This window comes from Ferruginibacter paludis (assembly GCF_030409685.1).
GTDB lineage: Bacteria > Bacteroidota > Bacteroidia > Chitinophagales > Chitinophagaceae > Ferruginibacter > Ferruginibacter paludis.
In genome coordinates this window covers 288,357-346,027 of the sequence record NZ_JAUFQJ010000015.1, presented here as the reverse complement: position 1 = coordinate 346,027, position 57,671 = coordinate 288,357, and the positions used below count along the sequence as shown (strand labels likewise).

At 40.9% G+C, this 57,671-nt stretch carries 56 protein-coding genes and 12 tRNA genes (2 of these 68 cut by a window edge); 17 read left to right on the top strand and 51 right to left on the bottom strand.

Going from position 1 to position 57,671, the window contains the following annotated elements:
* Positions 1 to 944: the end of an efflux RND transporter permease subunit gene (locus QWZ08_RS22375; protein WP_290339806.1), read on the top strand. The gene continues 2,224 nt to the left of window position 1, outside the view; 944 of the gene's 3,168 nt are visible here — the last part of the coding sequence; its start codon lies beyond the left edge, outside the window; its stop codon occupies positions 942 to 944.
* A 293-nt stretch (positions 945 to 1,237) separates the two neighbouring features.
* Here the strand turns inward: QWZ08_RS22375 and QWZ08_RS22370 are convergent, their stop codons facing one another.
* The 4 genes from QWZ08_RS22370 to QWZ08_RS22355 form a co-directional block, all read right to left on the bottom strand.
* The gene (locus QWZ08_RS22370) at positions 1,238 to 2,524 is read right to left on the bottom strand and encodes a hemolysin family protein (RefSeq protein ID WP_290339805.1); all 1,287 of its coding nucleotides are present in this window, start codon (positions 2,522 to 2,524) and stop codon (positions 1,238 to 1,240) included.
* 44 nt (positions 2,525 to 2,568) lie between these two features.
* Complete coding sequence (gene gmk / locus QWZ08_RS22365; RefSeq protein WP_290339803.1) at positions 2,569 to 3,141, bottom strand: guanylate kinase; 573 nt, start codon at positions 3,139 to 3,141, stop codon at positions 2,569 to 2,571.
* A 268-nt stretch (positions 3,142 to 3,409) separates the two neighbouring features.
* Positions 3,410 to 4,714, bottom strand: coding sequence for a UDP-N-acetylglucosamine 1-carboxyvinyltransferase (murA, locus tag QWZ08_RS22360; RefSeq protein WP_290339802.1), 1,305 nt, complete (start codon positions 4,712 to 4,714; stop codon positions 3,410 to 3,412).
* 95 nt (positions 4,715 to 4,809) lie between these two features.
* Positions 4,810 to 5,508, bottom strand: coding sequence for a YjjG family noncanonical pyrimidine nucleotidase (locus tag QWZ08_RS22355; RefSeq protein WP_290339801.1), 699 nt, complete (start codon positions 5,506 to 5,508; stop codon positions 4,810 to 4,812).
* Positions 5,509 to 5,830: 322 nt separating this feature from the next.
* Here QWZ08_RS22355 and QWZ08_RS22350 point away from each other — a divergent pair, with 322 nt between their 5' ends.
* Positions 5,831 to 6,532: an SDR family oxidoreductase gene (locus QWZ08_RS22350; RefSeq protein WP_290339800.1), complete on the top strand. Its 702-nt coding sequence runs from the start codon at positions 5,831 to 5,833 to the stop codon at positions 6,530 to 6,532.
* Between the two features lie 126 nt (positions 6,533 to 6,658).
* Positions 6,659 to 8,563, top strand: coding sequence for a BatD family protein (locus QWZ08_RS22345; RefSeq protein ID WP_290339799.1), 1,905 nt, complete (start codon positions 6,659 to 6,661; stop codon positions 8,561 to 8,563).
* A gap of 4 nt (positions 8,564 to 8,567) precedes the next feature.
* Here the strand turns inward: QWZ08_RS22345 and QWZ08_RS22340 are convergent, their stop codons facing one another.
* The 5 genes from QWZ08_RS22340 to QWZ08_RS22320 all read right to left on the bottom strand — a co-directional run bounded on the left by QWZ08_RS22340 (position 8,568) and on the right by QWZ08_RS22320 (position 12,543).
* Positions 8,568 to 9,275, bottom strand: a complete 708-nt coding sequence (locus tag QWZ08_RS22340) for a response regulator transcription factor (protein WP_290339798.1) — start codon at positions 9,273 to 9,275, stop codon at positions 8,568 to 8,570.
* Between the two features lie 32 nt (positions 9,276 to 9,307).
* Positions 9,308 to 10,288 (bottom strand): sensor histidine kinase, encoded by a 981-nt coding sequence (locus QWZ08_RS22335; RefSeq protein ID WP_290339797.1) that lies wholly within the window; start codon positions 10,286 to 10,288, stop codon positions 9,308 to 9,310.
* 117 nt (positions 10,289 to 10,405) lie between these two features.
* The gene (locus QWZ08_RS22330; protein ID WP_290339796.1) at positions 10,406 to 10,906 is read right to left on the bottom strand and encodes a gliding motility lipoprotein GldH; all 501 of its coding nucleotides are present in this window, start codon (positions 10,904 to 10,906) and stop codon (positions 10,406 to 10,408) included.
* An 81-nt stretch (positions 10,907 to 10,987) separates the two neighbouring features.
* Entirely contained in the window at positions 10,988 to 11,863 is an 876-nt protein-coding gene (locus QWZ08_RS22325; protein ID WP_290339795.1) for a YicC/YloC family endoribonuclease, read from the bottom strand.
* Between the two features lie 65 nt (positions 11,864 to 11,928).
* Positions 11,929 to 12,543, bottom strand: a complete 615-nt coding sequence (locus QWZ08_RS22320) for a pseudouridine synthase (protein ID WP_290339793.1) — start codon at positions 12,541 to 12,543, stop codon at positions 11,929 to 11,931.
* 571 nt (positions 12,544 to 13,114) lie between these two features.
* Between QWZ08_RS22320 and QWZ08_RS22315 the strand changes: the two genes are divergently transcribed.
* Complete coding sequence (locus QWZ08_RS22315; protein ID WP_290339792.1) at positions 13,115 to 14,059, top strand: UDP-3-O-(3-hydroxymyristoyl)glucosamine N-acyltransferase; 945 nt, start codon at positions 13,115 to 13,117, stop codon at positions 14,057 to 14,059.
* Positions 14,060 to 14,190: 131 nt separating this feature from the next.
* Here QWZ08_RS22315 and QWZ08_RS22310 read toward each other — a convergent pair whose 3' ends face one another.
* The 5 genes from QWZ08_RS22310 to pheS form a co-directional block, all read right to left on the bottom strand.
* Entirely contained in the window at positions 14,191 to 15,288 is a 1,098-nt protein-coding gene (locus QWZ08_RS22310) for a carboxypeptidase-like regulatory domain-containing protein (protein WP_290339791.1), read from the bottom strand.
* Positions 15,289 to 15,366: 78 nt separating this feature from the next.
* Positions 15,367 to 16,347, bottom strand: coding sequence for an NAD-dependent epimerase/dehydratase family protein (locus QWZ08_RS22305; RefSeq protein WP_290339790.1), 981 nt, complete (start codon positions 16,345 to 16,347; stop codon positions 15,367 to 15,369).
* Between the two features lie 253 nt (positions 16,348 to 16,600).
* The gene (locus tag QWZ08_RS22300) at positions 16,601 to 17,323 is read right to left on the bottom strand and encodes a YiaD family glycine zipper/OmpA-like lipoprotein (protein WP_494337713.1); all 723 of its coding nucleotides are present in this window, start codon (positions 17,321 to 17,323) and stop codon (positions 16,601 to 16,603) included.
* A gap of 18 nt (positions 17,324 to 17,341) precedes the next feature.
* Complete coding sequence (locus QWZ08_RS22295; protein WP_290339788.1) at positions 17,342 to 17,830, bottom strand: lipocalin-like domain-containing protein; 489 nt, start codon at positions 17,828 to 17,830, stop codon at positions 17,342 to 17,344.
* A 385-nt stretch (positions 17,831 to 18,215) separates the two neighbouring features.
* Positions 18,216 to 19,247 (bottom strand): phenylalanine--tRNA ligase subunit alpha, encoded by a 1,032-nt coding sequence (pheS, locus tag QWZ08_RS22290; RefSeq protein WP_290339786.1) that lies wholly within the window; start codon positions 19,245 to 19,247, stop codon positions 18,216 to 18,218.
* Positions 19,248 to 19,410: 163 nt separating this feature from the next.
* On the opposite strand from pheS, the gene QWZ08_RS22285 reads away from it, so the two are divergent.
* Positions 19,411 to 20,598, top strand: coding sequence for a formimidoylglutamase (locus tag QWZ08_RS22285; RefSeq protein WP_290339785.1), 1,188 nt, complete (start codon positions 19,411 to 19,413; stop codon positions 20,596 to 20,598).
* Positions 20,599 to 20,627: 29 nt separating this feature from the next.
* On the top strand, positions 20,628 to 22,076 hold the full coding sequence (locus QWZ08_RS22280) for a D-alanyl-D-alanine carboxypeptidase/D-alanyl-D-alanine-endopeptidase (RefSeq protein ID WP_290339783.1): 1,449 nt from the start codon (positions 20,628 to 20,630) through the stop codon (positions 22,074 to 22,076).
* Positions 22,077 to 22,182: 106 nt separating this feature from the next.
* On the opposite strand, the gene QWZ08_RS22275 is transcribed toward QWZ08_RS22280, so the two are convergent.
* On the bottom strand, positions 22,183 to 23,106 hold the full coding sequence (locus tag QWZ08_RS22275; RefSeq protein ID WP_290339782.1) for a hydroxypyruvate isomerase family protein: 924 nt from the start codon (positions 23,104 to 23,106) through the stop codon (positions 22,183 to 22,185).
* A gap of 55 nt (positions 23,107 to 23,161) precedes the next feature.
* On the opposite strand from QWZ08_RS22275, the gene QWZ08_RS22270 reads away from it, so the two are divergent.
* The 8 genes from QWZ08_RS22270 to QWZ08_RS22235 all read left to right on the top strand — a co-directional run bounded on the left by QWZ08_RS22270 (position 23,162) and on the right by QWZ08_RS22235 (position 30,053).
* The gene (locus QWZ08_RS22270) at positions 23,162 to 24,166 is read left to right on the top strand and encodes an FAD:protein FMN transferase (RefSeq protein WP_290339781.1); all 1,005 of its coding nucleotides are present in this window, start codon (positions 23,162 to 23,164) and stop codon (positions 24,164 to 24,166) included.
* 129 nt (positions 24,167 to 24,295) lie between these two features.
* Positions 24,296 to 25,258, top strand: coding sequence for a formylglycine-generating enzyme family protein (locus QWZ08_RS22265; RefSeq protein WP_290339780.1), 963 nt, complete (start codon positions 24,296 to 24,298; stop codon positions 25,256 to 25,258).
* Positions 25,259 to 25,578: 320 nt separating this feature from the next.
* Positions 25,579 to 26,928: a Gfo/Idh/MocA family protein gene (locus QWZ08_RS22260; protein WP_290339779.1), complete on the top strand. Its 1,350-nt coding sequence runs from the start codon at positions 25,579 to 25,581 to the stop codon at positions 26,926 to 26,928.
* A gap of 340 nt (positions 26,929 to 27,268) precedes the next feature.
* Entirely contained in the window at positions 27,269 to 28,117 is an 849-nt protein-coding gene (locus tag QWZ08_RS22255; protein WP_290339778.1) for an alpha/beta fold hydrolase, read from the top strand.
* A 187-nt stretch (positions 28,118 to 28,304) separates the two neighbouring features.
* Entirely contained in the window at positions 28,305 to 28,796 is a 492-nt protein-coding gene (locus tag QWZ08_RS22250; protein WP_290339777.1) for an RNA polymerase sigma factor, read from the top strand.
* Complete coding sequence (locus QWZ08_RS22245) at positions 28,783 to 29,403, top strand: hypothetical protein (protein ID WP_290339776.1); 621 nt, start codon at positions 28,783 to 28,785, stop codon at positions 29,401 to 29,403. Before QWZ08_RS22250 ends, QWZ08_RS22245 begins: the two co-directional genes overlap by 14 nt.
* A 129-nt stretch (positions 29,404 to 29,532) precedes the next feature.
* Complete coding sequence (locus QWZ08_RS22240; protein ID WP_290339775.1) at positions 29,533 to 29,754, top strand: hypothetical protein; 222 nt, start codon at positions 29,533 to 29,535, stop codon at positions 29,752 to 29,754.
* Positions 29,742 to 30,053, top strand: a complete 312-nt coding sequence (locus tag QWZ08_RS22235; protein ID WP_290339774.1) for a hypothetical protein — start codon at positions 29,742 to 29,744, stop codon at positions 30,051 to 30,053. Before QWZ08_RS22240 ends, QWZ08_RS22235 begins: the two co-directional genes overlap by 13 nt.
* Before the next feature lie 44 nt (positions 30,054 to 30,097).
* Here QWZ08_RS22235 and QWZ08_RS22230 read toward each other — a convergent pair whose 3' ends face one another.
* From QWZ08_RS22230 to QWZ08_RS22120, 23 genes are all read right to left on the bottom strand, one after another.
* On the bottom strand, positions 30,098 to 31,546 hold the full coding sequence (locus QWZ08_RS22230; protein WP_290339773.1) for an RtcB family protein: 1,449 nt from the start codon (positions 31,544 to 31,546) through the stop codon (positions 30,098 to 30,100).
* Positions 31,547 to 31,864: 318 nt separating this feature from the next.
* Positions 31,865 to 33,022, bottom strand: coding sequence for an AAA family ATPase (locus QWZ08_RS22225; RefSeq protein WP_290339772.1), 1,158 nt, complete (start codon positions 33,020 to 33,022; stop codon positions 31,865 to 31,867).
* 58 nt (positions 33,023 to 33,080) lie between these two features.
* Positions 33,081 to 33,569, bottom strand: coding sequence for a ribonuclease H-like YkuK family protein (locus QWZ08_RS22220; protein WP_290339771.1), 489 nt, complete (start codon positions 33,567 to 33,569; stop codon positions 33,081 to 33,083).
* Positions 33,570 to 33,786: 217 nt separating this feature from the next.
* Positions 33,787 to 33,858 (bottom strand) — tRNA-Phe (locus tag QWZ08_RS22215).
* Between the two features lie 189 nt (positions 33,859 to 34,047).
* Positions 34,048 to 34,131 (bottom strand) — tRNA-Ser (locus QWZ08_RS22210).
* 11 nt (positions 34,132 to 34,142) lie between these two features.
* Positions 34,143 to 34,214, bottom strand: a tRNA-Asn gene (locus QWZ08_RS22205).
* 3 nt (positions 34,215 to 34,217) lie between these two features.
* Positions 34,218 to 34,295, bottom strand: a tRNA-Asn gene (locus QWZ08_RS22200).
* A 6-nt stretch (positions 34,296 to 34,301) separates the two neighbouring features.
* Positions 34,302 to 34,374: transfer RNA gene (locus tag QWZ08_RS22195), tRNA-Ile, on the bottom strand.
* Positions 34,375 to 34,385: 11 nt separating this feature from the next.
* A tRNA-Met gene (locus tag QWZ08_RS22190) sits at positions 34,386 to 34,456 on the bottom strand.
* Positions 34,457 to 34,464: 8 nt separating this feature from the next.
* Positions 34,465 to 34,537 (bottom strand) — tRNA-Arg (locus QWZ08_RS22185).
* 111 nt (positions 34,538 to 34,648) lie between these two features.
* Positions 34,649 to 34,721, bottom strand: a tRNA-Ile gene (locus QWZ08_RS22180).
* A gap of 9 nt (positions 34,722 to 34,730) precedes the next feature.
* A tRNA-His gene (locus tag QWZ08_RS22175) sits at positions 34,731 to 34,802 on the bottom strand.
* A gap of 25 nt (positions 34,803 to 34,827) precedes the next feature.
* A tRNA-Asp gene (locus tag QWZ08_RS22170) sits at positions 34,828 to 34,899 on the bottom strand.
* Positions 34,900 to 34,903: 4 nt separating this feature from the next.
* Positions 34,904 to 34,971 (bottom strand) — tRNA-Gln (locus QWZ08_RS22165).
* A gap of 14 nt (positions 34,972 to 34,985) precedes the next feature.
* Positions 34,986 to 35,061, bottom strand: a tRNA-Pro gene (locus QWZ08_RS22160).
* Positions 35,062 to 36,186: 1,125 nt separating this feature from the next.
* A complete protein-coding gene (gene cax / locus QWZ08_RS22155; RefSeq protein ID WP_290339770.1) occupies positions 36,187 to 37,245 on the bottom strand; it encodes a calcium/proton exchanger in 1,059 nt (352 codons plus the stop codon).
* 249 nt (positions 37,246 to 37,494) lie between these two features.
* Positions 37,495 to 38,859 carry a hypothetical protein gene (locus QWZ08_RS22150; protein WP_290339769.1) on the bottom strand — a complete coding sequence of 455 codons (1,365 nt, stop codon included), beginning with the start codon at positions 38,857 to 38,859 and terminating at the stop codon, positions 37,495 to 37,497.
* Positions 38,860 to 38,969: 110 nt separating this feature from the next.
* Positions 38,970 to 39,731 carry a TIGR03915 family putative DNA repair protein gene (locus QWZ08_RS22145; protein ID WP_290339768.1) on the bottom strand — a complete coding sequence of 254 codons (762 nt, stop codon included), beginning with the start codon at positions 39,729 to 39,731 and terminating at the stop codon, positions 38,970 to 38,972.
* A complete protein-coding gene (locus tag QWZ08_RS22140) occupies positions 39,731 to 40,981 on the bottom strand; it encodes a putative DNA modification/repair radical SAM protein (protein ID WP_290339767.1) in 1,251 nt (416 codons plus the stop codon). Before QWZ08_RS22140 ends, QWZ08_RS22145 begins: the two co-directional genes overlap by 1 nt.
* A 12-nt stretch (positions 40,982 to 40,993) precedes the next feature.
* Positions 40,994 to 41,362, bottom strand: a complete 369-nt coding sequence (locus tag QWZ08_RS22135; RefSeq protein WP_290339765.1) for a hypothetical protein — start codon at positions 41,360 to 41,362, stop codon at positions 40,994 to 40,996.
* A gap of 31 nt (positions 41,363 to 41,393) precedes the next feature.
* Positions 41,394 to 41,762 (bottom strand): hypothetical protein, encoded by a 369-nt coding sequence (locus QWZ08_RS22130; RefSeq protein ID WP_290339764.1) that lies wholly within the window; start codon positions 41,760 to 41,762, stop codon positions 41,394 to 41,396.
* Between the two features lie 18 nt (positions 41,763 to 41,780).
* Positions 41,781 to 42,989, bottom strand: coding sequence for a PA0069 family radical SAM protein (locus tag QWZ08_RS22125; protein ID WP_290339763.1), 1,209 nt, complete (start codon positions 42,987 to 42,989; stop codon positions 41,781 to 41,783).
* Between the two features lie 216 nt (positions 42,990 to 43,205).
* Positions 43,206 to 43,868: a 2'-5' RNA ligase family protein gene (locus tag QWZ08_RS22120; protein WP_290339762.1), complete on the bottom strand. Its 663-nt coding sequence runs from the start codon at positions 43,866 to 43,868 to the stop codon at positions 43,206 to 43,208.
* An 84-nt stretch (positions 43,869 to 43,952) separates the two neighbouring features.
* On the opposite strand from QWZ08_RS22120, the gene QWZ08_RS22115 reads away from it, so the two are divergent.
* From QWZ08_RS22115 to QWZ08_RS22105, 3 genes are all read left to right on the top strand, one after another.
* Positions 43,953 to 44,384 carry a LexA family protein gene (locus QWZ08_RS22115; protein ID WP_290339761.1) on the top strand — a complete coding sequence of 144 codons (432 nt, stop codon included), beginning with the start codon at positions 43,953 to 43,955 and terminating at the stop codon, positions 44,382 to 44,384.
* Between the two features lie 171 nt (positions 44,385 to 44,555).
* Positions 44,556 to 45,149: a hypothetical protein gene (locus QWZ08_RS22110; RefSeq protein WP_290339760.1), complete on the top strand. Its 594-nt coding sequence runs from the start codon at positions 44,556 to 44,558 to the stop codon at positions 45,147 to 45,149.
* Between the two features lie 91 nt (positions 45,150 to 45,240).
* On the top strand, positions 45,241 to 46,587 hold the full coding sequence (locus QWZ08_RS22105; RefSeq protein ID WP_290339759.1) for a Y-family DNA polymerase: 1,347 nt from the start codon (positions 45,241 to 45,243) through the stop codon (positions 46,585 to 46,587).
* 42 nt (positions 46,588 to 46,629) lie between these two features.
* On the opposite strand, the gene QWZ08_RS22100 is transcribed toward QWZ08_RS22105, so the two are convergent.
* The 13 genes from QWZ08_RS22100 to QWZ08_RS22040 form a co-directional block, all read right to left on the bottom strand.
* Positions 46,630 to 47,538, bottom strand: coding sequence for a DUF72 domain-containing protein (locus QWZ08_RS22100; RefSeq protein WP_290339757.1), 909 nt, complete (start codon positions 47,536 to 47,538; stop codon positions 46,630 to 46,632).
* 11 nt (positions 47,539 to 47,549) lie between these two features.
* Positions 47,550 to 48,263 (bottom strand): lycopene cyclase domain-containing protein, encoded by a 714-nt coding sequence (locus QWZ08_RS22095; protein ID WP_290339756.1) that lies wholly within the window; start codon positions 48,261 to 48,263, stop codon positions 47,550 to 47,552.
* 126 nt (positions 48,264 to 48,389) lie between these two features.
* Positions 48,390 to 48,866, bottom strand: a complete 477-nt coding sequence (locus QWZ08_RS22090; protein ID WP_290339755.1) for a sterol desaturase family protein — start codon at positions 48,864 to 48,866, stop codon at positions 48,390 to 48,392.
* Between the two features lie 11 nt (positions 48,867 to 48,877).
* Positions 48,878 to 49,567 carry a carotenoid biosynthesis protein gene (locus QWZ08_RS22085; RefSeq protein ID WP_290339754.1) on the bottom strand — a complete coding sequence of 230 codons (690 nt, stop codon included), beginning with the start codon at positions 49,565 to 49,567 and terminating at the stop codon, positions 48,878 to 48,880.
* Positions 49,568 to 49,569: 2 nt separating this feature from the next.
* Positions 49,570 to 51,060 carry a 1-hydroxycarotenoid 3,4-desaturase CrtD gene (crtD, locus tag QWZ08_RS22080; RefSeq protein ID WP_290339753.1) on the bottom strand — a complete coding sequence of 497 codons (1,491 nt, stop codon included), beginning with the start codon at positions 51,058 to 51,060 and terminating at the stop codon, positions 49,570 to 49,572.
* 33 nt (positions 51,061 to 51,093) lie between these two features.
* A complete protein-coding gene (idi, locus tag QWZ08_RS22075; protein WP_290339752.1) occupies positions 51,094 to 51,618 on the bottom strand; it encodes an isopentenyl-diphosphate Delta-isomerase in 525 nt (174 codons plus the stop codon).
* Positions 51,619 to 51,631: 13 nt separating this feature from the next.
* Positions 51,632 to 52,468 carry a phytoene/squalene synthase family protein gene (locus QWZ08_RS22070; protein ID WP_290339751.1) on the bottom strand — a complete coding sequence of 279 codons (837 nt, stop codon included), beginning with the start codon at positions 52,466 to 52,468 and terminating at the stop codon, positions 51,632 to 51,634.
* Between the two features lie 186 nt (positions 52,469 to 52,654).
* On the bottom strand, positions 52,655 to 54,148 hold the full coding sequence (gene crtID, locus QWZ08_RS22065; protein ID WP_290339750.1) for a bifunctional phytoene desaturase/3,4-desaturase: 1,494 nt from the start codon (positions 54,146 to 54,148) through the stop codon (positions 52,655 to 52,657).
* Between the two features lie 49 nt (positions 54,149 to 54,197).
* On the bottom strand, positions 54,198 to 54,698 hold the full coding sequence (locus QWZ08_RS22060) for an RNA polymerase sigma factor (protein ID WP_290339749.1): 501 nt from the start codon (positions 54,696 to 54,698) through the stop codon (positions 54,198 to 54,200).
* Positions 54,699 to 54,825: 127 nt separating this feature from the next.
* Positions 54,826 to 55,704: a MerR family transcriptional regulator gene (locus QWZ08_RS22055; RefSeq protein ID WP_290339748.1), complete on the bottom strand. Its 879-nt coding sequence runs from the start codon at positions 55,702 to 55,704 to the stop codon at positions 54,826 to 54,828.
* Positions 55,705 to 55,909: 205 nt separating this feature from the next.
* Positions 55,910 to 56,584, bottom strand: a complete 675-nt coding sequence (locus tag QWZ08_RS22050; RefSeq protein WP_290339747.1) for a class I SAM-dependent methyltransferase — start codon at positions 56,582 to 56,584, stop codon at positions 55,910 to 55,912.
* On the bottom strand, positions 56,584 to 57,387 hold the full coding sequence (locus tag QWZ08_RS22045; protein ID WP_290339746.1) for a polysaccharide deacetylase family protein: 804 nt from the start codon (positions 57,385 to 57,387) through the stop codon (positions 56,584 to 56,586). Before QWZ08_RS22045 ends, QWZ08_RS22050 begins: the two co-directional genes overlap by 1 nt.
* Positions 57,388 to 57,671: the end of a glycosyltransferase family 4 protein gene (locus tag QWZ08_RS22040; protein WP_290339744.1), read on the bottom strand. It continues 886 nt past the right edge of the window; 284 of the gene's 1,170 nt are visible here — the last part of the coding sequence; the start codon falls outside the window, past its right edge; it ends in the stop codon at positions 57,388 to 57,390.

The window sequence follows — 57,671 nt, the reverse complement described above, 5'->3', positions numbered from 1 at the left end:
CCGATGCGAATGCCGTAATTGAAATGGCCATTGGTGGTAAAGCCGCAACACAATTATACGAAGGCGAAAGAAAATTTGACGTAAGGCTTCGCTACCGGCAGGAGTTCAGGGCATCGCAGGAAGCCATTGAAAATTTAATGGTACCTACCAATGACGGTGCAAAAATTCCGCTGAAGGAAATTTCTTCCATCCGCACTTTGACCGGACCTGCATTTATTTTTCGTGATAATAACATGCGGCATATTGCAGTGAAATTTTCCGTACGCGGAAGAGATTTAGGAAGCACGATTGCGGACGCTCAACAAAAAGTAAATGAAGCAGTGCAATTGAAACAAGGCTATAAATTAAGCTGGAATGGTGAGTTTGAAAACCAGCAACGGGCTTCCGCTACACTCGCAAGAGTAGTGCCCATTTGCCTGCTGGTTATCTTCTTAATTCTTTTTGTAACATACGGCAATGCCAAAGACGCTTTTTTAACCATCATGAATGTACCCTTTGCATTGATTGGCGGTATACTGGCCTTACACATTACGGGTATTAATTTCAGCATTAGTGCAGGCATTGGTTTCATCGCTTTGTTTGGTGTATGTATTCAAAACGGTGTAATTCTCATCAGTGTTTTCAGAAAAAACCTGGATGCCAAAATGCACCTGGATGATGCCATCAGGGAAGGTGTAAAATCAAGAGTTCGCCCGGTAGTAATGACGGCGCTGATGGCCATGATCGGCCTGATGCCCGCGGCTATTTCAACCGGCATCGGAAGTGAAACGCAAAAGCCTCTGGCCGTAGTGGTGATTGGCGGCCTGGTAACCTCCACCATCCTCACGCTATTAATTTTGCCAGTTATTTACGCACTCGAATTTAAGTTAATGCACCACAGGGAAAACAGGAAACTATTGAGAAAAATGCGGGTGGTAAGTAAGGTGGAAAAGCCAAATGAATAAAGCAAATGGCTGATTTTTAGATGTCTGATTTCTTTCTTATCATAACAGTATGCTGCTCCACAATTTTACCAACGTATTTGTGGAGCAGTTTTGTAAAAATGATTGTCCGGACTAAGCATATTTGTGGATCATCGTTGCATCGCCCTCTTACTTTTTCAGCTTTGCTGTACGTCTTCAATCCGAAAAGCTTGCTGATTACGCGGCGGAAATTGGCAGTATAAGGATGGCTAATAAAATACCTGGTTGAAATTACAGTCGTCAAATAACTCTCCTTCAGGGTATGGGCAGGCGCCCTACTTCAACACTCTTAATTTCACCGTATCGATACGGGTATCGCTTACATTTAAAATGTCGAACTGGTAATTTCCAATGGTGAAAGTTTGTTTCTGTTTGGGTATTTCATCCCGGTTATGAATTATAAAACCACTCAGTGTTTCAGTATCAGCCCTGTCCGGAAATTCAAGCTCATATTTCTCCGTAATGTAATCCAGCTCAAGTCTTCCGCTGAAAATAAATTCGTTGGTGGCCAGTTGTTTTTCTACAAACTCTTCGGTATCGTGTTCATCACGGATATCGCCGAAAATCTCTTCCAGCAAATCCTCCATGGTTACTATCCCGGCAGTACCGCCAAATTCATCCACGACCCAGGCAATACTTTTTCTGTCCCTGCTGAATTTATTCATCAGGTCAGTAGCACTCATACTTTCAGGGATTGCCGGTATGGGTAATAATATAGATCGTACATCCGATGGATTTTTAAACAGATCCAACTGGTGAATATAGCCCAGGATATTGTCAATATTTTTATCATACACCACCAGCTTACTCAGTTTTGTCTGGATAAAAATACTTTTAACCTCATCAATATTGCGGGTAATGTCTACGCCTTCAATTTCCTTACGGGGTATCAGGCATTCCCTTATTTTAATTTCGCTCAGCGACAAGGCATTTTCAAATAATTCCTTGTTGATGTCGCTGGTATCTTCTTCATCATGATGCTTGCTTTGCTGGATAAAATGTTCCAGGTCTATCTTCGTAAACACTTCTTTTTTATCACTCAGCCTTACATTAAAAATATAGCGCAACACCCACTCTGCAATGTTGACAAAAAAAGTAGAGATCGCAGAAAAGGCGGCAAAAAAGAACTGCACAATGTAAGCAATGAAACCGCTGCTTAAAATGCTTTCGTTGGTTGCCCTGAAGAATGCTTTAAATACAAATTCTACAAACAGTACAATAAGTGTTGACAAAATTGTTTCTACCAGCAGTTTGATATACTTTACATAATCGGCCAGTGCCACCGGCAGCTTTAATTCGATGTAATGCCAGAGTGGATATAAAAATTCGCCCACCAGTAAACCATATACTACCAGTACAATATTAACGCTCACCAGCATGGTGCCAATAAAACGGGCCGGCTTGTCCGCAAAATCGCCCCAGGTTCTGCCGCTGTAGGAGCCTTGCTTTTTTCGCAGTTCAATTGACAGCTTGTTGGCAGATACAAAAGCAATCTCTATCCCGGAGAAAAAGCCAATGAGGAGTAAAGAAATTATAATCGCAAAAAGTGCTATCCAGTCCATATAGTAAAAATAATAACAAACATTGATTTGAACACCAAATGAATTTACCGTTCTATGAAAGCGCCGATAATGCGCTCCGCTTCGCTGCACGCATGTTCCAGTGTATCATTAACAATCTGCTCATCAAACTGGTCTTTAAAAGAAATTTCGTAGGCAGCTTTGTTTACACGTGCTGCCAGTGATTCCGGTGTTTCTGTACCGCGGCTTTCTAAACGGGTTTTTAAAGCATCCACAGAGGGTGGCACAATAAACAGGCTGATGGCAGATTCGGGATATTGCTGTTTAACATGAATGGCTCCTTTTACATCAATATCAAGGATAGGTATTTTACCAGCATCCCAAATGCGTTGCAGTTCGCTCTTTAAAGTGCCGTAATATTTTCCTTCATATACCATCTCCCATTCAGCAAATTCGTTTTGCTGAATTTTTTGTTTAAACTCCTCTGTACTCATAAAATGGTAGTCTACTCCATTTTTTTCACTGCCCCTCGCCTGCCTGGTTGCAGCCGAAACAGAAAAAGCAAGTTGAGGAAAAACACGCATTAAATGTTGCGTGATGGACGTTTTGCCTGCACCCGACGGCGCAGTAATAATGATGATTTTGTTTGGGATGGCCATTTGCAAAGAAAGGAAAGAAAAGGCAATTGTTGGGGTTGAATTGCTGAATGGTTAAATGGATGAATTGTTGAAGGAGTGAATTGTTATATTGTTATTTGCAGCTTCCGATAAAAAAACATCTACCCTGTTTAAAAGTTAAACAACCAAGCCATAAAACATTTATGGTTGAGTGGCTCATGGTTGGAATTGTTATTCGAGACTTCGGATAAAAATAGCTGCCCTGTTTACAATGTGCCAAAAACAATAAAACAACTTTACAATCCAGCAACTAACCCACCCTTCTAATATCTGCGCCTAATGCCTGCAACCTGGCATCTATATTTTGATAACCGCGGTCTATTTGCTCAATATTCTGGATAACGCTTTTGCCATCTGCGCTTAAGGCCGCAATGAGCAAAGCTACGCCGGCCCTTATATCCGGACTGCTCATGGTGATGCCCCGCAACTGTTGTTCCCTTTCCAGCCCTACTACAACCGCCCGGTGTGGATCGCACAAAATTACCTGGGCGCCCATATCAATTAATTTGTCTACAAAAAACAAACGGCTTTCAAACATTTTCTGGTGAATCAATACACTGCCTTTGGCTTGTATGGCGGTTACCAGTACAATGCTTAGTAAATCCGGCGTAAACCCAGGCCAGGGATGATCATAGATGGTCAATATACCTCCATCCATGTATTTCTGAATTTCATATAAATCCTGCGAAGGAATATGAATATTATCGCCGATAAATTCCATTTGTATACCCAGCTGCTGGAATCTTTCCGGTATGATGCCGAGGTGTTCCAGCCCTGCGTCCTTTATGGTGACATCTCCCTGCGTCATGGCAGCAAGGCCGATAAAACTCCCTACTTCAATCATGTCCGGCAACAGGCGATGGTCAGTACCACCAAGCTCATCTACTCCATCAATGGTGAGCATATTGCTTGATATACCAATTATTTTAGCCCCCATGCGGTTGAGCATTTTACATAACTGCTGCAGGTACGGTTCGCAGGCTGCATTGTAAATGGTACTAACACCTTTGGCCATCACCGCCGCCATTAAAATATTGGCAGTTCCGGTTACACTTGGCTCGTCCAGCACAATGTGGGCGCCTTTTAATTCAGGTGCGGCCAGGTAAAAATATCCATCAGGATTGTATTGAAAAGCCGCACCCAGTTTTTCAAATCCCATGATGTGCGTATCCAATCTCCTTCTGCCAATTTTATCACCTCCGGGTTTGGGCAAAAAGGCTTTTTTAAACCTTGCCAGCATAGGGCCGGCAAGCATCACAGAGCCCCGCAGCCTGCCGCTCTTTTTATGATAGTCGTCGCTGTTTAAATAGTCAACATTTACATCATCGGCCTGAAAAATACAGGTATCTCTGCTTACACGGTCTATTTTTACGTTCATTTCTCCCAGCAGTTCTATCAGCAGGTTTACATCAATAATGTCAGGGATATTGGTAACGGTGACCTTTTCAGCCGTAAGTAATACCGCTGAAATAATCTGCAATGCTTCGTTTTTGGCACCCTGCGGTGTAATTTCTCCCGACAGTTTTTTGCCACCCTTTACTTCGAATGAGCTCATAAATTTGTGCTGCTATAAAATGAACAATAATAAAAAAATGAAAGTACCTATTTTATATAAAAAACCCTGATTCAATTATCGAACCAGCTTTTTATTTAAAAAATTTGTTCCAGCTCTTCCAGGTGATGGATGATGTAAGTTGGCTTGATATCGGTGCTTATCTTCAAGTGATTTACAAATACACAGTCCATGCCCGCATTGATGGCGCCCTGAATATCGGCATCCAGGTTATCGCCCAGCATAATGCTTTCCGCCAGCGAGGCTCCGGCTTTTTGCAAAGCAAAGTCAAAAATTTCTTTTTTCGGCTTCAGGCTGTTGCTTGCTTCTGATGTGATCATGTGCGTAAAGTACTTATTAAGCCCGCTGTTGTTGATTTTGCTCCACTGCGTTTTTTCAAAACCGTTGGTGATGAGGTGCAGCACGTATCCTTTGGCGGTGAGGTAGTCCAATATTTCAATGGTATGCGGAAACAGTATTTTTTTTACAGGTAAGCGCTCTAAAAAATGTACGCTCATATCCCTGGCCAGTTGCTCGCTGCCAATTTTAAACTCCAGCATGGTACGCCACATGCGCTTCCATTTTAACTCGTCGCTGGTGATAAACCCTTTGTGGTACCTGTCCCATAAAATTTCGTTGTGGTGCAGGTAGTGTTTATAAAAATCAACAAAGGGATGAACGCCTTTTGCTTCCAGTTCAAAATGGTCGTACACTTCAATCAGCGCTTCTTTGGCGTTGGCATCAAAATCCCATAAGGTATGGTCAAGATCAAAAAATAAATGTTTGTATTCGGGCATGTTTATGGAATGGTTGAGTATTTCGCTGGTCTCCCAACGGAAGACAGGGCTGGTTATTTTAACGCTGTCACTATTTTTGCAAAGCTAATGGTAAATCATGTATGGCATTTATAAAAGGTATTGTTATAAAATGATGCAGCCTGCACAGACGGCATTTTTAAAACCTGCTGGCAGTGCCGTAACTTCGGCCCCGATGGCTGAAGTTGAATAAAGCAATATTGTACAAGTGTGCGACGCCAATGAAGTACCACATTGCTTCTTAGCCCGGACAATTATTTTTTGAACAAACATTTTACACAGCGCAGCTGTTAACCTTTTTACCATGAATATAGTAATAACAGGAGCTTCTAAAGGAATTGGTAAAGCTGTGGCTACCGCTTTTGCCGCAGACAATCACGAACTTTTTTTATGTGCCCGCAACGAAGTGGCCCTTTACAATACGGTGGCAGAACTGCAGGTAAAATATCCCGACAGTACCATTAACGCCATGGTGGCAGATGTTGCCAATAAGGAAGACAATAAAAAATTTGCTGAATGGATTTTACAAAAAGCGGGTACTGCAGATGTGCTGATCAATAACGCGGGACAATTTTTGCCGGGCAGTGTATATAATGAACCGGAAGGCCTGCTGGAACAAATGATGGCGGTTAATGTGTACAGTGCCTACCAGCTTACAAGACAGTTGCTGCCTGCGATGATGGCGGCCAAACAGGGACATATTTTTAACCTTTGTTCCATTGCATCTTTACAGGCTTACGCAAATGGTGGCAGTTACAGCATCAGCAAATTTGCGCTTATGGGGTTTAGTAAAAATTTACGGGAAGAGTTGAAGCCTTATAATATTAAAGTAACAGCGGTTTATCCCGGTGCCGTAATGACCGATTCGTGGGGAGATTTTGATAACAGCAACCACCGGATTATGGAAGCCAATGATATTGCTGCCATGATTATAGCAGCCACTAAATTATCTCTGCAGGCTGTGGTGGAGGATATTGTGATACGGCCTCAGTTGGGCGATCTTTAGTGTGGTTAACAAAGAACAATTCAAGGTCACATTAAGGCAGCTTCATTTAACAGTTTTTTACAATCATTTCTATTTTTCTGTTACATTACAGCTTCGCTATAATTTACTTTTGTATTACCAGTTATTATGAATGCTTTATCGAAGAGATTATTACTATTGATTTTATTAGCGTGCTTTTTTTGCCAGTGCAATGTACTGGCACAGGTGCGGTTTTCGGCTTCCGTTTCGCCTGCTGTAATTGGTAAAAATGAAACAACCGAATTGCGGCTGATGGTTGAAAATGCACAGGATGTACAGCAAATAATTCCCCCTTCATTTAAAGATTTTATTGTAGTAAGCGGCCCCAACCAGGAGAGCAGTGTTGAAACCGTGAATGGCGTTACCAGGCAATCTATCGGCCTTACCTACGAGCTGCAACCCAGAGCAAAAGGTAATTTTACCATTGGTGAAGCCATTGCAAAAGCGGATGGCAAAACACTTAAAAGCAATGCGGTAAAATTACAGGTTACCAATGCAACATCATCGGCTGCTTCCAACCGAAACAGCGGCAACTTTCCCTTTAGTGGCCTATCCTCTTTATACGACGACGGCATGCCGCGTGCGGATAACAGGGATTATATTTTAAAGAAGGGAGAAAATGTGCAGGAGAAGGTTGCTAAAAATATTTTTATTAAAGTAGATGCAGATAAAACAAGCTGTTATGTTGGTGAACCGGTGGTAGTAAATTATAAATTGTATACCCGGTTAAAATCGGAAAGTAATATCACCAAAAATCCTTCCTTCAATGGCTTTTCTGTTGTTGACCTGAGCCAGCCCGGCCGGCCATATTATGCCACCGAAAAATTGAACGGCAAAGAATATAATGTGTATACGCTGCGCAAGTCGCAATTGTATCCGTTGCAGGCCGGCGCCATGGAAGCAGAAATTGCGGAAGTAGAAAACACCATTCATTTTGTGAAGGAAGATTATTTTAAAAGCCGCCGCGGAAGTACAGATGCGTTGCTGGAAGATTTGGGTTTTGCCGGCTTGCCGGCTGATGCCATGCAGGATGAAAAAGTTACGCTGCAAAGCAAGCCGCTGATCATTAATGTGAAGCCATTACCAGATACAAACAAGCCTGCTTCTTTTAACGGTGCTGTTGGTAGTTTTACTTTGGATGCCGGTGTAGAAAAATCAACTTTTTCAACGGATGATGCCGGCAAATTTCAGTTTACCATTACTGGTCGTGGCAATATGAATTTACTGAACGCCCCGGAAATTAAATGGCCTGATGGCATTGAAAGTTACGAACCAAGAGTGGTAGAATCACTCAATAAACTGGACGTACCAATCAGCGGCAGCAAGGGTTTTGAATATTCATTCACAGTTAAAAAAGCAGGAACCTATACGTTGCCCGCAGTTGAATACAGTTACTTTGATCCGGTACAACACAGTTATAAAATAATCAGCACCAAACCTGTAACCATTACCGTTACGGCAGGAACCGGGAAGAACAATACTGCAAAATATGTTGCTGATGACCGCAGTACCAACGAGCGTGTTTCGGCTACTATTTTCAGCAACCGGCTTTGGATTATTATTCCGGTAGCACTCTTGATTTTTGCAGGTTTGTTTTTTTGGGTTAAGAAAGAAAACAGCAAAGAACATGTAGTAGCAGTTAACCGTAAAGCGGAACAAGAAGCAATTAAATTAGCTGAAACAAAAAAAGAGGAACAACTACCTGCCAATCCTTTGGCACATACAGAATATCACCTGGTGCAACAGAACAGCAAACCATTTTATGAAACACTGAATGCCGAAATGCGCCGGTTTTTAGCCAGCCGCCTGGCTGTTCCCGTAGAAACAATCAATAAAAAAAGAATTGCTGAGGAACTGGATAAAAAAGGTATTGGTGTCGGTACAAGCCTGCAGGTACAACAATTACTGGATGATATAGAGTGGCAATTGTATACGCCCTTTACAGATGAAAATAAAATGCAGGAAATGTACCAGACAGCCACTAACATTATTCGTGCTTTTGATGCGGTTTAATGATTCAGACCTCTGTAAACTTATATCCCACGCCTCTTACAGAATGAAAGTATTTTGGATTGCGGCTGTCTTCTTCAAAATATTTACGGAAGCTTAAAATGAAGTTGTCGATGGTACGGGTAGTAGGATATACATTGTAGCCCCATACAGCCTGTAAAATTTTTTCCCTGGTAACCACTTCATTTTTATTTTCAATCAGCAGCTTTAGCAGCATGATTTCTTTTTTTGTTAACTCAATCACTTCACCATCTTTGGTAATGCATTCCAGGGCTTTAAAGTCTACCTGGTTTTTACCGAATTTATAAATTTGTTCCAGCGGTTTTCTGATTGCCAGGCGCTTGCTTTTTGCCACCAGTTTATTTACCCGCAACAATAATTCTTCCAGGTTAAAAGGTTTGGTTAAATAATCATCGGCGCCTTTTTTTAAACCGAGTACCCGGTCAGCACTGCTGTTTTTGGCACTTAATATTAAAATGGGAATATCATTGTTTTGCAAACGGATGCTTTCACAAACACTGATGCCATCCAGCTCCGGTAACATCACGTCCAGTATCATCAAATCAAAATGTTCCTGCTGTACCGCTTTCAATGCTTCCAGCCCGTCAGAAGCGCAGGTTACTTCATAGTCTTCCAGTTCCAGATTCAGCTTTAAAGCTTCCTGCAGATTTTCTTCATCTTCCACCAGTAAAATCGAAATCTTATTTTCTGCCATCTTAATTTGTTTATTGTTTATACCTGCAATAGCTATTGCCTGAAAAGAATGGTAAAATTACAGCCAGCGGGTACATTATCCGTCAATAAAACTGTTGCATTGTGTTGCTGCGCAATTTTTTTTGTAAGATACAAACCCAGCCCGGTTCCCTTGGCGCCCTTTGTTGCCTGGTTACCGGTGCGGTAATATTTATCAAACACTTTTTTCTTTTCAGTATCATCAATTCCTTTTCCTTCATCCTTCACCGAAAAACTGATTTCCTTATTTTGTTCTTTCAACAAGATGTATACCGGCGTCTCTTTGGGGGAATATTTGATGGCATTATCAATCAGGTTATTTACGCCCATTTGCAACAACAGGCGATCGCCCATTATAAATATATTTTCGCCAATGCTGGCTTTAATCTGCCGTTGCGGGTAGCGGATGATACAATCCTGCACGCACTCGTTTACCAATTCTGCTAAGTTAATATCTTCCTTTGTTATACTGTATCCGCCGGCTTCTATCTGCGATGCCAGCAGCATATTGTTACAAAGCGCATTGAGGCGGTTGGTTTCCTGTATGGTATTCTGCAACAGTCTTTGCTGTTGTGTTTCGTCCAGCTTTCGTCTTTGCAGGGTTTCTAAATTTAACTTGGTTACGGCAATAGGCGTTTTTAATTCATGCGTAATGGCCATCATAAAATTTTGTTGCTGCTGAGTGGAGATCAGCTGCTGCCTTACCGCACGGTAAATAAAAACGGCGCTGGCCAGTATCAGCAACAAAAAAATACTGCCTTCGCCAATGTATTGAATTGTCTTTCTTTTTTCTGCTGCATTCAATTGCTGAATGGCATCATAATAACCGGCACTGTCCTTTTTCAGCTGCTCTGTTTCAAATTGTATCATCTGGTGGTTCTGCCTGTTAAGGGCAATAAACCAATACATCAGGGCCGATACAATATAGATCAGCAACACCCAGTACACCGCAAAAATCAGCCGTAAACGTTTTGTTTTAAAAGAGGGAAATGTCATTATAATATCATGGTGTTATTAAATTGACTTTGATGGTAGTTGGGCAAGCTATATAAATACTTCTTTGGATAAGGTAACAGGAAAAAATTTATTTACAACCATTATCGACGAAGCAATCTACTGCACTTTTTCAATCCGGATTCCGGCATTCATAATGTTCGGCAAAGGATTTTCCCGCATGATTTGACCAACCTGGAACCTGTAAGTGCCGGGCTTGTTGAACTTTACCGGGGAGCTGGTAATTAATTTTCTTACTTCCCAGATATCATCCATGCCTGTCCCTTCCCAGCCCCTTGCATCCGAGCCCAGTTGCAATTCAAATTGCTGGGTACGCATTTTATCTCCCGGCGACTGGGTGCCTACTTTAAGCCAGATATTGTTGTACCGGTAAGCATCCGTATGGCGTAATACAATGTAGATATTGTACGAAGCGGTAGTGTCCTGTATGGTAAAATCAAAAACAGGTTCTAAACTAAATGCCCATTGGTTGTTGGGTATCACCACATTTTTTTCAAACACATCCATCCTTTTGCAGGCGGTGAGCCACATACTTGCAACAAGAATGGTGGCAAATAAAAAACGATGATTTGTAACGGGTAAATATGCCTTTATGCTCACAACAAAAATTTATACAAAAATAAAACTCTTTAGCGATTAGCCACTGCCTCTATCGTCTATCGCCGAAGTATCCAAATGATATTACAACACATTCAGCACCTGTTCTTTTGCTTTTTCCAACTCATCTTTCATTGTTACCACGCACTTCTGAATGCCGGCATCATACGCCTTACTGCCTGTGGTGTTAATTTCACGGCCAATTTCCTGTATCACGAACGATAATTTTTTACCTTTTGCTTCATCCTTGTCTGCCAGCAGGCTTATAAAATATTCGCAGTGTTGTTTTAACCGAACCTGCTCTTCGTGAATGTCAATTTTTTCGATGTAGTAAATCAGTTCCTGCTCCAGCCTGTTGCCATCATAATTTTCTTTGCCTACATGTTCTTCCAGCAGCTGTACTATTTCTTCGCGGATGCGTTTCATGCGGTTGGGTTCCAGTAGTACGATGGCTTCTTCCTGCGCATTGATGTTGGTAATGCGTTTAATAAGATCCTTCTCCAGGCTGGCACCTTCTTCTTCCCGGTGCTTATTTAATTCTGTGAGGGCTGTTTGCAACACTTTTTTAAAGTCTTCAAAATCGGTATCATTCAGCATGTCGTTGGTGGGAGTTACCACCTCAGGGAGGCGCAACAAGGCACTTAAAACAGAATTGGTATCAATACTTAGTTCACCTGCCAGCTCTTCAATCTGGCGGTAATAAGCCTTGATTAAATCAGTATTGATGTTAACCGGTTTGGAAGTGCCATTTTGTTTGATGGTGATTACACAATCAATAGTGCCCCTTACCAATTGCTCCTGTAAAATATTGCGTATTTCAAATTCATACGGACGAAGCAATGGCGGCAGCCGCAACTGCATTTCAAACTGTTTGCCATTCAATGACTTTATTTCTACCAAAAATGTTTTATCATTTACTGTTTGTTCTGCCCGGCCAAAGCCAGTCATTGATTTAAGCATAGTGCGGTTATTATTTTATAAGTTGCAATGTTGTATTAAAGAGGCTACAAGTTATAGGAATAAACTCATTTGTTTACTTTAAGCGGATCATTTTTACCATTAAAGAGAAAATGGTATGCTTCGCCGGAAGTTAGTATGCGCATTTCGCCGGGCTGCAGGGCATCAATGCTACACTTTTCTATGCGGTAGCGAATCAATCGCAAGGTGGGAAATCCAACTGCCGCTGTCATCTTTCTTACCTGCCTGTTCTTACCTTCTGTAAGAATCATTTTTATCCAGCTGGTGGGTATGTTTTTTCTAAAGCGGATAGGTGGATTTCTATCAGGTACAACAGGTGCAGTTTTAAACGGAGCCACCTTGCATTTTTTTGTACGGTACATCTTTCCATCCACATTGATGTCGACGCCCATTTGTAAATCATGCATCGCTTCATCCGTTATTGCTCCATCTACCTGCACCCAATATTCCCGTTCGTGTGCAAAGGATGGATTGAGTAATTGATGATTGAGTTTTTTATCATTGGTAAGTACAAGCAAACCCTCACTGTCGTAATCCAGTCTTCCTGCTGAATACACATCATTGGGTACTTCAAAATAATCAGCGAGTGTTTGTTTACCATCACCAGATGTAAATTGCGATAACACATTAAACGGTTTGTAAACGATGCAGTAATATTCCAACAGAAAGAAAATTATAGATGAATAAAATTGAACAATGAGCAGTAAAATAAACCCGGCTGAATGTGTTGTAAAAATAATAAAGCCCGACGTTTAATAGCCAGGCTTTGTTATATTAATGGGTTAGTAAGTACCAGGAAATAAATTTCCTTACACAATATTAAAAAGAATTTATTCTATCTGAAAAATTATTTTAATAAATTTTATGCACATTTTATTTTGAGCTGTGGATAAGGGCTGCATGTTTTAGCGCATCTTACAAAACGATGAGAGCAAAATGGAAGCAGTCAATTTTATTTTTGATGTGCATTGAAAAATAGCAGTTCGCTGAAAGTATTGATTTTACAGGTATTTCAGCGATTTGTAGTTTATGTAATCAGGTGCGGTGATAAATTATATCAGCACCATTGCGGTTTTTATTTTGCCATACCGGAACCTCTTGTTATGATTTTTTTGATGAAAAAAAATTTAGAAAAATTTTGACTGCGGCGTGCATTTTTGATGCTTCAATACAAATATTTTGATGCTGCGCTTATAAAACAAAGCAGCCTACCTTTGACAAAAATTTTATTGCATGCAATTCCCTTCTCCTGTTTCTGTACAATGGATAGCCTCCTTCATTGGTGCAGAATTAATTGGTAATGTAAACGGCTCCGCTACCGGCATCAACGAGATACACAATGTTATGGAAGGCGATCTTGTTTTTGTTGATCATCCAAAGTATTATGACAAGTGCATTAACAGCGCTGCAAGCTTTATCATCATCAATAAAACAGCAACGGTGCCTGATGGAAAAGCATTGCTGATTGTAGCGGATCCTTTTGAAGCATACAGTAAAATTGTTGAACATTTTTCACCTTTCAAAGCATCCTTAAAAGCCATCAGCGACAGTGCTATCATAGGTGAAGGAACGGTAATTATGCCAAACTGTTTTGTTGGAAACAATGTGCGCATTGGTAAAAATTGCATCATTCATCCTAATGTTAGTATTTATGATAATTGCATTTTGGGCGATGAAGTAGAGATACATTCCGGCACTGTGATCGGCAGCGACGCCTTCTATTTCAACACCAAAAAAAACAGGGACGTTTGGTACAAAAAAATGAGCAGTTGCGGCATCGTTTTAATTGAAGACAATGTAGAAATTGGAGCCGGTTGTACCATCGATCGGGGTGTGAGTGCAGTCACAAAAATTGGTAAAGGAACCAAGTTTGATAACCTGGTGCATATTGGTCACGATACGGTGATTGGAAAAAACTGTTTGATCGCTGCTCAGGTAGTTGTTGCTGGCTGTGTTATCATTGAAGATGGTGTTACACTTTGGGGACAGGTGGTTGTTAATAAAACATTGACCATTGGAGCCAATGCGGTACTGCTGGGTACATCAGGAGTAACACATAGCCTGGAGGGTAACAAAACTTATTGGGGCACCCCGGCCCAGGATGCAGTTTTAGCCAGGAGGGAACTGGTATGGATCAAAAGAATTCCGCAGCTGTGGGATAAGGTCATGGGTAAATAAGGCTTCAGGCAGAAAGCTTAAAGCAGAAGGCATACTAGACAATTACGTAATAAAGATTATCCATTTTACCGGAATCTATTAATAGAATCTTCTCAAAATAAAAAACGCCTTAACGTCTTATCGGAAAAAAATTACTGCGGTCTGAAATCGTATGGAAGTGCATCGCCTACTTTTTGCCATGTCCAGTAGCCGTTGATCACAATGTCATTCTGATCAAAGAAGTAACCATTCTGCTCTATGCCCAGTGATTGGTCCGGCGCAAAGGTTACAATTGACAATTGAAATTTCCTGGGTGTATCACCGGTGGTTGAAAGGTACAGCGGGTCAGGCGCCTGCTTGTTGTACAACACTGCCAGGTTGGGCTGATTGGGCAGTATTTCTACCACCTGCGTACTGTCATTTTTTGTATAGTTGAGAGCGCCATAAAAATCCTGCACAGGGATGGCGGTTTCTACCTCGTTTGCTTTTGTCACCAACTGAATTTCAAACCCTTCTTCCTTTATTTTTTTATCATGCACGCTGCGCATAAAATGCAGCATTGATCCCTGGTAAGCTTTTAACCGGTTATTGTACCAGTTAATTTTTTGCGCTTCATCTGCAGGCTGCAAATCCTTAAATAATGGATAACCGGAGTAAGTGCTTAACTGTGATGCGTATTCATGTGTAAAAGAGTCCAGCGTATATTTTATAGAATATCCCAAAGCGGTATTTTCAATCTCCAAAGGTTCTGTTGCCAACACCTTTAACTTGTTCTTCTTTTTGTAAAAATAAAAATGAAGGGCCTCTTTATTTTTTATAACGCACTGACTACTGTTGACAGTTTTGCCAATGAAATTTTCTTCAAAAAAACTCCCATACTTTTCCAGCCCGTCTTTTACTTCGTTGCTTGATTTTATCACAACATCTTCCAGTGCTTTTTCTTTGGGTGATATTTCTATCACTATGTTTTTATCCAATGCATCGGAGGTAGTAATGCGCCGGTTGGCTGTTTGGTAACCGGTAAAAGTGATGATCAAATCATACCCGCCATTTAACAGGTGCAAACTGAAGTTTCCTTGCTGATCCGTAGCAGTACCAATGGTTGTGTTTTGTGCGAATACGCTTGCACCCTGCAACGGTAATTTGGTATTGCCATCTATCACCCGGCCGGTAATGATATACTGCTCAAACTGAGCCCGGGTTTGACTGGTAATAAAAACAACACACAATAAAAAGATGATTTTTTTCATACAAAAAGAATTAATCCAACACCATTTTATAAATAACAGAAACGGTATTTTACAAACAAAATTGCCACCGAAAATACATCAACGGTTGTTAAGCTTTTGTTGCAATGCCCTGCTGGTTTCATTGATGGTTGATTCGATGCTACGGTAATTAAATTGAGGCAAAAAGGATTTTAACTTGCTGTTATCATACCGCTCCTGCGACAACGCGGAAGCTGCGGTTTCTTTTGTTAGTAATGGGTCTTTCCCGGTAATCAGGCTTTTAAGTGCCTCCATACGCCAAACCATTTTTGCAATGAGTGGCGTAACTTTCTTATGCGGTTGCTTTTTATGAAAAGCGGTGGCTATTAAATTAAAAATTTCCTGGTAGGTTTTGTTGGCCGCACTTACAATAAAACGCTCGGCTGTTATATTACTGTCCATTAATTGCAGCATGATGGATGCAACGTCCCTGACATCTACAAAGCCGTTGATACCATCCGTATACCAGGGAAATTCATCGTAGGCTGTTTTAAAAATCTGGGAGCTGCCAGATTCCCAGTCTCCTGCACCTAAAATAATAGTGGGGTTAACTACCACAGCATCCAGTCCCTCTGCTATACCACGCCATACTTCGAGCTCGGCCATGTATTTGCTCTGGCCATAACTGCTGGTGCTGTTTTCTTCTGTCCAGGGCATTGTTTCATTGATCATTTCCCCGGCAAATTTTCTTCCCAACGCTGCTACGGAACTTACATACACCATTTTATTTACGCCTGCATTCAATGCAGCATTTACGATATTGGCAGTGCCTTCAATATTTACAGTAAACAATTCTTTTTTACGGCGGGGATTAAACGTAACGATGGCTGCACAATGATATACCTGTGTAATATCCTGCTGCATCAGTTCTTCAAGACCAATCACATCCAAAATATTACAGCGTACCTGTGTTAATAATGTTGAATCAAAAGAAGGCAATGCGGTTTTATTGTAAATCGCTGTTACTCCTTTGCCTTGTGCAAGCAATTGCGTAATTACCTCTTTACCCAATAAACCGCTGCCGCCTGTGACAAGAATCATAATATTTGATATAAGATTGGTCACGAAGATAATCCCAATCTGTGAAAGCTAAAATACCTGTAGCTGCCGCAATTTATTATTACAGTTTAGAAATAAAAACTGCTATGCAACCATATCGATTTTTTTCAAAATCTCAGGCCACATAGCAGCAAACCAAAACCAAATACCAAGATGAAAAATTTCTTTCAGATAATTTTCTAATTTTTTAAAATAGATATAGAAACAGATCAGACCGCAGCCAGATCCTGAGCCTTTAATTTTTTTGAGCTGCCTGTTGTTTTGCTTCCGCTTTCATTTTATCATTGGCAGTAACTGCAAATTCAACGCGGCGGTTACTTGCCCTTCCTGCTTCAGTACTATTATCTGCCTTTGGCTGTGTTTCGCCATACCATTTAATGGTTAACCTGCCTGATGAAATACCCTGCGCTTTTAAATAATCCCCTACAGCGTCAGCCCTTCTTTGTGAAAGGGATAAATTATAGGGAGCAGTACCCACATTGTCGGTATGCCCTTCAATTAGAATATTAGTTTCAGGATACTGGTTAAATATCTTTACGAGTTTACCCAATGCCAGTTTTGAATTGTCTGTAATATTATATTGATTGGTAGCAAAAAAAACACCCGCTGCCGAACCATCCGGATTTTTTTCATCGAAGGTTACATTGATACCTTCTTCTACCCTGCTTACCTGTGCCCCAGGTACTTCATTCTTTATTGCGTCTGCCTGCCTGTCCATTTTGTCACCAATCAAGCCACCAGCGACGCCGCCTACTACGGCTCCAATAAGTGCACCCAACACAGTATTGCTTTTCTTACCAACATTGTTTCCAATGATGCCACCAACAGCAGCCCCACTTGCAGCACCAACGGTGGCCCCCTTTTGTTTGTTGTTCATTTTCCTGGTGGTTTTGCAGGCTGGCAAAACAAAAATAGTTGCCGCCAGACACAGCAAAAAATACCCTTTTAACTTACACATAGTCGTTTATTTTAAAACTTATTTTTTTACAAAATTGTATACATATACTGCAGGCTTTCCCTCAAATGTTATGTGTGATTTCAGCTGCATGCTATTATCAGTTAAACCTGAGATATCCAGCCGGAAACCATCACCATTATCCATCGGATTTCGTTTATCATCGAGTCTCTTAAATTGAAATTGTTTTGCCGCGTCTTTTGGTTCGTAAATGGACCATTTTATCAAACGCTGTACAGCACTGCATTCCGAGCCGCTCGAATTAATATTGTAAATACCTGTGCCATTATTAGAAACAAAATTCCAGGAACTACCCACGAAGCAATTAAAGGATGCTTCATTAAAAACAGTGGCTTTCACTTTTCCTTCAATACCTTCTGTAGTAATGGTTTCCAGCATCCAGGTACCATCTATCTTATGTTTCATATCTCTAGCCTCTTTTGAAGCGGAGCAGGAATAAAGCAAGACAAGCACCAGGAAGGCAGTAACATATTTTTGTATATTTCTCATACAATAGTTTAATTGTTTTTTTGAGAAAGGCAATTTGGATGCCACAAAAAATGTCAGTTAGCAGGCTTCAATAAAAGAATAAGCAAAATGTATTTGAGGAACATATTCTACAAAGGGAAATTGTATGCTATATGCCGTAGCCAGATAAAATTAAAAGTCAGGCAACTTATTATCAATGTGATATATTTACCATGTTGCATTAAAAAAAGCTACCGCTTTTATTAAGGTAGCTTCAATACTATTTTTTAAAAAATTAAATGGTTAAATCAGATTAACCGGATAGCGTCATACCCCGCGTCAACAGCTGCAAAAAGGTATTGCGTACAAGTGAGTGACACAACGATGGCGCTATAAAAAACTATTGCCGGCAAAAATCAGGCAATTTCTATACTGCACTGGTAAACTGTTTTAAAAACCGCACATCATTTTCACTGAACAACCGCAGATCTTTTATCTGGTATTTCAGCATGGTAATTCTTTCAACGCCCATACCAAAAGCAAAGCCGGTGTATTTATTGGAATCGATGCCGCAGTTATCCAGCAAATTGGGATGCACCATGCCACAACCCAATATTTCTACCCAACCTGTATGTTTGCAAACGCTGCAACCCGGGCCACCACAAATGAGGCAGCTGATGTCCATCTCGGCACTGGGCTCCGTAAAAGGAAAATAGCTTGGCCTGAAACGAATCTTCACTTCTTTGCCAAACATTTCCTGCACGAAAAAATACAGGGTTTGTTTAAGGTCGGCGAAAGAAACATTTTCGGCAATGTACAAACCTTCTACCTGGTGAAAAAAGCAATGCGCCCGGGCACTGATTGTTTCGTTGCGGTACACACGGCCTGGACAAATAATGCGGATCGGCAATTTACCCTTTTCCATCTCTCTTACCTGTACGCTGGATGTATGTGTACGCAGCAACCAGTCTGGGTTTTGGCTGATGTAAAAAGTATCCTGCATGTCACGTGCCGGGTGATTTTCGGGTAAGTTAAGTGCGGTAAAATTATGCCAGTCATCTTCTATTTCGGGGCCTTCTGCAACGGCGAAACCAAGGCGTTGAAAAATAGATACCATGCGGTTGCGCACGAGGCTGATTGGATGACGGCTGCCCAATGGCAAAGGATCTGCCGGCAGGGAAAGATCCAGTTCATCCGCAGCGGCTTTTCCGTTGCTGTTTTCAGCACCTTTCAATGCTTCATATTTCGCTTCTGCAAAAACTTTAAATTCATTCATTACCTGGCCGAAAGACTTTTTATTTTCCGGCGCCACATTTCTCATTTCGCCCATCAGTTCTTTCACCAGTCCTTTGGTGCCAAGGTATTTGATACGAAAAGCTTCCGCCGTTTCTCCGTCAGATGCTGTAAAATTGCTGATCTCTGTTTTGTATTGATCAATCTTCAATAATAAATTATCCATAGTGCAAAAATAAGGAAATAGCTGCAAGCGGATAAGTGGCAAGTACAAAGTATATAGTATCAACTTTGAAGACAAAGCAGGTAGCTGTACTTGCCACGCCGCAACTAGCTCATTATTGCCTATTTACTATTGCCTGGTGACTGTGACCTATCGACCATCAACTATGGACTATCGACTTACAACTGAGAACTATTTAATAAGTTTGCTGCAAATTATAAAACGGATGTACGACCTGCACGATTTTTTACAACCCATCAATATTTACAGTTTAAACGATGACAAGGGATATAACGATGGCCAGCTGGCTAAACATATACTGATTAATGAAGGTGAAATACCTAACCTGGAAACAGCTGATATTGTGCTGGTGGGCGTGGGAGAATCCAGGGGCAGCGGCGTTTTTGATGCATGTAACGATGCGCCGGACGCCATTCGCAAACAACTTTTTCAACTGCATTACTGGCATAAAGATGTAATAATTGCAGATGTGGGCAATATTAAAACCGGTGCCAGCCTCAGCGACAGTTATGCCGCCATCACCACCGTACTGGCCGAGTTATTGGCGCTTAACAAAACGGTGGTACTCCTCGGCGGATCGCACGATGTTACCCTGGCGCAATATTTTGCCTACCGCAAACTGCAAAAAATAACAGAAGCCACCTGCATAGACGCCACCATTGATTTACGCGGGGAAAGTGCTTTAAGAAGTGAAAATTTTTTACTCGAAATGCTCACCGGCGAACCCAACCTGGTAAAGCATTATAACCACATTGGTTTTCAAAGTTACCTGGTGCACCCGCACATGCTGGAAACAATGGACAAGCTGCGCTTTGATTGTTACCGCGTTGGTAAAGTAAAAGACAGCATGGAAGAAATGGAACCGGTGATCCGTAATACCAACCTGCTCAGCTTCGATATCAACGCCATTAAAAACAGCGACGCACCGGCCAACGAATGCAGTCCCAACGGCTTCAGCGGCGAAGAAGCGTGTACGCTTACCCGTTATGCCGGCATGAGTTCGGCACTCACCAGTTTCGGCATTTACGGCTACCAGCCCAGGTCAGATATCCATGATTTAACCGCCAAGCAAATTGCACAAATGTTATGGTATTTTATTGATGGCAAAAGCCGCAGTAAACAGGAAGCGTTGCTGGAAGACAGTGCCAGCTTCAATGAATTTCATACCGTGTTTGCAGAAGTTGATACGCGCTTTTTACAAAGTCGTAAAACCGGCCGCTGGTGGATGCAGTTGCCCGATAAAAGCATCATCGCCTGCAGTTACAGCGATTATATAAATGCCAGCCGAAACGAAATTCCCGAGCGCTGGTTAAGAACCCAGGAAAGAAATTAGTAAAGCCATTGACTAAATAATACATGAAGATGGATCAGAATAAAAACAATACCAGCATCAATTTTCATGGCGGCATCGTTGTGTCACAATCCTTTCATCCGCATACCTGTGTGCATCTTCAGCCCACGGATGCAAGTGTACACACTCACTGCAAATCATTTTTTCATTTAATATTTTTTGCAGGTATATCGCTTTTTTTATTTTCCTGTTCTGTTACCAAACAAATTAACAAACAGGCTACAACAATTTTATTCAATGATACCATTGTCGGCTCCGGTTTCACCGGCATCAGCATATACGAACCTTCAACAGGAAAATATTGGTACAATCATGATGCAACAAAAAACTTTGTGCCGGCGAGCAATGTAAAATTATTCAGCCTGTACGCCGGTTTAAAATACCTCGGCGATAGTTTAACCGGGCTGCGTTACCAGCAAACGGACAGTGGGCTAATCATCTATCCAACAGGCGACCCCAGTTTTTTACATCCTGATTTTAAACAACAACCGGTGTTTGATTTTCTAAAAAAGAGCAACAACATAATGTATTGCACGCAATATTTTACAGAGTCGCTTGGTGCGGGCTGGGCATGGGATGATTACAATAATAGCTACATGGTACAACGAAGTGAATTTCCTATATATGGCAATTTGGCAAGGATATCTTTAGTAAACGGTAAACTTAGCATCATACCAAAAAAAATACCTCTGGAAATACAAAAAGGATTTGAAAAATATGGAGATAGTATTGAATACTCTTTCTTCCGCAAATGGGATAGCAATGAAATTTATTCTTCGATAGTCTCGCTACATCCAACAAAAAATATTTATGAAATTCCGCTTGAAACTAATTATAATGAATCGACAGTTTTTTTGTCAGACACTTTGCAAATGAATATTAGTTTGAAAGGTAATCTTGCGAGTGATTCAATTGCTAACAATGATAATAGATTACAATTAATTCATTCGCAACCTGCAGACTCGCTCTTTGCCCCCATGATGCACAACAGTGATAATTTTTTTGCAGAGCAAACTTTATTAATGGCCAGCAACGAACACCTCGGCTACATGAGCGATGATGCCATTATTAACACGCTGCTGAAGACAGATTTAAAAGACATACCGCAACAACCGAAATGGGTGGATGGCAGCGGCTTAAGCCGGTATAATTTATTTAGTCCGCAGGCGATGGTGTATATCTTGGATAAGATGCAAACGGAGTTTGGTATAAGCAGGTTAAAAACAATTCTGCCCACCGGCGGTACCGGAACTTTAAAACGGTATTACCTGAAAGACGCCGGCTACATCTTCGCAAAAACCGGCAGCTTAAGCAATGTGATTGCATTAAGCGGTTTCCTGTTTACTAAAAAAGGCAAACAAATTATCTTCTCTGTTTTGGTAAATAATTTCCAGGGAAGTGCTACCAGGGTGCGGCGTGCAGTTGAAGAATATATCGAAGGCATCAGGGAAAAATACTGAGGATAACACACGGATTACAAAACACAAATTCCACGAATTGATACAACATGTTGTATCAATTCGTGGAATTTGTATAAAAAATTTTTGTACAAGTTTCGTTATGCTCTTACATAAAACTATCCGCTTCGCGGTAAGCTTTTATCAACGCAAGTTCTCCTTCTTTTCCTTTACCGGCCGTGCCATGCTCCATGCCTAAAATACCTTTGTAGCCTTTGCCATAAATGTGTTTAAAAATATTTTTATAATTCATTTCGCCGGTGCCTGGTTCATTGCGATGAGGGTTGTCGCCAATCTGGAAATAACCTATTTCATCATACACCAAATCCATCGTAGGAATAATGTGACCCTGGTTGCGTTGTACATGATACATATCGTATAATATTTTACAACTTGGGCTGCCCACCGCTTTACAAATGGCATATGCCTGGTCTGGCGTGCGCAAAAACAAATTGGGATTATCGCTCAATGGTTCCAGCACCATGATAATACCAGCCGGTTCTAAAATGGCAGTTCCTTTTTTTACCGCTTCAATTACATTACCCGTTTGTACTCCAATAGGCAGATCACGTACAAAATCACCTGGTACAACTGTTACCAGTTTACTGTTAATGCGTTTGGCAATTTCCACGGCCTTCTTACACGAAGCAACAAATTTTTCTACCTGGTCGGCTTTGCCCGATGCCAGCATATTACTATCATTACCAAGACCCGGTTGCACAAACACACCCATACCCATACCGAGTTTCGCCAACAGATCACCGATCTTTTTCTGTTCGTCATCTGAGCGGCCGCTCATGCCATTGTCTTCTATCGATCTGAATCCTGCATCGTAAGCAAATTTTATCTGATCTAAAAAATTTCCGCCCGCATGGCTTTCAAACATACCGTCATGAATGCCATAATTCAAATTAAAAGGCTTATCGCTGTTAGCTGCTGGTACATTATTGTTGTCGGCAAGTGCGTTAACAGATGTAGTTAGCAAGGCCCCGCCCGCCAGTAGCGATTGCTGCATAAATTTTCTTCTTTGCATGATTTTGTTTTTTGTGGCTTAAATTTACCAACATTCATTTACAAAAAATTAAATATTGTTTTTAAGGATATTGATTGCCGCCATTTTGTTGTGCAATTCATTGCAAATTGTTGCACAACAAAAAAGATTCTCCTTTACCGAATCTAAAATGGGTTCGCCGTTTGCCATTATTTTTTACTGCAGCGACAGTGCCGAAGCCAGCCGGATTGCAAAGCAAAGTTTTGCACTTACAGATAGCTTTGTTGCCATTTTCAGTGATTATATTGATAGCAGCGAATTGTCAAGACTGAGTGCTTCTGCCGCGGCCAATGCATTGCCGGTAAAGGTTTCCCCAGCCATGTGGGATATTTTACTGCAGTCAAAAAAGGCGTATGAAAAAAGCGGTGGTGCATTTGATATTACCATCGGGCCATTATCCAAATTATGGCGCAAAGCAAGAAAAGCAAGACAGTTCCCTGATAAAGATTCGGTAATAAAAACAAAACAACTGGTTGGTTTTAATAAAATCATTTTCGACACTATCCATCAACAGGTAAGTTTAACACAAGCTGGCATGCGACTGGATTTGGGGGGTATTGCACAAGGATACATTGCACAGAAAGTAATGGATTATTTAGCTACGCAAAATATACAACAGGCCCTTGTAAATGTAAGTGGTGATATTGCTGTAAGCGGAGCACCACCAGCGTCTGATGGCTGGACGGTTGGCATCAACATTCCTGAAGAAGCAGATGAATTATTGCCACGCAAATTGCAATTGCATCACAAAGCAGTTACTACTTCCGGTGATATTTACCAGTTTATTGAACATGGTGGAAAAAGATATTCCCATATCATTGATCCACGGACAGGATACGGCTTAACCTCTCAGCGAAACGTCACGGTAATAGCGAATGACTGTACCAGTGCCGACTGGCTGGCAACAGCATGCAGTATTCTCTCCATAAAAAAAGCAAAAAAATTAGCCGCACAGTTTGGTGCCGCGATGCTGATTGGCGAAAACAAAAAAGGCAAGCTGCGCTTTTATTCTACCAAAAATTTTAATACAAATTATAAATAGCTCCAATTTTAAGTTGCAAAAAAGACCCTGTACAAAAAGCTGTTGTATGAAATTTGAAACGCAATCGTTCCAATTCTATTTGTTACGGTTTATTGCGTAACTTCCCGCCTAAAATTTTTTAGTACGATTGTGAAGAAATTACTTATCCTCTTATTTACATCCGTTACCTGCCAGTTGGCCGCAGCACAGGATTCAGTCAAATTATTTGTCACCTACAAATTCAGTATACCCGGATCAACCCTGCAATGCAAGATGGTACCTATAGAATCGGGTAATTTTTTAATGGGTAGTCCGGCAACAGAAAAAGAACGCATGGCCGATGAAGGACCACAGCGCAGGGTGAGCGTAAGTGCTTTCTGGATGGGCGCTTATGAAGTTACGCGGGATGAGTTTGATGTTTTTTATAAAGACGAAACCACCAGTGAAAATTCTGCGGTAGATGCCGTTACAAGACCGAGCCCGCAATACATTGATCTTAGCTGGGGAATGGGTAAAGAAGGCGGCTATCCTGTAAACAGCATGTCGCAGTTTGCAGCGCTGATGTACTGCAAATGGCTGTACACCAAAACCGGTGTTTTTTATCGCCTGCCAACAGAAGCCGAATGGGAATATGCCTGCCGTGCAGGAAGTACCACCAGTTATTATTTTGGCAATGATGAAAAGCAACTGGATAATTATGCCTGGTACGAAAAAAACAGCAATGGCAAATTTCAAAAAGTCGGAATGAAACTTCCCAACGCATGGGGATTGTATGACATGCTGGGCAATGTGTGCGAATGGACGCTGGACCATTATGACAGCAAGCGACTGGAACATTTACCAGACAACACAACTGATCCCGTGGTAGAACCCAATACGTCAAAATATCCGAAAGTACTAAAGGGTGGAGGGTTTGCAGACGAAGCCGGCCAGTTAAGAAGTGCTACCCGCTATAAATCAGATGCCATATGGAACAGGCGTGATCCGCAGATTCCGAAAAGCAAATGGTGGCTTACCGATGCATCTGCGATTGGATTCCGCATTGTTTGTCCGCTGGAACAGCCGACACCTGCCAAAGCACTTGAGTTCTATAAAACATATATCGGAAGATAGTATGATGTTGGATGGCTGATGTCGGACTTTTTTCAGCTTCGGAGAGCAACAGAATAACTATATATTATGCAATATCGAAAATCACTTGCGTTAATAAATGTGTTTTTGGGGTTGTTTGATAAGGTCGAAAGTTGCAACGGTGATGTTTGCTGAAATTTTTGTATTGGATGTTCGACCGGGAAGCCAGCGACGCCATGAAAAAATAAAGTTGAACGGTGCGACGCCAATGCGGTTGCCATGAAAAACAACTGCTGGTTCAATGACTATTAAAACAGTTTGACAATTGAATTAATTCTTAAAAACAATAAACCAGATCAATTATGAACAACGATGCTTCTAAACTTACCAACCCCGGCCGCAGGGAATTTTTGCGCCAGGGAACACTACTGGCCGGTGGCTTGATGGCTGCTCCCCTTTTATCTCACGCCAACTATTTTTCAGGTGCAGACGGTGTTATTAAAATCGCCATGGTTGGCTGCGGTGGTCGCGGTACCGGTGCGGCTACACAGGCTTTGCTGAGCAAACAAAATGTAAAGCTGGTTGCTATGGCCGATGCTTTCCGTGATAATTTAGATGCCTGTTATAAACAACTTACCAGTGACGACATTGCTGAATCAACCAATGGCCGTGGTAATTTAAAAGGTAAAGTAGATGTACCGGAAGAAAATAAATTTACCGGCTTTGATGCCTACAAACATGCTATCGCTTTGGCTGATGTGGTGATACTGGCAACTCCTCCCGGCTTTCGCCCAATACATTTTGAAGAAGCGGTTAAACAAGGCAAACATATTTTTATGGAGAAGCCGGTAGCTACTGACCCTGCGGGTATTCAGCGGGTATTGGCCGCAGCGGCGATTGCAAAAGAAAAAAAATTAAACGTAGTGGTTGGTCTGCAAAGACACTATCAAAACAGCTACCGCGAATTGTATAAGCGCAAGGACATGATTGGTGATATCACTTCTGCGCAAGCCTGGTGGAACAATGATGGTGTGTGGGTGCGTCCACGTAAATACAACCAGACAGAAATGGAATACCAGATGCGCAACTGGTATTATTTTAACTGGCTTTGCGGCGATCATATCAACGAACAGCACATCCATAATATTGATGTGATCAACTGGTTTAAAGGCGGCTATCCAGTGAAGGCGCAAGGTATGGGCGGAAGACAGGTGCGCAAGGGTAAAGACCATGGTGAAATCTTTGATCATCACTATGTAGAATTTACTTATGCAGATGGAAGTATTTTAAACAGCCAGTGCCGGCACATCCCAGGCACTATGAGCAGGGTAGATGAGTTGCTGATAGGTACCAAAGGAAAGATACATGCCGGTGATGCCAACATCATCGATCACAAGGGAAAGGTGTTGTACCAGTTTGATAAAACAAAAGAAGAAAACGCTTACCAGACAGAGCACGACGAGCTGTTTGCCGCTATTGCAAAAGGCGAATACAAATTTGCTGATGCAGAAAATGGCGCCAAGAGTACCATGACATCTATACTGGGTCGTATGGCTACTTACAGCGGACAAATCATTGAGTGGGACAAAGCCATCAATTGCGGACTGGACCTGCATCCTAAAGAATATGCATGGGATGCTTTACCACCATTGGTACCAGATGCAGACGGACATTATCCAATTGCAGTACCGGGTGTAACGAAATACTTTTAGTAGTTATACTGGTTAATATTTTAAATGAATTGCCGGCAGATGTTAACAACATTTTGCCGGCAATTCTATTTTTCAGCACTGCTAATTTGAAAGGTCAGGTTTGTCTGGGGGGTCGCAAATTTATATGCAAATGTCGGTGTAAATAGCGGGCTTTAATTTACTAAGCGCATGGCTGGCAAAAGTGGATGAATCGCTTTTGCCGGCCATTTTTTATGTGGCCTATTTTTTATTTCAAAAAAATATTACAGTATCGTGTAACAAATTTATCAGCCATGCATCCAATGTATGTAAACAACGGAAAGGCCAAGTACGTATCCTTAAAAAAGTAAATTAAACAACGATGAAAAAATTATTGATCATTGCAATATTGAGTTTGGTATTATTTGACAGCAATGCACAACAACATAGATCATTTTCTGTCACTGTCACCGGCAAGGGACAACCGGTAATATTGATACCGGGGTTTAGCTGCAGCGGCGACGTTTGGAAAGAAACGGTGGATCATTTAAAGGGCAAATTTCAATGTCATGTGCTTACGCTGGCGGGTTATGCCGGTACTGCAGCTATTAATTCGCCCGGATTAAAAATAGTGAGGGATGAGTTGATACAATATGTACAACAACAGCACCTCAATAAGCCAATTGTGATTGGTCACAGCCTGGGTTCTTTTATGGGTTTGTGGATTAGCAGTACTGCACCGTGGCTTTTTGGCAAACTGGTTTGTGTAGATGGCATGCCTTTTTATTCAGCATTGAATGATCCTAACGCCAATGCCGATTCATTAAAGAATAATCCATCGTTGAATGAGGCCGCAGTCATCAAAAGCTTTGACAGGCAGGATGATCCCGGATTTGTTGATATGGCTGCGAAGGCGCTTGCATGGCAGGTGGCTGATACGGTAAGGGCAAGACAAATCGCCACCTGGCAATACCGCAGCAACAAGCGCACGCTTGGCGTAACTTTAATTGAACTGGCTACAACAGATCTTCGGAAAGATATTGCCCGTATTACATCACCGGTTTTGGTGCTGGGTAGTATTTACTTTACAAAAGAAAAAAGCTACGAGCTGATCGGGCAGCAGTTTAAAAATCTACCTTCAGCAACCATACACGTGGCGGATAGCAAACATTTTATTATGTACGATCAGCCGAAATGGTTTTACCATGAGCTGGATGCTTTTTTGAATTGATGCTGCTGAATTATTTTGCTGTCGCGATAAAGAGCATGCACTGGCGTCATTTGTTCAATAAAGATTTGTGGTACAAGAGTCCGACGCCAATAAAGCATCATAGCAGCACTTATGCCTGGCCAAAAATATTTACAGCAAAAGAAAAATTATATTTCAATCATTTGAATCAACAGATATTTTTAACCGCATGAATCAGCAAGACGAATTTACAAGGCTGTACAATGAATATGGCGAAGGCATAAAAAAATTATGTCTTGGTTATACAGGCGATGCGGTGCTGGCGCAGGATCTGCTGCAGGAAACTTTTATTGCTGTATGGAATAACATGCAACAGTTCAGGGCCGATGCCAAATGGAGTACCTGGATTTACCGCATTGCTGTCAATACCTGTCTTACACACCTGCGGAAAAAGACGGCCACGATGGTGGATATTGAAAACACTTCGCTGGCGATGCTGCCGGATGAGATTAACACAAAAGAACAGGAAGTACAATTGTTATACAAATGCATCAGCCAGTTGCCCGAAACGGAACGTGTAATTATTACGCTGGTGCTGGAAGACAAACCTTATGAAGAGATCGCTTCTATCACCGGTATCACGGAAGCTAACCTCCGGGTAAAAATTCACCGCATTAAAAAACAACTCACTCAAATTTATAACAGCCATGCAGGACTTTGATTCATTAAAAAATATGTGGCAGCAGCCTACCAAAAGTGGCGAAGTCAACAAAGAAATACTGAATAGTATCACCAATACAAAAACAACAAAAATGAAATTGCAAAAACCTCAATTACATGGTGCGATAGCGCTTACCATTACAGCTATTTTAATTGCATGCCTTGCCCTGTTCGGCAATTTTAATTTTATACACTGGTATACTTACGGCGGCATGGTGTTGATCTGTATGATTTGCCTGGTGCAGGCGGGCTTTATGTATGCCACTTATAAAAAAATAAAAGCCATTGATGATACAGTTGAACCATCTGCTCACCTGCAACAATGGGAAGCCTATTATGACCTGAGAAAAAAACAAAATCGTTGGAACATGCCGGTGTATTATGTACTGCTGAATGTAGCCATGGCAATCTATATGATAGAAATATTTACGGGAAGGCCGGTTGTGAATGTGCTTATTTTTATCGGCGTATATGCTGCCTGGATGTTGTTTGCTTATTTTTATCTTGGCAGAAAAAATTTAAGAAGAGAAGATAACCGGTTGCAGGGAATTATTGATGAGCTGCGGGGAATTGTGGGTCAGCTGAATGCAGAGGAGAATAAAGCATAATTGAATATTCTTTTGTAATGTGCATTGACTAAATGGTTTTGTCGCAATGTTAATCTACTTAAAGCTTGGTTTCAAGGAATAAAGAGCTTAAATAAAATTTTGTAACTTGCAAATAACAAAATTTACAACATGGCACGAATTGCGGGGATAGCGACAAAAAAAAATAACAGAGGTGAAATTACCCATGTTACAATTGATGTTCAGAAACACCGGGCATTGATAACACCCATGCTATATGAATTAGGCGTGATAGAAAAAACAACGTTTCAACAAGAATGTGAATCAGCAATTCCTTTAGAAGATTTTAGAAAAAAAATGCATAAAAGAATAAAAACCGCATGGCAAAAATAATCATTCTTCCAGCCCTGGAAGACAAGTTATTTGACCTTGTTTTTATTCTGCATGATAAAGCCAATTTTGGATTTGTAGAAACCGCCATTGCTTACGTAGACAACATCATCGATTATATTCATACGATTCCAAGACGCAAGCATAAACAAACAAAAAATAATAAATACGGATCTTACTACTGCAGCTACAAAGTAAATGCTGCAACAACCTGGTTTATATGTTTTGATGTTGACGAGGATGTTTACCTCATAAAAAATATCACCAATAATCATACTGAAGATTATACACTAATAATATAAAAGGCCTGCTGCATTTAAGCAACAGGCCTTTGTAAATTACAAATCTACTCCCCAACAATTTCATCTTTTCGCTTCCTGAATTTCCGCGGATCGTTCCCATCCATCTGCACAATGGCAGGATAAAATTTACCCAACACATCCACCAATGTTGTCTGGCTTTGCATTACTTCGTTGATATCCTTGTAGGCGAAGGGCGCTTCATCCAGTCCGCCACCGATTAATTTTACACCATGCTCTTTCAGCTCTTTTTTCAAGGCTTCATGGGTGATGTTGGCGAGCGCTTTGCTCCGGCTCATTTTTCTTCCGGCGCCGTGAGAAGCTGAATTTAAAGAAGCTGTTTCTCCTTTACCTTTTACAATAAATCCCGGCGCCGTCATGCTGCCTGGAATAATTCCCAGCACATCTTTACCTGCCGGCGTAGCGCCTTTGCGATGCACAATCACTTCCTTTCCTTCCAACATTTCTTTCCATGCAAAGTTGTGGTGGTTCTCAACTGTAGCCAGTGCTTGTTCACCAATCGCTTTGGCAATTTTTTCGTGAATGGTATGGTGACAGGCACTTGCATAATCACCGGCCAGATTCATCGCCAGCCAATATTCCATGCCCTCTTCTGAGTCCAGGTCTAACCAAGCCAAATGCTTTGCCACTTTTGGCAACACTGTTTTTTCCATGGCAATTTGTGTGTAATGATTAGCAATGGAAGCGCCCATACCACGGCTTCCGCTATGGCTTAACAGGCCAACATAATTTCCAACTGCTAAACCCATTGGGTTTTCGGCATCACTAATTTCTACTTTACCAAACTCCACAAAATGATTACCACTACCGCTGGAACCCAATTGTTTTAGTGCCTTGTGTTGTAAACCATTCAAGAAAGCGATCTCGCTAAATTCTTTCCGGTCGATTACTTCATGGTCCCTGCTGTCGCTGAATTCCCGGCCTGCACCAAAGAGTGTATGCGCCACCAATTCTCTTTGAAAATATGCTTCTCTTTTTTTCAGTTCCTCCGGATCGATAGCGAAAATACTCAGGCACATTCTGCACCCGATATCTACACCCACCGCATAAGGAATAATGACATTGTCTGTTGCCAGCACACCGCCAATCGGCAGACCATATCCCTGGTGTGCGTCGGGCATTAAAGCACCGGCGACAGCCACGGGTAATTTAGCAGCGATTCGCATTTGCGCTAAAGCGCCCTCTTCAATGTGCTTGGCACCGAAGACATTATACGCAACGCCGTTTTCATTCAAAGGAATTTCTATTGCTTCTTCTTCTACTACTACCATTAATTTCTCTGCAATTTTAGACAACACTTCATCTGCGAGGTAATTTTCCGGCGCAGCTAAAATATCTTTTAATATTGTCAATGCTTCTTCTTCGGTAGCATGTTTAAGGTGTGTACACATGGTATGCATGGCCACACTTACTACCGGCCCTTCTTCGTAGCCGATGGCACGGATTTGTTTTCCGGTTAATTTTAATTTGCTCATTTTATTTATTTGCCCGCAGATTCCGCTGAGGGCGCTTATTTTTTTGTTTTATTATTTTTTGATCCCGGCTGATTGCCCTGATTGAATTACAGTGGTGATGCTCCGTTCAATGGCAGAATTAATATGCGGCTTTTATGAAGCGCCAATTAATTCAAAGTCATTGATCAATTCTCTTCATCCCAGGTATCCACCTCTGCGTTTAAAATCGCATTATTCACCAATTAATTTAAACCATCAATTCGGCTATCCTCTAAAACTGATGGCGGCATTGTATGAAGCGGGGCCAGGATTAGAGTATACTCCCGGCATAGCTTCTTTTTAATTCATCAATGCTTCTCTTCTAAACCCCATAACCTGTATGGCAGGTACTGCCACTTCCATATCATCCGGATTGGCAATCTCCGCAATGGTCATTGGCTTATCAATTATTTTATCAAAGCCTAAATGATTGCTCAGCTTCCGCGACTTTTCTACACTCAATTTTCCAAATTCATATTTTGCAATCAACCTGCCTTTGCGCAGCAATGCACTATCCACTGTACTGATTGCGCTGTTGAATGTGCAAATGATCTGTACATTCAGGCAGTCGCTCAGCAAGCCATCGCTGATGTTGAGCAAATTGCTCACGCTGCTATTGTTATTAAAACGTCGGTCCATTATAATGTTTTCTGCATCTTCAATTACCAGCACTGCATTCGGATTGTCAATCAACAAATCAATAAATTCCGGATCCATTAAATTGCCTGCTACGCCCGGAGCGACAAACAACACCTTCTTTTTTAAACCGCCAATCAAATGACGCAGGTAAGTTGTTTTACCTGTACCCGGAAGCCCGTGCAGCAAAATGATGCCTTTGTCGCATTCTTTGGCCAGCCGTTCTTTAATGATGGCGTTTACAGGTTCAAAATCATCATTGTAGTATAAACCGATGTCCAGTGTTGTTGGCTTAATTTCAAGCTGCTTTAAATCAAGCCCGTTGCTGGTATGCGTAATGATATTGATTTCAAAATCTGCCTCCTTCTCCGGCGCCTTATAAGTACAGAAAACTTTTATAAGGTTGTTCGCATAAGGGTAACTGTTATTATCAAACAGTATCTCTGCGTATTCGTTTCCCAGCTCAATCAGTACGCTGCCTTCCAGCTTAAAAATTGTACAACTAAATTCCTGCTGCTCATGTTGCCAGCTGTAATAATTGCGCTGGTAAATGGCCAGCACCTTTCCTGCAAATCCGTTATTGATGTAGGCATACGCCTTCGCAACATCCAGGTTATTGATGAAACTGATGCAGGGCGTTGTATTGTATTCCCTTACATAAAAGGCTTTACACTCTATGTAATTGGTTTCAAAAAAGCCCGGCAATTTTTTGCCTGCCATTTTTTGTCTTATTCGTCTGTATAGTTGCTGTGCATACGCTTCTGCCACCGGAATTACCCAGATCAAAAACCGCACAGCCAATACTGTCATTAAAAGTATCATTGTAATTAATTTTTTTGTTTTATTCTTTCATCTCCATCCGGTGTTCCATTTTCGTTTTTTAATGCACCATTTTATTAGCGCAACTGCTGCTTGCAAAAGCATCCGGCTTGGCTTTAAAAACAAAACCCATTCCCAGTATATAGCCCATGGCTTCTTTCAACGCATCATTACTTTTAAAATTCGGATTGGTATTAATGTCCACATGCACTTCCATATCTACACTATACCGGCTGAAAATATTGCACAACGGATACGCCACTTCAATACTCTTTGCTACTTCCACCAGCATCCGTTCTTTGATGCTCATTTTTTGTGTTTTGGTTTCGTTACGGATGTACATAAAACCTCCTTTCCCTTTACGGATGAAAACGATTACAGTAGCAAACTCAATCTCCTTACTTTTCAATTGGCTATCGGTACCGATACACACTTTCAGCTCATGCCCGCCCGCTTTTTCCCTGGCAATCGCAGCCCTTACTTCCTCTTCAATCGGGATGCGTATTTTAGCTCCATTCAATTTTCTCCATTGCTGTTGATCGCTTTCCATTGTTGCATGTTTTGCCCCCATCCCCTGAAGGGTTGTTAAAAATTTTTGTTTACCAGCAGTTGTTTTTCATGGCATCATCGTTGTGTAACTCACATGTACTACATACCATCATTCATCTTTGCCCACATTTTATTATTGCATCAATACAAGGATTCGATCCTGACAGATAGTGTTGGAAGCTATCATGCTACCGTTACATCATACTGATATTTTATTGCGGACGAAACAGGATTCGAACCTGTACCCTTGCGGCTTCAACGCAGTGCTCTACCGTTGGAGCTATTCGTCCTTTTGTTTGTGACAAATTTTTTGATTGATCCCTGTTTCCTCATTATCGAATTCAACTATCAACAAACAATTATTTTATCGAGTCCTGCGAAAGATTCGAACTTATTCAGCTAACAGCAACGGTTTTACAGACCGCCACGACTCTCCAACTTCGTCGCACGCACAGGATAAAACCGCCCACCCGGTTTTGCGGAGAGTAAAGGATTCGAACCTTTGCACCGACTCAACGATGACGGCTTAGCGGGCCGTTACAATACCACTCTGTCAACTCTCCAACATATTTTGAGGACGAAGAAAGATTCGAACTTTCAACCATCGTCTTAACAAGCCACCGCTCTGCCATTGAGCTATTCATCCATTTGGTAGTTCCGGAAGGATTTGAACCTTCAACCCTCCCGATAAATATCGGGATGCATCTGACCATTGAGCTACGAAACTGTTTTGTGATGACTAAAGGACTTGAACCTTTAACCACTATCGTATCAGGATAGCACTCTGCCAATTGAGTTAAGCCATCAAAATCTTTTGTTGCGGCCACAAGATTCGAACTTGCATATAAGGCTTATGAGACCTTTGAGTTACCGTTACTCTAAACCGCAATTTGTTGTTGGCTCAAAAAGAATCGAACTTTTATCTCTGCGTTCGTAGCGCAGTATTCTTATCCGTTGAACTATGAGCCAGTTTGTGCGGCTTCCGGACTTGAACCGGATACAACCTTCTTATGTTTACCTCTTAGAAACAGAGGAAGAAGATGATGTTACCATTACACTCAACCGCATTATTTTTTAACGTTGGCTCAAACAGGCTCGAACTGTTAACCTGGAACGTATAAGGTTCCTGCTCTAACCATTGAGCTATGAGCCAATTTTAATCTGGTTGTCTCCGGGACTCGAACCTTGTTCTTCACATTCACAGTGTGCTACTTTGCCTGTTAAGCTAGAGACAACTTCTTGTTTTCAATTTGGGTTTGCGGTTCGTACGGGAATCGAACCCGTTTCAACAGATCGACAATCTGTGATGTTAGCCGTTACACCAACGAACCATTGCGACTTAAACGGGAGTCGAGCACCTTCCTTTCAGAAATCTGATGTGCTGGCCGCTACACTATTAAGCCGGTCGCATAAACGATGGTATAACAGACAGGATTCGAACCTGTATCCTCTCCGTTCCAGGCGGAGTATCCAACCAATTGGAATGCTGCTATATTTCTTACCCCTTTAGGGGATGGGGGATTTAAAATAGCGCCCCTATTGCATCTCACAGGGAACGCTACTCCTCCTTTGACATCTCTTTATTTATTTTTTCTTGCCGTTAATTTTTCCAGTTGTGTTATGATCATCCTGAAAATAAAAACGGCCGCGATCATTTTCATTTATTCCTTTTTATAAACCAGCGCCCAACAAAAAGCCCGGTTAGATTTTTTCAATCTGACCGGGCTCGCACGCTAACAGGCTTTTGCCTGTCAGGTTCTTGTATTACACGGTCGTTTATATGTTTCATCATTGCACATGCTTATACCAAAATACAGATGGGTACTATCCATATTCCACTCAAGGCGATTCGGCGATTGATGTAATTTGTTTTTTATCATTCCAATTATTTTTTTGCGGTGATGCGATTATTTTTATGGCATAAAAAAACCCCAACTTTTTGTCGGGGCCATGTTGTAGTCAGTTAGTTTGGTAACTAAGGTGTAATACAATTTGCCCCCGAAAATGAACAATCCGCTAACGGACTGTACCATTTTGTTGTTGCTATATGTTGATTGCGTTGAAACATTTTTTGTTGTTGGTTATAATTTGTTTTGCGTTGCAAAGATGAAATTATTTTTTTCATTCTGCCAAATATTTTTTAAAAATATTTTTATTGCTGCAAAAACAAGGTGGCTGAAACACCTGTAAAATCAATGGTTTCAGGGGAATTAAAAATATTTTTTTGCATCATCGAGGTCTTACCACTGCAGCGATGTAAAAATACCATCGTTAAAAGTAAAATTGTATGTTACAGACATGCATAAAAATTCATTGCGGAAAGAGTGCTAGATCGTTCAAATTATTTTAAGATTATCGGAGTTATTTCTGATTGATTTTGATTGAAGAAAATGGAGCGTTTATTAGGGTGAATTTTAAAAAACTATTTTAGAATATCTTAACCCATTACAAAAAACAGTCAGCACATCCTTGTAAATCCAACGTGATACTTTTGATTTACAAGGATGAAATAAATTGATTAAAAATTTATTCCTTTAATTTCTACTGAGAGAATATACCAATATCCCCATTCTTTATCTTTCTCAAAGTCACATGCCAGTTGAAGGAAAGTGGACTTGCTATCCCCACCAAAACGCCGCCGCAATAATGATGTACAAACCCACCAGGGCAACACCTTCCAGCCAGATAGATTCGCCATCAAAAACAATGAAAGCATTTACTATAACAGCCAACGCCAAAGCGGCTAGTAACAACGGACTTAATACGAAAGACAATACCGCTCCACCCAGGAAGAAGGACATTAAGACAAGCAAGGGAAAAAGCCCCAATGCTACCTGCAGCGAACTGTTTAAAATAACACTTACGGCATAGTCTGCTTTATTTTTATACGCCAGTTGAATGCCTACTAAATTTTCGATAGCATTGCCGGCGATGGCCACTACAACAAGGCCTGCAAAAACATCATTGATGCCGAGTGCTTTCATGGCGGGTTGCAGGGCTTCTACAAACCAGTCGCTCACAAAAGCGGCGCCCACGCCTGCGCCTGCCAATACCACTAACGTAAGCGGCATCGACCAGGAAGCTGCATGCACTTCAACACCGTCAGCAGGTACAATTGTTTTATCCCCTTTGATGGAAAAGGTAAGGCTGGCAACAAACACCAGCAGCAACACAATAGCCACCATTATATTCAGCGTGTTTAAATGTCCTTCGGCACTGGTGTGCAACTCTTTTGTAAGTGTGGGTATTGCCAGCGCTGCAAAGGCCAGCAGCATTAAAGTGGCAATCATTTTAGGGGGTTCCGATTGAAATTTTTGAGTACCGTTTTTTAGTCCGCCGATGAACAACGCTAACCCGAAAACCAGCAATGAATTGCCAAGAATAGAGCCAATCAATGCGGCTTGTACCACTTTATCCAGCCCGGCTCTCAATGCAAAAATGCAGACAAACAATTCAGGCAAATTACCCAATGCAGATTGCAATACACCTGTCGAAGCGGGCCCCATGCGGCTTCCCAGCTGATCGGTAGCATGGCTGACTGTCATTGCCAAAAATACCAGCGCCACCGCAGTAAGTACAAACAGCAACACTGCATTCAGTTCAAACTTAGTAGCAAGCCCGGCTACAATACTCATAATGATAGCGCCGGCAATGGTGATGATATCTTTTTTTGACATAAAAAGGTTGGTTGAAATGAGAAACATTTCAAAATACTAAATAGTGGAGATATGAAGGGAAATTTTTGTTACCGGCAGTTGTGCAGGTGGCAACATCGTTGCGTCGCACTCTTGTACTGCAGAAATTTAATTGAACAATCTTCTAGTCATTACTTCTTCATAGCAACATTTACAACCTGCGGAGATTTTGTTGCAACTGGTTTTGGTTTCCAGGTCTTCCTGTAGATTCTATACTAGATTGTGCCATTACTATTTCGGTAGCTCTTTAATGTTATAAAGCTCTTTTTCCGTTTTCTCAAATTCTTTTGAATTCATAAGCGCAGGGATTATATCGTCATAACCGAATCCGTAAGGCAGTTTGTTAATCAAATAGTGATGATTGTCTGAAGACCATTTACTAAAAAAATTGATTACATCGAGGTGTGATCCAACTATCCCAAAAATATCCTTTTTCAGAAATTTTGAATATCTATCATTGGATTTACTATCGATAGAATGGATAATTTCATTTCTAAGTTTTTTTAGCTTGTCAAATCTAACCCACCATTTTTGTTGGTTGGGTAAAATAACATTTAACGCTTCTGGAAGAATAATATTCATCTTATCATCAAGTGTATACCATCTCTCAATATCGCTTTTAGTGTTCTTAACAGTCTTCATTCTGTTGGTGTTTTTATTTTTTTCCCTACGTTTATGAACATAGTCCCATGGAATTGCCATATTTACAAGCGCTTCAATCGATGAATAAGCGATAATTACTGAAGTAATTATCAACTCGAAGTAATTCATCAAAGCAACATCGTTCGCTGCATTCTGATTATATTTCCATAGTACAGAAATCTCACTGTCAAAAATTTCTTTCGCCCTGTTAAGGTTATTCATTGCAATGTTTGAGTATAAGGAAATATCATTTGGTCTCGTGCTAAAAATTTCCTTGCCATTAGATTTTATACACCAAATTGCAGGATATGCAATAGCTCTTTTTAAATAGTTTTTATCAACTACAATGTCTGGCTTCGAAATCCTTTTGTCTTGAATATTCTTTGCAATTTCACCATGATGATATTTGCCAGCGTTGTGCAAGAGATGAACAATTTGCCACTTGCCGTCTAAAAATTCATAAAAATAACCTTTTGCTGTTGGAGAAAAAGTCTTTCGAATTTCGTTCAATGTGGTTATGTCATTTTCTCTATACTTAGAAATCTTATTCATCATCAATAAAAACGAAGATTTTAGAAAATTGGGATCTTCCGTTTCTTCAAAAAGAAAATGGATGTTTTTACCTGTGTGACTTTTGAAGATTACTTTTAACAGATTTTTTTTACTAACATTTTTAAGAGTTGAAAACATGAAGTCAAAAAAGCTAAATAGAAGATCAAAAAATTCTTTCTGATTGCGCTTCCAAAATCTATTTTCAAAATAAATTTCATTTATAGTAATTGTTATCCATTTAGGAGTGTAAATTAGATATTTGTCAACATTCTCTGACTGCACATCTTTCATTAATAATTGAACTCTTAGGGGCTTCTTTATTTTGTTCAAGAACAATTCCTTAAATACAAGCTTGAGTGAAGGAACAGTAAAGGCAATAACAACACTATGCGATTTTTTCATAAAACTAATTAGTGATAAAGCTACCACAATCCTAAAAGAGTTTAAAGCCGACTTTTGAGAATATTAGGGCCTCCGCTAGTTTATTGTCAATTAAATCTATTGTTCTTAGTCTATTGCTTCTCCACCAAATACCGCCAATACCTTTTGGGCATATGCCGTATGTGCAATTTCATATTTTTGCGGGCCTGTATGTTTACGCTGCTGAAATATTGTTTCCATAATTGTTGGTAGAGTTCTTCTTTTTCATCATGCAGGGTGGCAAGATTTTTTTCATTGTTGAGATCAGCTTCAAAATGCATTTGCACTTCTGCTAACGTTTGGCCATTGTAGTACAAACCGTATTTTCTGAGGCCATCATAAATAAGCCAGCGCTGGTCGGCGTAGCGTTCTTTAAAGTGTTTGCCAATCAACGGTAACACATTGTAATCGGGCTGAATGATGCAATAATACAACTGATCTTTTGTGAGCTGAAACCGCACGAAGGCTTTCATGCGGTGCTTTTCCCGGTTTACTTTTTTGCTGGTTTGTTGTATCAGCAATACGTCTGCGTTGGTATAATCATTTTCAATGGTGAAGTTGGATTGCAAAGCATATTGTATAAACCGAAGCAGCACATTTTCAATCTCTTTTATTTCTGAGAGATAAGAATCATACAATTGTTTGATTGTTTTTGCACTTACAATTGCTTTCAATTTTTGATATACCCTGTTGCATTTTTCAGCATTGGTTATTACGATATGCGTTTCACCAAACAGGCTTCCGGTTGTGGCTGCTTCTCTTGCAATAAAAGGTTGCGGTAATTTATATTCGTATACCTCAAACACCGCTGTCAGCAGACCTTCGAAGCTGCCATCGTATACAACAACCGTCATTAAAATAATTTTAACTGGGGAGAAAAATTGGCTTCATATTTACTGTTGCCTTCTTTTAAAATAAAAGATTTTATCTGGCCTGGTTGCCAGTCTTTCTTTTCAAAATCCGTATCACTATTGATAAAATATTTTGCCCTGTTGTAGGCGATACCCAGCTTTTGTAGATGCGAACTGTTGAGCCGCCTGAACTTTCTGGCAGCACAAATTTTCTGGGCAGACTGTATCCCAATGCCGGGTATCCGAACAATTACTTCATAACCGGCTTTGTTGATATCAACAGGAAACAGTTGCAGATTTCTTAACGCCCAGCTTAGTTTGGGATCAATGTCCGTGTCCAGTAATGGGTTTTCACGGTTTACTATTTCCTGTACTTTAAAGCCATAAAAACGCATCAGCCAATCGGCCTGGTACAAACGGTTTTCACGAATCATCGGCACCGGCGTACCGATAGCAGGTAAGCGATTATCATTACTGATGGGCACATAGCCGGAGTAGTATACCCGGCGCATGTTGAACTTTTTATAAAACCCGTTGGCCAGGTATAAAATTTCCAGGTCCGTTTCGGGTGTGGCGCCAATCACCATTTGCGTGCTTTGTCCTGCCGGTGCAAACATAGGCGTGCTGGCAAATAATTTTTTTTCTTCCTTGTTTTGTATGATGGCATCTTTTAAAAACTGCATTGGCTTCAGCATGTCTGCACGGTTCTTATCTGGTGCCAGTAAGGCGAGGCTTTTTTCCGTTGGCATTTCAACATTGATGCTTAACCGGTCGGCCCATAAGCCTGCTTCTTTTACCAGTTCATCGCTTGCTCCGGGGATGGTTTTTAAATGAATGTAACCGTTGAACTTATGTTCTGTTCTTAATTTTTTTGCTACAGATACCAGTCGCTCCATGGTATAATCTGCATTTTTAAAAATGCCAGAACTCAGGAACAATCCTTCAATGTAATTGCGGCGGTAAAAATTAATGGTAAGGTCTACCACTTCCTGTACGGTGAAGGCGGCCCGTTTGATATCATTGCTCTTGCGGCTTACACAATAGGCGCAATCAAAAATGCAATGGTTGGTAAGCAAAATTTTAAGCAGGGAAACACAGCGGCCATCTTCGGTATAGGCATGGCAGATTCCATTGCTGGCATTTCCCAACCCATTGTTGTTATTTTTACGGTCGCTGCCGCTGCTGGCACAGCTTACATCATACTTCGCAGCATCTGCAAGGATGGATAGTTTTTCAGTGATACGGTCACTCATCGGCGATACAGTTTAATAGGGAAGCGTCAAAAAATCGGGGTTGTTGGGTTGCACGTCGCCAAGCGAATTCATTGACAAACGGAATGCGCCGTGCAGCCACTCATCACTTTCAGCCCATCTTCCGGTGCGTACACTAAACGCAATTTCCCAGGTCTGGCTGATGATGATGGTTTGCTCGGTTGAAAATCCCAGGATAAAGTTTTTAAGGCGCTCATCAAAGTAAGGGATAGATAAAATGAAATCTGCAATCTCTTCATTGGTGGCATACAACAATGGCGCTGTTAATAATTCGGTTGCGGATAAATTGCGCCGCAAACCAATCGTTTGATTAACGCGGCGTTCGATGATGTTGATTAAATATTCTCCGGTTACGGCTATCATGGTTATAAAAATCAGGAATGAAAAAATTGGTTCAATATGGAAGTGATAAAAAGTTTCTGTCTTTGTTGATACCGCTGGTGTGTGCTTCGCTTAAAAAATAATCATTACCATGCAACCACTCAAAACTCTCCGCCCACAGTTTTGTATTTTTTATAAATTCATTTTCCCAGCTCTGGCTGATGATGATGGTGCTGTCAGCAATGTTGCCCAGCAAAAAATCTTTCAGCTTTACATCGAAGTAGGGAATGGTGATAATGAAATCCAGCACTTCTTCATCCGTTGCGCCGGGATAGGGTTCGTTGTCAAACTGCTGCTGCTTCGACTCCCGGTATTTGTCGATGTTTTCGCTGGCTTTTTTAAAAATAATTTCTGTCAGGTAGTCTTTTGTTACTGAGTTCATGTTGCTGATTTTTATCTTTTAAAATAATTTGCCCTGTTCGCCCGGCCGTTTAAAAATATTTGTATTCAGACTCCATTCTTCCGCATTCATGTTATACAATTTGCCGTACTTTTTATATTGCTGCGCTACCATTTGCGCAATGTGTCCCTCGCCCCGCATGCGCACGCCAAAGCGGGTATCGTTCACCTGGCCGTCATGACTTTGCTCAATCAGGTGCCACACTTTATCTGCATGGTTGGGAAAGTTTTTAAACAACCAGTCGTGAAATAACAATTTGATGGCGCCATTTAAGCGGATGAAAGTATACGCCGTGAACGTTGCGCCATTGTCTGCCGCGGCTTTCATGATGCGGTGCATTTCGTGTTCATTCAGGCCGGGTATCATTGGCCCCATCATAACACCCATGCGCACACCGGCACTGCTGAGTTCATTAATTACTTTTAATTTTTGTTTGGCCGTGGTGGTTCTTGGTTCCATGATCCTTCGTAAATCTTCGTTGAAAGAAGTGATGCTTACCATGGCAGATACGATGCCCTTCTTCGCCATATCCTGCAGCACGTCTTTGTCTTTCAGTATCCATGAATTTTTGGTGAGAATACCCACTGGCTGATTGAATTCATTGCACACTTCCAGCAGGCCTCTTGTGAGCCGGAACTTTTGTTCGGCCGGCTGATAGCAATCGGTGTTACCGCTGAGCATGATGGGTGTTGCGTCCCATTTTGGGTGCATTAAAAACTTGCGCAGCAGTTGCGGTGCATTTTTTTTGATGATAATCTTTTGCTCAAAATCAAGCCCGGCGCTGTAGCCCCAGTATTCGTGTACGTTACGGGCGTAGCAATAAATACAGCCATGCTCACAACCGGCGTAGGGGTTCATGCTGTAACTCATGCCCACGTCCTTGCTTTCTATTTTGTTGACGATTGTTTTGCTTTGCTGCTCTATGTACTGGGTGGGGATATTTCCTTCTTCCCAATCGTCGATGCCTTCAATGTGTTCCCGGGTAGATTCATTTTTTAGAAACCTGTTTTTGGTATTGAACTGGGCACCACGGCCGTGGTGATAGAGCAATCCCTTTCCTTCTACCCCGAAGGTCGAGGGATTTGATACCTGCAGATTTGTTTCTTCTTTCTCTTTATTGATTGCTGCGACTGATTTTACCGGTACACTGTCCTGTTGAAGCTGCCCTGGTTTTGATCTATTATTTGCAGCAGTTGATTCGTTGCTCATGGTATTGAATTTATAGAACCGTTTTTGTTTGTCAACCGCCGTCAGGGTTTTTAACCGCTGACGGGGTTTTGCTTCCGTTTGGCTTTCTATGGAAACTGTTTTTTGATTTGAGGGCAGCTTCAAATTGAACGGATGCTGCCCATAGCTTTTTTGTACAAGAGGGCGACGCAACGATGCTGACCATAGCGGTGTCTTAGCCCGGACCAACATTTTATTTTATGCAAACAACGATCCCTGCGTTGTGGTGACCGGTAAATTTTGAAACTCGAACCGTTGCACAATCTGGTATTTCATTTCGCCCACCGGCCTTCTCAGTAACAGCATAGCATCGGCTATGAAGCGGCCGGTGAAACTTTTGTGACTATACTCCAGCCAGCCTTTTTCGTATTGCCAGGGTTGTAATTTTCTGGCGACCGTTACATGCGGCTCTATTATAAAATGGGGCTTGTTATCGTTGTTGAGTTTCATCAGTTGCTGCGCTTCGGTTCGGATTTGTTTTACCAAATCCTGTATCGGCAATTTGGAGGTGACATTGATATAAATGGTGTGCGAAGGAAAACTGCCATAATCCTTCAACTCAATTTTTACCGGGTGATAGCCCATGGCAATGGTGTTTAAGCGATTGAGGAGGCGCTCTTCCATCATACCGTACTGTACAAAATTTGCCAGCGTCAAATGCGGCTTGCTGAAGAGTGCCGTTTCCGACTGGTATTTTTCTGCAAAGTATTTTTTCGTTTCCATGATTTTATTGCGCAGTTCTTCGTGCGGATTCAGCACCAGCAGGTACTCGTAAACTTTGTAGCCGGGCGTAGTATTGCTTAAATCCCTCGTCTTCATTTTCGGCGGTTTTGGTGGCGCTGCGGTTAATTTATTTTCCATACAATGTGCATTTTAAAATTTGGAATTGCCAATTTATTTAGTGTAAATTTACTAAATAATTTAGTTAACAATAAAATAATTTATATGGAAGTGGAAAACTTTTTTGGCAGCAATTATACCGGCACTAAACGTTTTACCCAGCACCATGTGACCGCTGCGAATGCTACGGGTTTTGGCGCTGCCGCAGATGATTATATGGAGCGGGGAATTGATTTGAATGAACAACTGATTCGCAATAAACCGGCAACTTTTTTTATGAAGGTGAGCGGCAGCAGCATGATCAACGCCGGTATTTTTGATGGCGATATTGTGATTGTTGACCGGAGTATTAAACCGAGTAATGGCAAGATTGTAATCGCGGTACTGGATGGTGAAATGTTGATCCGCCGCTACGAACGAACGATTAATAAACTGCGGCTGATTCCGGAGACGCCCAAGCTGGCCACCATTGATGTGAGTGAGTTTATGGATTTTAAAATATGGGGAGTGGTGATTTGTGTGATCAGGAATGTGTAGGTATGCAACCCCGTCAGCGGTTATAAACCCTGACGGCGGTTGATGGTAGGAAGTTCTTTTTTTAAGATTGATCATCTCTTACTAACCGCCGACGGGGCTGATAGCCGCCGTCGGGGTTATGGAAGAATTAGATGTTTGTGGATATTAAACGTAGAAAATAAAACAATACATATGGACATTCAAACATTGGACCAAGGACAGTTCTTTCATATTTATAACAGGGGTGTAAATGGGGAAGATATTTTTAAAGAACGGCGGAACTATTATTATTTTCTACAGCAATACTTTGCCTATTGTTCCGATGTTTTTGAAATCTATTGCTATGCGCTGTTAAAAAATCATTTCCATCTGCTGGTGCATGTAAGAGAAAATGTGGTGGTGGCTAAATCGAATGGCCAGGGAATTTTACAGCTCAGCGCATCCAAACAATTGTCACACTTCTTTAATTCCTACGCACAATCTGTCAACCGCATTAATAAACGTACAGGATCTTTATTTGAATCTCCCTTTAAACGAAAGTTAATTGATGATGCCAGCTATATTACCACAGTTATTTATTACTGCCACTACAATGCGCAGCTGCACGGTTTTGTGAATGATTTTAAAGGATGGGAATTTTCTTCTTATCATTCAATTTTAAAGAATGACGATACTTTTTTGGCTGCCACAAAAGTGTTGGATTGGTTCGGTGGAGTTGCTGCATTTGAAGACGCACATAAAGAAAGATATGGAAAAGAAGGGATGGAGAAATTCATGATAGAATAATTTTTATTCCGTCTCTTATTAACCGCCGTCAGGGCTTATAGCCGCTGACGGGGTTATGTTCACGGAATTTAAAAGTTTAAAATATTTTCTGATGGATTTACAAAATGTTTTTGACGAATCGGGCTCAATTGAAAGCTCATGGACTGAGCGCCGGAGTTTTAAAGCCATCATAGATTGTAACAGTTTTTACTGCAGCTGCGAACGGCTGTTTAAACCACACCTGGATAATAAACCGGTGGTGGTACTGAGCAACAATGATGGTTGTATTATTTCCAGGAGCGATGAGGCGAAGGCTATTGGCGTGGGTATGGCGGGGCCCTATTTTTTGGCTAAGCCGCTGATTGAAAAATTCAATGTGGCGACTTTTTCTTCCAACTATAATTTGTATGGCGATTTAAGCTGGCGGGTGATGGAAACCCTGCGCATGATTCTGGGTGAAGAAAATGTGGAGGTCTATTCTGTTGATGAAGCCTTTCTGGATTTGAGCGATTATGATGCGAACAGTTTATATGACCTGGCAGCCTATATCTTAGATACGGTAGAAATGTGGACGGGCATCAAAGTATCCATCGGGGTGGCGCCCACCAAAGTGCTGGCGAAAGTAGCCAACCGTTTATCGAAAAAAGACAAGCGGAAGAAATGTGTAATGGTATTGGATACGGAAGAAAAAATTACCGATGCATTGTACAAAACACCTATCAGTGATGTATGGGGTGTGGGCCACCAGTATGCAACAAAGTTAAGGGATATGCATGCCATTTATACGGCGCTGGATCTTAGTAAAAGAAAAGAAGAATGGGCGAAGGTGCATCTGGGTGGTGTGGTAGGTGTTCGTTTATTGAAAGAATTAAAAGGCGAACCGGTGAATGAAATGGAAGACCAGTTGAGCAGTAAAAAAATGATTGCCTCTACCCGTATGTTCGGCAATGCGGTGAGTACCATTGAAGAAATTAAAGAAGCCATTGCGACTTATACTTCGCGTGCTGCGGAGAAGTTGCGGCGGCAAAAAAGTGCTGCGAATGTGATCAGTGTTTTCGTTGTGCCCAAAGAAGCAAGCACCAGCGAACGCTTCCGGCATGGTCCAAGTGTGGGCAATTATACCACCCTACCTTTTGCAACCGCGGCCACACATGAACTGATAAAGCCGGCAATGAAACTGGTAGACAAATTATTTGAACCCGGCAAGCGGTACAAAAAAGCAGGCGTAACATTGAGCGGACTGGTACCGGATGACACCATACAAGGAAACTTATTTAAAGAAGAAACCAACAACAACAAGCGTTTATTAATGAGCATGGTGGACAATGTAAACTTCGCTATGCGGGACGATATGGTAAAATTTGCAGCATCGGGCACCACACGCAACTGGAAGATGCGGCAGGAAATGCGCAGCCCCAGATATACTACCCGCTGGGATGAAATGTGCGAAGTGAAATAATAATGAAGCTTTAAAGATCACGCAACATTTATCATCAACTTGTTAAAACAAATTTTGTTGTTGGGGGACGAAGATTGGTTTTGGCAATTTTAGTCCACACTCTTTATTCAGCTTGTCGACCAGGTAAACTGTTAGCTCCGGTGAAGTCGCTTCATTGTGCATGTGCATGAAAAAATAGACTTCGCTTAAACCTTTATCCAGCCATTGTTTCATGCGGTTTACCCATACATCGATTCTTGCATAATCAGACGGATGTAAGCTGTTGCCTACGTAGCGTATAAAAGTTTTAGCAACTGGCAGATACATGTGTGCGCAATCTCTTCTGCCGCTGGCATCTGTAATTACTGCGCCCATGTTTAATTGCCGCAATGTGGTAAAAAATTCTTTGGAGATAGTGGCATTTGCAAACCACTCCGGATGACGGACTTCTACAAAAAATTGAAACTCTTTAGGCAGGAATTGCAGGTAGGCAAACAATTCGCTTTTTCTGGCGGGTGAAAAAGATTCGCTTACCTGGATGAAGATGGGACCAAGGTTATCGCCAAAGGCTTGTATGCCTTTTAAAAACTCAGTCGTCAATCCCTCTTTTCCTTTGAGGCTGCCGATATGGGTTACACCGTTGTACATTTTGGGACAAAATAAAAAGTCTTTTCCTGCTGACTTGTCTGCCCATTTTTGAATGGTATCTGTTCCATACAACTGATAATGCGTAGCATTTAATTCAATGCTGTTATAATGCTGCACATAGTGTTGCAGAAAATCTTTTTCTTTTGTTTTGGGTGGATAAATTTTGCCCAACCATTCTGTGCGCCCCCATTTGGCACAGCCAATGTATACTTTGGGATTTGTAACAGGTACGCCATTTAATACCGCATTGTTAAAGGCCGGTTCAGCGGGCAGACTAAAGTCAATCTTATCCAATTCATTTTCCGGTACACGTCCAAATTCCATAAATAAACTGTTTATATTTTTTGTTTCACCAAGGTTTCAATTTTCCTATTCCTAAGCTTTTCATACAGCGCAATATTCATCATAATCAACAGCATACCATAAAATATATCTTCCAAAGGAATGGTATAAATGCGAATGCCCAGGTTCTCTGCATCATTGTATAAAACCACCGGGATGGCTGTCAAAAAACCATTCACCAGCAGGAACGCAATTAAAATGACAGCATACGCTATTAAAAAAAAATTTGTATTAAAATCCCTGAAGAATTTTTTAAATGCAAACAACTTGATGATAAAAAGCGCACAAAGTATAAAGGCCCAGCTGGTGTAATACCTGTTATAAAAGATCAATCCTGTTATTAACAAAGTGGCTGCCAATAACTGCATCAAAATGTTTGCCTGTTTTTTATCGGATAGCAATGGGAAATAGCACCTGATACACTCGTAAATAAATACACAACAATAAGGTACTACGAAAAAAAACAATACTTCTTCAATGGGTAGGTTGAAGAGTTTTATGTCGGTGATATAATTGTCATTAAAGCTCCAGACATTTTTTGCGGTAAAGAAAATATCCCAGGCTATGTAAATGAATGCAGGAAACAGCATTGCAGGAAACAGGTATTTCCACTTTTTATAAAAGGCTACCTTCTTATCAAAACTCAACGCCAGCGGCCCGGCGAGGCTGCAGCCAAGAATTAAAAAATAAGTGTAGTGATTGTTCAATTGTTTAAATTAGAAATAGTTTTGCAAATGGATTCTACGCTAAGATAAAAGATCATTAATGAAATGCAGTACAAGAGTGCGACGCCTGTGAAGCTCAAAAGTAAATCAACTGTTTGGCCAAAAAAATTATTGAGCGTTTCTTAATTTATCGGCTTTTACTTTTTGCCAGTATTTTTTTGCCACGAACAACATACCAAAACTTTCGCCCTCGTATTTATCCAGGTGCTTGTGGTGCATTTTATGCGCCCAGCGGATGGTGCGGATATAGGTATTGTTGCTGCGGGTAAACCATTTAAACCGCTGGTGGATGATGACTTCGTGCACAACAAAATAGGCGAAGCCATACAAGGCAATGCCAAAGCCAATAGCGGCTGCGGTATACACCTGGTGCTGCAGGCCAAGCATAATACACAACCAGCTCGGTATGGCGAATATCAAAAAGAAGGCGTCGTTTTTTTCAAAAAATCCAGGCTTAGGCTGGTGATGATCCTGGTGCAGGTGCCATAAAAACCCATGCATGATGTAGCGGTGTGTAAGCCAGGTAATGCCTTCCATTAAAAAAAAGGTGACCAGTGTAATTGATAAAAATAAAAGCCAGTGCATTGTATAAAATATTATTTCAAAAAAGTGCGGAGTAATAAAAAAAACATCACTTGTATCAATAACAAATGTATGGCAAATTTGTTTTGCTTGTTGAACCTACAAAAGTGGAAAACCGCCAGCAGCAATGCGCCAATAGCCAGCCAGCACATGTAATTGTACAGTGGAATACTGCCATTCTTCCATTGCCAGTAGCCGAGTTTTACCGCCACTGGTTCTATCAGCCAGTCAAACAAAACAGCCAGCGTGGCGCCGTCTGCAATCACAGAAATGCCTTTTAAAGCTATTGGTGGGGCTTTAGTTTCAGTGGCTAATTTGCTGATGATATTGTTTAAAAAAGTATGTATTGTAATGCCGCAACAATACACCACAATCAGCCAGTTGATGCCGATTACAACCGGCACCTGTTGCCATTTAAAACCGAGTACATCGCCATAGCTGTAATTGCCGAACAGCAACCCGGTGTTTACACCAATTACTTCTGCTGCAAAGCCAGCAATAAAAGCTATCACCGCGAACAGATAGAAAAACTTGTTCTTGTCTTTGTGCGTCCATATAAGCAAGGTCGCACTCAATAATAAATTAAACGGCGTTGACTGGATGATAAATGTGCTGTTAAAAACAAGTATGCCCACCAAACCGATTGTGTGAAAAAGGATGGCTATAAAAGTGGCCGCCTGGTATTTAGAAATATTGTTAAGCAATATCAGTGAGCTTGTTTTGGGTGATTGGCTGCAATTAATTCACTTACAATTTTGGCACTCTTTAAACAAAGCGGAATGCCTCCGCCGGGATGCACACTGCCACCGCAAAAATACAAACCCTTTAATGCATTGGAAAAATTAGATGGCCTGAAAAAGGCCGCCAGCCTGGAATTGGAACTGGTACCATACAGTGATCCCATGTAACTTGCCGTTTGTGATTCTATCATCACCGGGTCGAGCGTTTGTTCTGTTTCAATGAAGGATTCAATATCTTCCTTCAGCATACGTTTCAATTTGCTGATGACATTTTTTCTTAGAACCGTTTTTAATTCATCCCAGCTTTGCCCGGTATTGGCCGGTGCATTCACCATTACAAACCAGTTTTCTTTTCCTTCAGGACATTGACCCGCCTCCATCTTGGAAGTTATGTTGATGTAGATAGTGGGATCGTCGATTAACTTTTTTTGCTCAAAAATATGGTCGAACTCTGTTTTATAATCTTTGCTGAAAAGAATATTGTGCAGGTGTAATTGCGGAAATGGTTTGCTGATGCCCCAGTAAAAAATGATAGCGCTGCTGCTGCGCTCCTGCTTTAATACGTTCTTGGCCTGCAGAGGGTTGTTCAATAAATTTTTATAGGTGAAATAAATATCGCCATTACTAACTACCACATCAGCATTTACTTCGTTCTTATTTACAAGCACCCCTTGCACTGCTTTATCAGCATGCATAATTTGTTGAACGGGTGTATTAAAATAAAACTGCACACCCTTTTTTACTGCCAGTTGATGTAAAGCATTGGTGATGCTAATCATGCCGCCGTGCGGATAAAATGTTCCCTGGTTTTGTTCCAGGTGAGGGATCAAACTCAGCATGGCCGGGGCCTTATACGGATTGCTACCATTGTAAGTTGCAAAGCGATTAAACAACTGCACCGCCTCTGGTGATGCAAAATGTTTGCTGTTGTACTGGTTCATCGACTTCAATAAATAATCAGGCCGTAATGTTTTTAATGCGGGAAATATTCTTTTATTAAACCATGTAGCTGCCTTGTGCAAAGAGTTATTTAAAAATACGGTGCCAATATTATTGTATAATTTTTCAGCATTCTTTAAGTAAGAGATTACATTTTCCGGCGGTTCGTTTAATTGCTCTTTTAGTTCTTTGGCAAACAGGGTTGCGTCCGTATGCGCATGTATTACCTTACCATTTTCATAAAAATATTTACAGGCGATGGGAACCGATTCGTAAGAAAAATATTGCTCCATTGGCTCATTGGCCAATTCAAATAATTCCACTATGTTCTGAGGTTGTGTGAATAAAGATGGGCCTGCATCGAAGTAATAACCATCTTGTTCAAATGCTGATAGCTTGCCGCCTGGCACCCTGTTTTTTTCGTATACTGAAACATCGAAACCCTGCACTGCAAGACGGATGCCTACGGCCATACCGCCTATACCACTTCCGATAATGATTGCTTTTTTTTTGTGCATGATTAAATAACGACGACGCAATCAGCGTTGCTGCTAACTTGCCGTGTTGCGTTGTGCAAGATACGCCTGTAGTCTTGGAAAGGCGATTTTAAACCACTCACTGTATTTTTCAGGATACAGGTGCAAATCTGACTGGATGCTTTCGGTAGATTCATATTGATACCAGTTCACCTCGTCTGCATCAGGAATAATAACCCCATCGTATACGCCGGTAAACACATGATCGTATTCGTATTCGGTAAGTCCGTTATCAAAAGGCGCTTTATAAATAAATTCAAATGCTTTTTCCAGTTGGGTTGTAAAGCCCATCTCTTCTTTCAAACGCTTTGCCGCGGCTTCAGCAATATCCTGCCCGGGTGCGGGGTGACTGCAGCAGGTGTTGGTCCATAACAAAGGACTATGGTATTTACCCGCTGCCCTTTGCTGCAACAACATTTCGCCGTTGCTGTTAAAAATAAAAACGCTGAAAGCCCTGTGCAGCAGGGCCTTTTCGTGAACTTCCATTTTTTCCATTGTACCTGTTGGCACATCGTTTTCATCTACTAAAATAACATCCATACAAGTTGCACTTTTATAAAATATTGAACTGGTTTCTTACGCCAGCCTTGGCTACAATTAACACTTTGCCATAATCGGGTATACGAATTCTTTGTTCTAAAATATGGTGTGGCGCAGTTTTTTTTATTTTCTTAAAAAGTGATAAATAATATTTGTACGCCACGTAAACACCGAACCTTGCCTTGATGGGTAACTGAACAATACCCTCATATGCACCGGCAAAATCCTCTTCAATTTCCCGCTCTATCTGCCGCTTCATCGAAGGAGTAAAATTATTAAAATCCACTCCCGGAAAATAGGTTCTGCTCAGGCCTTCATAATCTGCTTTCACATCCCGCAAAAAATTTACTTTCTGAAAAGCGGCACCCAGCAACTGAGCAGAAGGTTTTAATTTTTCATACATCACCACATCTCCTTCACAAAAAATATACAGGCACATTAAGCCAACTACTTCAGCACTACCATAAATATAGGCTTTATAACCGTCACAGTCATAGCTTGCCTTGCTAAGATCCATTTCCATACTTGTAAAAAAAGCATCTATCAAATGATGCGGTATGCCGTATTTGTTTACGGTTATCTGAAAGCTGTGCAGTATTGGGTTTAGGCTGATCTTCCTTTTAATGGCAAGATAGGTTTCATCTTTAAATTCATCCAGCAGCATAGCCTTATCATGCTGGTGAAATGTATCAACAATCTCATCAGCAAAACGCACAAACCCATAAATATTAAACACCGGTGTACGCAGGTTGGGATGCAATAATTTTATGGCACTGCTGAAAGATGTACTGTACATTTCCGTAGTAGCCTTACTGCACTGCTGGCTCAATTCATGAAACAAGTCTATCATGCTTCTTAACTGATTTTTTTGGTGATCATTTGTTTTCTGTGCATCATCGTTGTGTCACTCACTTATACTTATAAAGCTGTATTGAACTTCAGCCTCCTGGTGGAAAAGTATTATGATAGCAATCGCATTGAACTACGACCATTTAAACACAACTTCAATTTCTATAACCAATCAAAACCGTTTTTGTTAAAAATATTTTACTATTTCTTTTACAACAACTTCCCCGCTTATCAAACTGGGAGGCACTCCCGGGCCAGGTACTGTAAGCTGACCGGTATAAAATAAGTTGCTTATTTTTTTGCTTCTGCAGCCTGGTTTTAAGACAGCTGTCTGCATCAAAGTGTTCGCCAGGCCATATGCATTTCCTTTAAATGCATTGTAGTCTTCAATAAAATTGCTCACAGCATATGATTTCTTGTAGACAATCGCATCTTTAATTGTTTGCCCGATGCGGTTTTCATACCGCTCAATAATTTCATCAAAATATTTATCCCTGAGTGCTTCCGTATCGCCAGTTAATCCTGCTGCAACAGGTATCAGAAAAAATAAATTTTCGCATCCTTCCGGTGCCACCGTATCATCAGTTACTGAAGTTACACTTACATAAAACAAAGGCTTTTCCGGCCATTGTGGTTCGGTATAAATTTCTTTTCCATGCACTTCAAAACTGGTATCGAAAAACAACGTGTGGTGTAAAACGTTTTCCAGTTTTTTATTTAGACCAACATAATATATCAGGCAACTAGGTGCCATCACACGTTTATCCCAATATGCATCACTGTAAGATCTGTATTGTTGGGATAATAATTTTGTTTCAACAAAATGATAATCTGCTCCGCCAATCACCACATCCGCATCAAATATTTTTTCTTCCATCCGCCCTTGTTTATCAGGTGTATTAGCAACGACACTCTTTGCAAGGCCAGATTCAACATCTATTTTTATAACGTTGTGATTGAAATTAAAAAGAACGCCGAGTTCGGTTGCGAGCTGGTGCATCGCCTCTACAATTTTATACATCCCGCCTTTAGGATACCAGGTACCAGATTTTACATCCGCGTAATTCATCAGGCTGTATAAGGCCGGCGTATTTTGTGGCAAAGCTCCTAAAAACAACACAGGAAACTCAAGCAACTGTTGCAATTGCGGGTGCCTAAAATATTTACTAATATGCTTCTTCATGGATGTAAAAACATCCAGCTTAAAAATGCCTTTTAACAGATCAAGATCTGCAAACTCAGCAATACTTTGCCCGGGTTTATGTACCAGTTTATTGATGCCCACTTCATATTTATATTGGGCTTCCTCCATAAATTTATCCAGCTGAACTCCGCTGCCCGGCTCAATACTTTCGAATAAATTTTTAAGACAATTGTAATCGGCCGGAATATCCATATATTTTTCGGGCCAGTAAATTCTGTAGGAAGGATCGAGCCTGTCGAGTTGGTAATAATCGCTAACCGTTTTGCCAAAGCAACTAAAAAAGCGTTCAAACACGTCCGGCATCCAGTACCAGCTGGGGCCCATATCAAAAGTAAATCCCGCTGCCTGTAACAACCTCGCTCTTCCGCCGGGCATAGATTGCTTTTCTACAACAGTAACATTCCAGCCTTCTTTTGCCATAAAACAGGCAGCGGATAAGCCGGCAAATCCGCTTCCTATGATGACTACATTTTTCAAATTAAGGTAAACCTAAAGCGTTTTATTTTGGTAAAGGAATGGGTAAAAATTAATAACGGGTAATCTGTTCCTTCAATAACTTTCTTGCAAAGTGTATCCGGCTCTTGATGGTACCCAGGGGCTCGCTCAACATATCTGCAATTTCGTGGTACTTATACCCTTCGAAATACAACATAAACGGGTTGCGGAAAATAGCAGGTAATTCATGCACCGCAGCTTGTATATCTTTTAACTTCAGTGCGCCTTCAGCTGCATTACTGGTAGTAACCTGGTTATAATTTAATAAAAACTCATTTGGAGTGCTATCAAAAATGGTATTTTGTTTTGCCTTGCGCCGGTAATTATTAATAAATATATTGCGCATAATAGTGTACAACCAGGCCTTGATATTTGTACCCACATTGTATTTCTCTTTATTGGCCAGGGCCCTGTACATAGTTTCCTGCAATAAATCTTTCGCCACCTCATTGTCCCGCGTAAGGGTGATAGCAAAGGGCTTTAAAAATTCAGTATTGTTAACAAGCAATTGATTGAAGTCTATCGTTGCCATCTTAAAGTGTTTAAATTGTTATACTGTAAAGTTAAACAAATAAAATTGAATAATGCACTATTTTTTGTTTAATTTTTTTAACATCTTCTTAAACAAATAAAATGAAGGAGTAAGCAGGAAAAGTGGTTTACAAAGCAGCGACAAATTCCATCACTTCAGGAAATGACTTTTTGAAATTGATATGCGCGGGAATTTTCTTTTCATAAGTATTAGTAAGCAGGCCTGAAATAATAATCGGTGTTGAGTGAAACTTTTTTGTGATGGCTGAGATAAACTTATCGAAATTAAAATTATGCCCCACAGCGGTGAGATGAGAATATAAATAGTCTGGCTTTTTTAAATTTACCACATACTCCACATCCTGCATGGGTACATTTGCCCCAAGGTAAATGGTTGAAATGCCCCTGCTCTTCAACAGGTAGTACATAAATAACATCCCCAACTCGTGGTATTCACCTTCCGGCAGAAACAACAATACTGTTTTAGTAACTTTCAGAGAGGTAACAATTCCTTCAATACCTACTATCAGCTTTTGACGGATGATATTTGTTACAAGATGCTCCTGCGCTGGATTTATGTGATTGGTAAGCCACAGAATTCCTATTTTTTCCAGGTAAGGAAAAATAATATCCCTGATCGTTCGCTCAATGCCCCGCACACGGATATAGTTATCAAGTATGCTTTCCAGTTTTTCAATGTTTAAATCAACCATGCATTGTATTAAATCATGTACAATGCGTTCCTGCTGGGCCTGTGTCTGAGTTAACGATAATATCTTTTCCCTAACCTCAGCGTCTCCCATCTTGTCTATATGAGAAATCTTGTAGCCATATTTATTTAGTAAGGAAATATTAAGGACTTTTTTTAACTCGTCGTTGCTGTAATACCTTATGTTGGTATCCGACCGGGATGGCTTTAAAAAATTGTAACGCTGCTCCCAAATTCGTATGGTGTGCGCCTTGATACCTGATAAGTTTTCGAGATCTTTTATTGTGAATGAATTCATAGTTGGTGAGTTATTTCTTTTGGCCTTTTAACAATGGTTAAATTATTTTGTTTAAAGATAGCAGTTAAAAGATTAACAAATCCGATTCTAAGTCACTTTTTCAGGAAGGTTAAATAAAGAACTTTGCTTCCCGGGTCTATAGCGTAAAAAAAAATCCCGGCTCCTTTCGGAACCGGGATAACCTTTATTCATATTTTCAAATCATCTAAAGTGTTACCCGAACAAAAAAATCCCGCTCGATATCGATAATTTCTGCTTTGTTCAACCATCCCATTTGTCCAAGCAGCGATTCCAGGTCGGTTTTAGAATAATAATACAATGGACAATTGCGCATCTTGTAACGAACTTTGCGTTGCCAGCCAAGAAAACCGCCACTTTTCGGGAAACTCATCAATAACTCTTTAGTTACTTCTTTTTCCAGTTTTTTAAATGTGTCAATGGGTGTTTTTATGTAGTCGAAAAATCCAACCAACACTGCTGCGTCGTACTGCTGAGAAAACGGATGTTCCAGGTAGCCGCTGTGTATATAATTAACTTTACCCTCTGTAATGTATTGAGCTGTCTTTTGTTCGGCCAGCTGCAACATACCTTCGGCGATGTCTATTCCAGTTACCGTTTTACCTGCATTCAGCAAGGCCTCGCAATAAACGCCGCCGCCGCAACCCACATCCAGTATGGTTCTAATCTCATTGGTTGCAGTATATTTCAATACCAGTTCATAGCGCAGACGCATAGACACCCTGAAATATTTATCTAAAAATTTATCCCAATTACTTCTCTTTTTTGTGTGACCGTAAATACTGTCAAAATCTGCTGCGTATCCGTGAAAAAACGTAGCTACATCCTTCGTTTCTGAAATATATTCTTTTGTGTTGGTCATTATGTATGGTTGTTTAAAATGTTTGATACTGTTGTGCATTCAAAATCGGATAACAGCTGCCTTGTTTTTTTTTCGGCAGAATACAAATTTACATAGTGCGTAAATCTTATCCTGCGGTTAATGCCCGGTACTTTTGGCTGGTTGATATCAAGTTCCCATGGATGCAGGTAGAAAATGCTGTGCCTTTCTTTAAGCATGCTGGTCATCTTTTCTTTAAAGAAAGAATAAGGCAGCAACCGGAAATAACCGCCTCCCACACCAAAATCAAAATTCATTACTTTTAATGTACTTACCGGAAATTCAAGCAAACCATTGCTGAGATGCTGAATGGCGGGATTGAATCCTGGTATACCGGTTCGTTTTGCATCTCCCGGGAAAATACTTGAATCGTATTGAAACCCTTCTTCCTTTAAAATATCCAACGCCCAAAGGCTTCTTGCATCAATCGAAAAGTAGGGTGCCCGGAACCCGGTATAACTAACGCCAAACGGCTGAATTAATTGTTTTGATTTCCGTATTTCTTCCCTGAACTGATCGGGTGTTAATTTATATATGAACGGATGAGAATAAGTGTGGCAGCCAATCTCATGCCCCTCCGCAATAATTTCACGGATCATTTGGGGATGATCCTCGATTGTTTTTGCTAATAAAAAATACGTTGCCTTTATTTTGGCTTTTTGAAAAAGTTCCAGCAATTTATAGTGCCCGATATGTAATCTTTTTTCGAGTTTTATCCAATTGTCCACGGGCAGGTCAATGCCCTGGTACCAATCTTCAAAATCAACTGTAAAAGCAATTTTCATTTAGTTCTTTCGGTTATAAATAATCTGTAACTGCTGAGACATTACATGCATATCCCAGTGTTGCATTACGTGTTGTTGTGCCCGCCTGCCAAATAATATTCTTAAGTCAGGTTGCAAAATTAGTTGTTCCGCTTTGTTAACTAATGCTTCCCTGTCGGCCTGCGGAACAATAAAGCCTGATTTTTCATTTTCCAATACTTCTGTTGCACCTTCTACTTCAAAGGTCAATACAGGTACCTGTAGCAGCGATGCTTCTACGATAACCCTTGGTAATCCTTCTCTTA

Bases quoted from the DNA above. Each gene is read 5' to 3' on its own strand.
- QWZ08_RS22370 (WP_290339805.1), bottom strand. From the start codon at position 2,524: ATGGACTGGATAGCACTTTTTGCGATTATAATTTCTTTACTCCTCATT.
- gmk (WP_290339803.1), bottom strand. From the start codon at position 3,141: ATGGCCATCCCAAACAAAATCATCATTATTACTGCGCCGTCGGGTGCA.
- murA (WP_290339802.1), bottom strand. From the start codon at position 4,714: ATGAGCTCATTCGAAGTAAAGGGTGGCAAAAAACTGTCGGGAGAAATT.
- QWZ08_RS22355 (WP_290339801.1), bottom strand. From the start codon at position 5,508: ATGCCCGAATACAAACATTTATTTTTTGATCTTGACCATACCTTATGG.
- QWZ08_RS22350 (WP_290339800.1), top strand. From the start codon at position 5,831: ATGAATATAGTAATAACAGGAGCTTCTAAAGGAATTGGTAAAGCTGTG.
- QWZ08_RS22345 (WP_290339799.1), top strand. From the start codon at position 6,659: ATGAATGCTTTATCGAAGAGATTATTACTATTGATTTTATTAGCGTGC.
- QWZ08_RS22340 (WP_290339798.1), bottom strand. From the start codon at position 9,275: ATGGCAGAAAATAAGATTTCGATTTTACTGGTGGAAGATGAAGAAAAT.
- QWZ08_RS22335 (WP_290339797.1), bottom strand. From the start codon at position 10,288: ATGACATTTCCCTCTTTTAAAACAAAACGTTTACGGCTGATTTTTGCG.
- QWZ08_RS22325 (WP_290339795.1), bottom strand. From the start codon at position 11,863: ATGCTTAAATCAATGACTGGCTTTGGCCGGGCAGAACAAACAGTAAAT.
- QWZ08_RS22315 (WP_290339792.1), top strand. From the start codon at position 13,115: ATGCAATTCCCTTCTCCTGTTTCTGTACAATGGATAGCCTCCTTCATT.
- QWZ08_RS22310 (WP_290339791.1), bottom strand. From the start codon at position 15,288: ATGAAAAAAATCATCTTTTTATTGTGTGTTGTTTTTATTACCAGTCAA.
- QWZ08_RS22305 (WP_290339790.1), bottom strand. From the start codon at position 16,347: ATGATTCTTGTCACAGGCGGCAGCGGTTTATTGGGTAAAGAGGTAATT.
- QWZ08_RS22300 (WP_494337713.1), bottom strand. From the start codon at position 17,323: ATGTGTAAGTTAAAAGGGTATTTTTTGCTGTGTCTGGCGGCAACTATT.
- QWZ08_RS22295 (WP_290339788.1), bottom strand. From the start codon at position 17,830: ATGAGAAATATACAAAAATATGTTACTGCCTTCCTGGTGCTTGTCTTG.
- pheS (WP_290339786.1), bottom strand. From the start codon at position 19,247: ATGGATAATTTATTATTGAAGATTGATCAATACAAAACAGAGATCAGC.
- QWZ08_RS22285 (WP_290339785.1), top strand. From the start codon at position 19,411: ATGGACTATCGACTTACAACTGAGAACTATTTAATAAGTTTGCTGCAA.
- QWZ08_RS22280 (WP_290339783.1), top strand. From the start codon at position 20,628: ATGGATCAGAATAAAAACAATACCAGCATCAATTTTCATGGCGGCATC.
- QWZ08_RS22275 (WP_290339782.1), bottom strand. From the start codon at position 23,106: ATGCAAAGAAGAAAATTTATGCAGCAATCGCTACTGGCGGGCGGGGCC.
- QWZ08_RS22260 (WP_290339779.1), top strand. From the start codon at position 25,579: ATGAACAACGATGCTTCTAAACTTACCAACCCCGGCCGCAGGGAATTT.
- QWZ08_RS22255 (WP_290339778.1), top strand. From the start codon at position 27,269: ATGAAAAAATTATTGATCATTGCAATATTGAGTTTGGTATTATTTGAC.
- QWZ08_RS22250 (WP_290339777.1), top strand. From the start codon at position 28,305: ATGAATCAGCAAGACGAATTTACAAGGCTGTACAATGAATATGGCGAA.
- QWZ08_RS22245 (WP_290339776.1), top strand. From the start codon at position 28,783: ATGCAGGACTTTGATTCATTAAAAAATATGTGGCAGCAGCCTACCAAA.
- QWZ08_RS22240 (WP_290339775.1), top strand. From the start codon at position 29,533: ATGGCACGAATTGCGGGGATAGCGACAAAAAAAAATAACAGAGGTGAA.
- QWZ08_RS22235 (WP_290339774.1), top strand. From the start codon at position 29,742: ATGGCAAAAATAATCATTCTTCCAGCCCTGGAAGACAAGTTATTTGAC.
- QWZ08_RS22230 (WP_290339773.1), bottom strand. From the start codon at position 31,546: ATGAGCAAATTAAAATTAACCGGAAAACAAATCCGTGCCATCGGCTAC.
- QWZ08_RS22225 (WP_290339772.1), bottom strand. From the start codon at position 33,022: ATGATACTTTTAATGACAGTATTGGCTGTGCGGTTTTTGATCTGGGTA.
- QWZ08_RS22220 (WP_290339771.1), bottom strand. From the start codon at position 33,569: ATGGAAAGCGATCAACAGCAATGGAGAAAATTGAATGGAGCTAAAATA.
- cax (WP_290339770.1), bottom strand. From the start codon at position 37,245: ATGTCAAAAAAAGATATCATCACCATTGCCGGCGCTATCATTATGAGT.
- QWZ08_RS22150 (WP_290339769.1), bottom strand. From the start codon at position 38,859: ATGAAAAAATCGCATAGTGTTGTTATTGCCTTTACTGTTCCTTCACTC.
- QWZ08_RS22145 (WP_290339768.1), bottom strand. From the start codon at position 39,731: ATGACGGTTGTTGTATACGATGGCAGCTTCGAAGGTCTGCTGACAGCG.
- QWZ08_RS22140 (WP_290339767.1), bottom strand. From the start codon at position 40,981: ATGAGTGACCGTATCACTGAAAAACTATCCATCCTTGCAGATGCTGCG.
- QWZ08_RS22135 (WP_290339765.1), bottom strand. From the start codon at position 41,362: ATGATAGCCGTAACCGGAGAATATTTAATCAACATCATCGAACGCCGC.
- QWZ08_RS22130 (WP_290339764.1), bottom strand. From the start codon at position 41,762: ATGAACTCAGTAACAAAAGACTACCTGACAGAAATTATTTTTAAAAAA.
- QWZ08_RS22125 (WP_290339763.1), bottom strand. From the start codon at position 42,989: ATGAGCAACGAATCAACTGCTGCAAATAATAGATCAAAACCAGGGCAG.
- QWZ08_RS22120 (WP_290339762.1), bottom strand. From the start codon at position 43,868: ATGGAAAATAAATTAACCGCAGCGCCACCAAAACCGCCGAAAATGAAG.
- QWZ08_RS22115 (WP_290339761.1), top strand. From the start codon at position 43,953: ATGGAAGTGGAAAACTTTTTTGGCAGCAATTATACCGGCACTAAACGT.
- QWZ08_RS22110 (WP_290339760.1), top strand. From the start codon at position 44,556: ATGGACATTCAAACATTGGACCAAGGACAGTTCTTTCATATTTATAAC.
- QWZ08_RS22105 (WP_290339759.1), top strand. From the start codon at position 45,241: ATGGATTTACAAAATGTTTTTGACGAATCGGGCTCAATTGAAAGCTCA.
- QWZ08_RS22100 (WP_290339757.1), bottom strand. From the start codon at position 47,538: ATGGAATTTGGACGTGTACCGGAAAATGAATTGGATAAGATTGACTTT.
- QWZ08_RS22090 (WP_290339755.1), bottom strand. From the start codon at position 48,866: ATGCACTGGCTTTTATTTTTATCAATTACACTGGTCACCTTTTTTTTA.
- crtD (WP_290339753.1), bottom strand. From the start codon at position 51,060: ATGCACAAAAAAAAAGCAATCATTATCGGAAGTGGTATAGGCGGTATG.
- idi (WP_290339752.1), bottom strand. From the start codon at position 51,618: ATGGATGTTATTTTAGTAGATGAAAACGATGTGCCAACAGGTACAATG.
- QWZ08_RS22070 (WP_290339751.1), bottom strand. From the start codon at position 52,468: ATGATAGACTTGTTTCATGAATTGAGCCAGCAGTGCAGTAAGGCTACT.
- QWZ08_RS22060 (WP_290339749.1), bottom strand. From the start codon at position 54,698: ATGGCAACGATAGACTTCAATCAATTGCTTGTTAACAATACTGAATTT.
- QWZ08_RS22055 (WP_290339748.1), bottom strand. From the start codon at position 55,704: ATGAATTCATTCACAATAAAAGATCTCGAAAACTTATCAGGTATCAAG.
- QWZ08_RS22050 (WP_290339747.1), bottom strand. From the start codon at position 56,584: ATGACCAACACAAAAGAATATATTTCAGAAACGAAGGATGTAGCTACG.
- QWZ08_RS22045 (WP_290339746.1), bottom strand. From the start codon at position 57,387: ATGAAAATTGCTTTTACAGTTGATTTTGAAGATTGGTACCAGGGCATT.